The sequence below is a fragment of the Methanolinea mesophila genome, from assembly GCF_017873855.1.
Classification (GTDB): Archaea; Halobacteriota; Methanomicrobia; order Methanomicrobiales; family Methanospirillaceae; genus Methanolinea_B; species Methanolinea_B mesophila.
On record NZ_JAGGKR010000001.1, the window covers coordinates 56,828 to 113,881 of the forward strand.

General features: G+C 56.3%; 55 protein-coding genes (2 of these 55 only partly in view). 16 read left to right on the plus strand and 39 right to left on the minus strand.

The annotated features are described in order from the left end of the window. On the minus strand, positions 1–624 hold the 5' portion of the coding sequence (locus tag J2741_RS00270; RefSeq protein ID WP_209672977.1) for a response regulator. 42 nt of this gene lie to the left of the window's left edge; 624 of the gene's 666 nt are visible here — the first part of the coding sequence; it begins with the start codon at positions 622–624; the stop codon falls past the left edge of the window. 267 nt (positions 625–891) lie between these two features. Between J2741_RS00270 and J2741_RS00275 the strand changes: the two genes are divergently transcribed. Then, positions 892–1,632 carry an endonuclease V gene (locus tag J2741_RS00275; protein WP_209672979.1) on the plus strand — a complete coding sequence of 247 codons (741 nt, stop codon included), beginning with the start codon at positions 892–894 and terminating at the stop codon, positions 1,630–1,632. Between the two features lie 72 nt (positions 1,633–1,704). Then, complete coding sequence (locus J2741_RS00280; protein ID WP_209672981.1) at positions 1,705–2,253, plus strand: HDIG domain-containing metalloprotein; 549 nt, start codon at positions 1,705–1,707, stop codon at positions 2,251–2,253. Positions 2,254–2,393: 140 nt separating this feature from the next. Here J2741_RS00280 and J2741_RS00285 read toward each other — a convergent pair whose 3' ends face one another. The 6 genes from J2741_RS00285 to J2741_RS00305 are packed head-to-tail and all read right to left on the minus strand — an operon-like array spanning position 2,394 to position 7,408. Then, entirely contained in the window at positions 2,394–2,789 is a 396-nt protein-coding gene (locus J2741_RS00285) for a 4Fe-4S binding protein (protein ID WP_209672983.1), read from the minus strand. Between the two features lie 12 nt (positions 2,790–2,801). After that, positions 2,802–3,881 (minus strand): hydrogenase large subunit, encoded by a 1,080-nt coding sequence (locus tag J2741_RS00290; protein ID WP_209672985.1) that lies wholly within the window; start codon positions 3,879–3,881, stop codon positions 2,802–2,804. Next, on the minus strand, positions 3,866–4,246 hold the full coding sequence (locus J2741_RS00295) for an NADH-quinone oxidoreductase subunit C (protein WP_209672987.1): 381 nt from the start codon (positions 4,244–4,246) through the stop codon (positions 3,866–3,868). The genes J2741_RS00290 and J2741_RS00295 overlap by 16 nt, the downstream gene beginning before the upstream one ends. Continuing rightward, a complete protein-coding gene (locus tag J2741_RS00300; RefSeq protein ID WP_245249306.1) occupies positions 4,243–4,719 on the minus strand; it encodes an NADH-quinone oxidoreductase subunit B family protein in 477 nt (158 codons plus the stop codon). The genes J2741_RS00295 and J2741_RS00300 overlap by 4 nt, the downstream gene beginning before the upstream one ends. Beyond that, the gene (locus J2741_RS12830) at positions 4,716–5,582 is read right to left on the minus strand and encodes a respiratory chain complex I subunit 1 family protein (protein ID WP_245249308.1); all 867 of its coding nucleotides are present in this window, start codon (positions 5,580–5,582) and stop codon (positions 4,716–4,718) included. The genes J2741_RS00300 and J2741_RS12830 overlap by 4 nt, the downstream gene beginning before the upstream one ends. Next, positions 5,579–7,408, minus strand: a complete 1,830-nt coding sequence (locus J2741_RS00305; protein ID WP_342452197.1) for an NADH-quinone oxidoreductase subunit 5 family protein — start codon at positions 7,406–7,408, stop codon at positions 5,579–5,581. Before J2741_RS00305 ends, J2741_RS12830 begins: the two co-directional genes overlap by 4 nt. Positions 7,409–7,704: 296 nt before the next feature. On the opposite strand from J2741_RS00305, the gene J2741_RS00310 reads away from it, so the two are divergent. Beyond that, on the plus strand, positions 7,705–8,010 hold the full coding sequence (locus J2741_RS00310; RefSeq protein WP_209672993.1) for a hypothetical protein: 306 nt from the start codon (positions 7,705–7,707) through the stop codon (positions 8,008–8,010). A gap of 277 nt (positions 8,011–8,287) precedes the next feature. On the opposite strand, the gene J2741_RS00315 is transcribed toward J2741_RS00310, so the two are convergent. From J2741_RS00315 to J2741_RS00360, 10 genes are all read right to left on the minus strand, one after another. Continuing rightward, the gene (locus J2741_RS00315) at positions 8,288–8,965 is read right to left on the minus strand and encodes a V-type ATP synthase subunit D (RefSeq protein ID WP_209672996.1); all 678 of its coding nucleotides are present in this window, start codon (positions 8,963–8,965) and stop codon (positions 8,288–8,290) included. Position 8,966: 1 nt separating this feature from the next. After that, positions 8,967–10,367: a V-type ATP synthase subunit B gene (locus J2741_RS00320; RefSeq protein WP_209672998.1), complete on the minus strand. Its 1,401-nt coding sequence runs from the start codon at positions 10,365–10,367 to the stop codon at positions 8,967–8,969. Next, positions 10,364–12,103, minus strand: coding sequence for a V-type ATP synthase subunit A (locus J2741_RS00325; RefSeq protein WP_209672999.1), 1,740 nt, complete (start codon positions 12,101–12,103; stop codon positions 10,364–10,366). The genes J2741_RS00320 and J2741_RS00325 overlap by 4 nt, the downstream gene beginning before the upstream one ends. A 1-nt stretch (position 12,104) precedes the next feature. Beyond that, complete coding sequence (locus J2741_RS00330) at positions 12,105–12,425, minus strand: V-type ATP synthase subunit F (protein WP_209673001.1); 321 nt, start codon at positions 12,423–12,425, stop codon at positions 12,105–12,107. Continuing rightward, a complete protein-coding gene (locus J2741_RS00335; protein WP_280896992.1) occupies positions 12,418–13,467 on the minus strand; it encodes a V-type ATPase subunit in 1,050 nt (349 codons plus the stop codon). Before J2741_RS00335 ends, J2741_RS00330 begins: the two co-directional genes overlap by 8 nt. A gap of 1 nt (position 13,468) precedes the next feature. Next, positions 13,469–14,053, minus strand: coding sequence for a V-type ATP synthase subunit E (locus J2741_RS00340; RefSeq protein WP_209673005.1), 585 nt, complete (start codon positions 14,051–14,053; stop codon positions 13,469–13,471). Positions 14,054–14,151: 98 nt separating this feature from the next. Next, positions 14,152–14,370 (minus strand): ATPase, encoded by a 219-nt coding sequence (locus tag J2741_RS00345; protein WP_209673007.1) that lies wholly within the window; start codon positions 14,368–14,370, stop codon positions 14,152–14,154. 227 nt (positions 14,371–14,597) lie between these two features. Next, a complete protein-coding gene (locus J2741_RS00350; protein ID WP_209673009.1) occupies positions 14,598–16,520 on the minus strand; it encodes a V-type ATP synthase subunit I in 1,923 nt (640 codons plus the stop codon). A 1-nt stretch (position 16,521) separates the two neighbouring features. Continuing rightward, positions 16,522–16,845 (minus strand): hypothetical protein, encoded by a 324-nt coding sequence (locus tag J2741_RS00355; protein WP_209673011.1) that lies wholly within the window; start codon positions 16,843–16,845, stop codon positions 16,522–16,524. A 9-nt stretch (positions 16,846–16,854) separates the two neighbouring features. After that, positions 16,855–17,031 carry a hypothetical protein gene (locus tag J2741_RS00360; protein WP_209673013.1) on the minus strand — a complete coding sequence of 59 codons (177 nt, stop codon included), beginning with the start codon at positions 17,029–17,031 and terminating at the stop codon, positions 16,855–16,857. A gap of 201 nt (positions 17,032–17,232) precedes the next feature. On the opposite strand from J2741_RS00360, the gene J2741_RS00365 reads away from it, so the two are divergent. Then, complete coding sequence (locus J2741_RS00365; RefSeq protein ID WP_209673015.1) at positions 17,233–18,138, plus strand: universal stress protein; 906 nt, start codon at positions 17,233–17,235, stop codon at positions 18,136–18,138. 164 nt (positions 18,139–18,302) lie between these two features. Here J2741_RS00365 and J2741_RS00370 read toward each other — a convergent pair whose 3' ends face one another. The 11 genes from J2741_RS00370 to J2741_RS00420 all read right to left on the minus strand — a co-directional run bounded on the left by J2741_RS00370 (position 18,303) and on the right by J2741_RS00420 (position 30,952). Next, positions 18,303–18,953 (minus strand): V-type ATP synthase subunit D, encoded by a 651-nt coding sequence (locus J2741_RS00370; protein WP_209673017.1) that lies wholly within the window; start codon positions 18,951–18,953, stop codon positions 18,303–18,305. Beyond that, positions 18,950–20,347 (minus strand): V-type ATP synthase subunit B, encoded by a 1,398-nt coding sequence (locus tag J2741_RS00375; RefSeq protein WP_209673019.1) that lies wholly within the window; start codon positions 20,345–20,347, stop codon positions 18,950–18,952. Before J2741_RS00375 ends, J2741_RS00370 begins: the two co-directional genes overlap by 4 nt. Continuing rightward, positions 20,344–22,122: a V-type ATP synthase subunit A gene (locus J2741_RS00380; protein WP_209673021.1), complete on the minus strand. Its 1,779-nt coding sequence runs from the start codon at positions 22,120–22,122 to the stop codon at positions 20,344–20,346. The genes J2741_RS00375 and J2741_RS00380 overlap by 4 nt, the downstream gene beginning before the upstream one ends. A 5-nt stretch (positions 22,123–22,127) precedes the next feature. Further along, complete coding sequence (locus tag J2741_RS00385) at positions 22,128–22,427, minus strand: V-type ATP synthase subunit F (protein ID WP_209673023.1); 300 nt, start codon at positions 22,425–22,427, stop codon at positions 22,128–22,130. Beyond that, on the minus strand, positions 22,424–23,614 hold the full coding sequence (locus J2741_RS00390; RefSeq protein WP_209673025.1) for a V-type ATPase subunit: 1,191 nt from the start codon (positions 23,612–23,614) through the stop codon (positions 22,424–22,426). The genes J2741_RS00385 and J2741_RS00390 overlap by 4 nt, the downstream gene beginning before the upstream one ends. Continuing rightward, positions 23,611–24,222 carry a V-type ATP synthase subunit E gene (locus J2741_RS00395; protein WP_209673027.1) on the minus strand — a complete coding sequence of 204 codons (612 nt, stop codon included), beginning with the start codon at positions 24,220–24,222 and terminating at the stop codon, positions 23,611–23,613. The genes J2741_RS00390 and J2741_RS00395 overlap by 4 nt, the downstream gene beginning before the upstream one ends. A gap of 15 nt (positions 24,223–24,237) precedes the next feature. Beyond that, positions 24,238–25,683, minus strand: coding sequence for a V-type ATP synthase subunit K (locus J2741_RS00400; protein WP_209673029.1), 1,446 nt, complete (start codon positions 25,681–25,683; stop codon positions 24,238–24,240). Further along, complete coding sequence (locus J2741_RS00405; protein ID WP_209673031.1) at positions 25,683–27,599, minus strand: V-type ATP synthase subunit I; 1,917 nt, start codon at positions 27,597–27,599, stop codon at positions 25,683–25,685. Before J2741_RS00405 ends, J2741_RS00400 begins: the two co-directional genes overlap by 1 nt. 40 nt (positions 27,600–27,639) lie before the next feature. After that, positions 27,640–27,972: a hypothetical protein gene (locus J2741_RS00410; protein ID WP_209673032.1), complete on the minus strand. Its 333-nt coding sequence runs from the start codon at positions 27,970–27,972 to the stop codon at positions 27,640–27,642. Between the two features lie 293 nt (positions 27,973–28,265). Next, entirely contained in the window at positions 28,266–28,808 is a 543-nt protein-coding gene (locus J2741_RS00415; RefSeq protein WP_209673035.1) for a hypothetical protein, read from the minus strand. A gap of 1,472 nt (positions 28,809–30,280) precedes the next feature. Continuing rightward, on the minus strand, positions 30,281–30,952 hold the full coding sequence (locus J2741_RS00420) for a DUF5591 domain-containing protein (RefSeq protein ID WP_209673037.1): 672 nt from the start codon (positions 30,950–30,952) through the stop codon (positions 30,281–30,283). A gap of 188 nt (positions 30,953–31,140) precedes the next feature. Between J2741_RS00420 and J2741_RS00425 the strand changes: the two genes are divergently transcribed. Beyond that, a complete protein-coding gene (locus J2741_RS00425) occupies positions 31,141–32,832 on the plus strand; it encodes a tetratricopeptide repeat protein (protein WP_209673038.1) in 1,692 nt (563 codons plus the stop codon). Between the two features lies 1 nt (position 32,833). Here J2741_RS00425 and J2741_RS13065 read toward each other — a convergent pair whose 3' ends face one another. From J2741_RS13065 to J2741_RS00440, 3 genes are all read right to left on the minus strand, one after another. Continuing rightward, positions 32,834–33,199 carry a DUF1249 domain-containing protein gene (locus J2741_RS13065; RefSeq protein WP_209673040.1) on the minus strand — a complete coding sequence of 122 codons (366 nt, stop codon included), beginning with the start codon at positions 33,197–33,199 and terminating at the stop codon, positions 32,834–32,836. A 145-nt stretch (positions 33,200–33,344) separates the two neighbouring features. Continuing rightward, positions 33,345–33,848, minus strand: a complete 504-nt coding sequence (locus tag J2741_RS00435) for a hypothetical protein (RefSeq protein WP_209673042.1) — start codon at positions 33,846–33,848, stop codon at positions 33,345–33,347. Between the two features lie 121 nt (positions 33,849–33,969). Then, positions 33,970–34,416 carry a manganese efflux pump MntP gene (locus J2741_RS00440; protein ID WP_209673044.1) on the minus strand — a complete coding sequence of 149 codons (447 nt, stop codon included), beginning with the start codon at positions 34,414–34,416 and terminating at the stop codon, positions 33,970–33,972. A 121-nt stretch (positions 34,417–34,537) separates the two neighbouring features. Between J2741_RS00440 and J2741_RS00445 the strand changes: the two genes are divergently transcribed. Beyond that, a complete protein-coding gene (locus J2741_RS00445) occupies positions 34,538–36,433 on the plus strand; it encodes a propionyl-CoA synthetase (RefSeq protein ID WP_245249312.1) in 1,896 nt (631 codons plus the stop codon). A 176-nt stretch (positions 36,434–36,609) separates the two neighbouring features. On the opposite strand, the gene J2741_RS00450 is transcribed toward J2741_RS00445, so the two are convergent. Beyond that, complete coding sequence (locus tag J2741_RS00450) at positions 36,610–37,113, minus strand: TspO/MBR family protein (RefSeq protein ID WP_245249315.1); 504 nt, start codon at positions 37,111–37,113, stop codon at positions 36,610–36,612. A 306-nt stretch (positions 37,114–37,419) separates the two neighbouring features. On the opposite strand from J2741_RS00450, the gene J2741_RS00455 reads away from it, so the two are divergent. The 3 genes from J2741_RS00455 to J2741_RS00465 all read left to right on the plus strand — a co-directional run bounded on the left by J2741_RS00455 (position 37,420) and on the right by J2741_RS00465 (position 41,984). Further along, the gene (locus tag J2741_RS00455) at positions 37,420–38,865 is read left to right on the plus strand and encodes a hydantoinase/oxoprolinase family protein (RefSeq protein WP_209673048.1); all 1,446 of its coding nucleotides are present in this window, start codon (positions 37,420–37,422) and stop codon (positions 38,863–38,865) included. Beyond that, complete coding sequence (locus tag J2741_RS00460; protein ID WP_209673050.1) at positions 38,862–39,941, plus strand: histone deacetylase family protein; 1,080 nt, start codon at positions 38,862–38,864, stop codon at positions 39,939–39,941. The genes J2741_RS00455 and J2741_RS00460 overlap by 4 nt, the downstream gene beginning before the upstream one ends. 114 nt (positions 39,942–40,055) lie before the next feature. Then, the gene (locus J2741_RS00465; protein ID WP_209673052.1) at positions 40,056–41,984 is read left to right on the plus strand and encodes an agmatine deiminase family protein; all 1,929 of its coding nucleotides are present in this window, start codon (positions 40,056–40,058) and stop codon (positions 41,982–41,984) included. A 244-nt stretch (positions 41,985–42,228) separates the two neighbouring features. On the opposite strand, the gene J2741_RS00470 is transcribed toward J2741_RS00465, so the two are convergent. After that, positions 42,229–42,615: a YybH family protein gene (locus J2741_RS00470; RefSeq protein ID WP_209673055.1), complete on the minus strand. Its 387-nt coding sequence runs from the start codon at positions 42,613–42,615 to the stop codon at positions 42,229–42,231. Positions 42,616–43,324: 709 nt separating this feature from the next. Here J2741_RS00470 and J2741_RS00475 point away from each other — a divergent pair. The 4 genes from J2741_RS00475 to J2741_RS00490 all read left to right on the plus strand — a co-directional run bounded on the left by J2741_RS00475 (position 43,325) and on the right by J2741_RS00490 (position 47,322). Next, positions 43,325–43,528, plus strand: coding sequence for a hypothetical protein (locus J2741_RS00475; RefSeq protein ID WP_209673057.1), 204 nt, complete (start codon positions 43,325–43,327; stop codon positions 43,526–43,528). A gap of 80 nt (positions 43,529–43,608) precedes the next feature. Next, complete coding sequence (dinB, locus tag J2741_RS00480; protein ID WP_209673059.1) at positions 43,609–44,691, plus strand: DNA polymerase IV; 1,083 nt, start codon at positions 43,609–43,611, stop codon at positions 44,689–44,691. A 139-nt stretch (positions 44,692–44,830) separates the two neighbouring features. Then, positions 44,831–45,862, plus strand: coding sequence for an MEDS domain-containing protein (locus J2741_RS00485; protein WP_209673061.1), 1,032 nt, complete (start codon positions 44,831–44,833; stop codon positions 45,860–45,862). Positions 45,863–46,281: 419 nt separating this feature from the next. Then, the gene (locus J2741_RS00490; RefSeq protein WP_209673062.1) at positions 46,282–47,322 is read left to right on the plus strand and encodes a PAS domain-containing protein; all 1,041 of its coding nucleotides are present in this window, start codon (positions 46,282–46,284) and stop codon (positions 47,320–47,322) included. Positions 47,323–47,545: 223 nt separating this feature from the next. Here the strand turns inward: J2741_RS00490 and J2741_RS00495 are convergent, their stop codons facing one another. After that, a complete protein-coding gene (locus J2741_RS00495) occupies positions 47,546–47,872 on the minus strand; it encodes a hypothetical protein (RefSeq protein ID WP_209673064.1) in 327 nt (108 codons plus the stop codon). Positions 47,873–48,199: 327 nt separating this feature from the next. Here J2741_RS00495 and J2741_RS00500 point away from each other — a divergent pair, with 327 nt between their 5' ends. Then, positions 48,200–48,820, plus strand: a complete 621-nt coding sequence (locus J2741_RS00500; protein WP_209673066.1) for a tetratricopeptide repeat protein — start codon at positions 48,200–48,202, stop codon at positions 48,818–48,820. Between the two features lie 131 nt (positions 48,821–48,951). Here J2741_RS00500 and J2741_RS00505 read toward each other — a convergent pair whose 3' ends face one another. Continuing rightward, positions 48,952–50,370, minus strand: coding sequence for an MFS transporter (locus J2741_RS00505; protein ID WP_245249317.1), 1,419 nt, complete (start codon positions 50,368–50,370; stop codon positions 48,952–48,954). 184 nt (positions 50,371–50,554) lie between these two features. On the opposite strand from J2741_RS00505, the gene J2741_RS00510 reads away from it, so the two are divergent. Further along, positions 50,555–51,250, plus strand: coding sequence for a TIGR00266 family protein (locus J2741_RS00510; RefSeq protein WP_209673070.1), 696 nt, complete (start codon positions 50,555–50,557; stop codon positions 51,248–51,250). A 171-nt stretch (positions 51,251–51,421) separates the two neighbouring features. On the opposite strand, the gene J2741_RS00515 is transcribed toward J2741_RS00510, so the two are convergent. Together J2741_RS00515 and J2741_RS00520 are read right to left on the minus strand one after the other, a co-directional pair. Then, entirely contained in the window at positions 51,422–52,900 is a 1,479-nt protein-coding gene (locus tag J2741_RS00515) for a TrkH family potassium uptake protein (protein ID WP_245249318.1), read from the minus strand. Positions 52,901–53,023: 123 nt separating this feature from the next. Further along, positions 53,024–54,496: a TrkH family potassium uptake protein gene (locus J2741_RS00520; RefSeq protein ID WP_209673072.1), complete on the minus strand. Its 1,473-nt coding sequence runs from the start codon at positions 54,494–54,496 to the stop codon at positions 53,024–53,026. Positions 54,497–54,721: 225 nt separating this feature from the next. Here J2741_RS00520 and J2741_RS00525 point away from each other — a divergent pair, with 225 nt between their 5' ends. After that, positions 54,722–55,465, plus strand: coding sequence for a class I SAM-dependent methyltransferase (locus tag J2741_RS00525; RefSeq protein WP_209673074.1), 744 nt, complete (start codon positions 54,722–54,724; stop codon positions 55,463–55,465). A 57-nt stretch (positions 55,466–55,522) separates the two neighbouring features. On the opposite strand, the gene J2741_RS00530 is transcribed toward J2741_RS00525, so the two are convergent. Together J2741_RS00530 and J2741_RS00535 are read right to left on the minus strand one after the other, a co-directional pair. Then, positions 55,523–56,332 (minus strand): sulfite exporter TauE/SafE family protein, encoded by an 810-nt coding sequence (locus J2741_RS00530; RefSeq protein ID WP_209673075.1) that lies wholly within the window; start codon positions 56,330–56,332, stop codon positions 55,523–55,525. Positions 56,333–56,728: 396 nt separating this feature from the next. Then, positions 56,729–57,054, minus strand: the 3' portion of a protein-coding gene (locus tag J2741_RS00535) for a molybdenum cofactor biosynthesis protein MoaE (RefSeq protein WP_209673077.1). 73 nt of this gene lie beyond the right edge of the window; only the last 326 of its 399 coding nucleotides appear in the window; the start codon falls outside the window, past its right edge; its stop codon occupies positions 56,729–56,731.

Sequence of the window (57,054 nt, forward strand, 5' to 3'; positions counted from 1 at the left end):
CTTCCGGTCGGAGATTTTCTGCAGGATTGCGGAAAAGATCTCCTTTCTCTCGGGCTGCATGAGGAGGTCTCTCCCCGATGACTCGTAGGAACTCCGGATCAGGGGAATGATCTCCTCCATGGCGCAGACCCTCCGGGCCAGGAACCGGTACTCCCTGATGGTCTCCGGGTCCATTCCCATCTTCCCGGCTTCCCTCGCGCAGTCATCGATCTTCCCGATCCCGGCGAAAAAGTGCTCGAGGAGGAGATTGAGATCGTGCGGGCTGACCGGTTTCACGATATACCCGTCGATCAGGTCACCGTACTGCACCAGCTCCTCGAGCACGAACTGCTTCCCCGTCACCATGATGACCGGGACATCCTCATATCCAGGGTCCTCGCGTATCCGGCGGAGGGTCTCCCATCCGTCCATCGGCGCCATCATGATATCGAGGAGTATTAAGTCGGGGAGGGACTTCCGTAGCTCGTCGAGGCATTCCCTGCCGCTCTGGGCACCGGTAACCGTATACCCCTTCATCCCGAGGATGGTGAGATATAACTCGACCAGGTCGCTATTGTCATCCACTACAAGGATTTTATGAGAGTGTCCTGCCGCTATCGTTCCACCCCCCTGAAAGCGGAACATTTGTTGAATTATTTTTCTGAAATTTGGCAGGGGAGTCTAATAAGGGTATCGAGTTTTGCCCCAGGAATCTCGCATCCCTATAAGTGCGGTGATCAGGATATTTCCCACTAAAAGAAACAGGGGATTGCGCAAGGGTCGGTCGGAGACGGGGTAGCGCGGAAAATGGTTCGATTCGGTACAGGGCAGCAATTCATTTCCGGTCAGGAATTCGACGGTCCGCCGGTATGATCCCTGGAGCCGCATCTTCGGGGACACCGCCCATAACCGATGAAAACTTTTGTATCGACACCCGCGTACTCTTCCTCGATGATCCCCGGAGGGAGGCGGTTCCTCCTCGCATGTTCAAGAGAGGACGCAGATCATGTCCGCGAGGAACTCCGTTCCCTGCCGGACGCGGTGAGAGATCCGGAACCGAAACCCATCCGCACGGTCTGCGGGCTGGATGCCGCCTATGCCGGCGAATATTCTGCCGGAGCGGCGGTGGTGATGACATTCCCGGGGCTTTTGGAAATATGCCGGGCCACGGCGGTCCAAAAGACAAAATTTCCCTACATTCCCGGCTATCTCGCATTCCGGGAAGGTCCCGTCCTGTTCGATGCATTCCAGGGGCTCGGATACCTTCCGGATCTCCTTCTTTTCAACGGTCATGGGAGGGCACACCCGGAGAAATTCGGTCTCGCCACCCACCTGGGCGTAGTGCTCGGTATCCCCAGTATCGGGGTGGCGAAACGCCGGCTTGCAGGATTCTCGTACGATGCCTCCGATATCCGGGGAGGGATCACATCGCTTACGCTCGGGGATGAAACAGTGGGATCCGTGATCCGGAGGCGCAAGGGAGGAGGACTCCTTTTCATCTCCCCCGGGTACGGTGTGGATATCGTTTCTGCGACTTCACTGGTAATGAAAACCTTCGGGACTCATGCGTTGCCCGAGCCACTCTGGCATGCTGATCGTGCATCCCGGGAATGCCTTGCAGAATACCTCGGTTCCCATGGTCTTACGGAATAACTAACTGGAAGATTTCCCGGAATCGTTCGGACAAACGGTGCACTTATCCCGACCGGGGTCCGAGTCATTATCATGGAACGACGCCTTGCTCTGGAACTCCTCTCCCGTTACGTGCACAAGGAAAGCCTCTACCGTCATTGTATCGCAACCGCGGCGGTGATGCGGGAGACGGCGGCATATCTCGGCCAGGACCAGGAAGAGTGGGAGACGATAGGTATACTCCACGACATAGATTTCGAATCGATCGACGAGGACATGCAGCGACACGGGGTGGAGGGTTACCGGATACTCAAAGAGGAGGGTTTCGACGAGCGGATCGCGCTCCCGGTGAGGAATCACAACGACCTGCTCTTCGGGGTGTCGGACGAACCCGTGGACCGTGTCCTCCAGGCCGCGGATAACGTGTCCGGGCTCGTGATCGCGTGCGCCCTGGTAAAGGGAGGGAAGATTTCAGAGGTGACCACGAAAAGTATCCAGAAGAAGTTCAAGGAGAAATCCTTCGCCGCAGGATGCAGGAGAGAGATGGTACGAAGAATAGAACCTTTGATGGACCTTCCCACGTTCTTTGGACTCGCATTGAAGGGACTTACCGGGGTTAAGGACGAACTCGGACTGGAATAGAGAGGAAACAGGTCCCAGACCCGCAACCAGGGGGCCTCCGAAGAAGGTCGAATCGTCGTGTGAACATTTTCAAAAAGGATAAGACCCTGAAAAAGCCTGAAACTAAAACGAAGGGAACAAGGCCTGTCGGCCCGGTTCTCTCACCCGCTCCCTTCTTCTGCCGTTTCCTTCTTCGCAGGCCGTTCCGGCTTCACGTAGGTGATGTTTACTATGTCGACCCCCGCGTGCTCCGTGAGAGCGGGGGAATACACGGTGTCCATGAAGAGACAGTGCACCGGACAGACCTCCACGCAGCAGTTGCATACCACGCATCTCAGTCTGTCGATTTTCCAGGTCTTCTCTTCCTTTTCCACGCATATCGCCTCCGCGGGACATTTCCTCATGCACATCCCGCACGATATGCACCGCGATTCGTCTATTGTGACATGCCCCCGGGAGAGCGGCATCTGTTTGGCCGCAACAGCCGGGTATCTCCTCGTGGCAGGCCTGCGGAAGAGCGTCCCCATCGCAATCCGTGCCATCTCGAAAAATGCCATTCCTGTCTCACCTCACCGTTCCATGCACCCGATACAGGGATCGATGGACAGCACGATTACCGGCACATCCGCGAGTTCGCATCCCTGGAGCATTTTTACCAGGGACGGGACGTTGGTCAGTGTCGGCGTCCTGATTCTCGACCGGACGAGATACTTGCTCCCATTCCCTTTTACATAGTGGACGAGTTCCCCGCGAGGTTGTTCGGCCCGGGAGAAGTATTCCCCGTCCGGGTTGCCTTTCACCTTCACTTCGATTTCCCCCTGAGGAATATTCGAAACTGCCTTCCTGATCAGGTCGACAGAGGAGAAGAGCTCGCGGACCCGGACCTCGCAGCGACCGTAGCAGTCTCCACAGGCGGAAGTCACCGGCTCGAATGAAAGGTCTTTATAGGCAGCATACCCTGTCTTTCGGAGATCGATGTCCACTCCGCTCCCCCTGGCGGTTGGTCCCACAGCACCGAGATCGTAGGCATCTTTCCTCGAGAGGCGGCCGACCCCCTTGGTCCTCGAACATATCGAGTTGTCTTTGAGAAACACCTCGCCGAGGGATTTAAGCTCGGATTCGAAAGGATCGAGGTCCTCCACCATCCGCTCCAGAACTGTGTCGGGAATGTCTTTCCTCACTCCTCCCACCTTGCAGCTCCCCTGGATAACCCTTCCTCCCGTGGTCTCCTCGAGGACGTCCAGGACCGACTCGCGAAGCTTCCATGAGTTCATGAACAGGTTTTCAAATCCCATCGAGTCGGCAAAACAGCCCAGCCAGAGGAGGTGGGAATGAAGCCTCGAGTATTCGGACCAGATCGTCCGCAGGTAAAGAGCCCTCGGCGGCACCTCAAGGTCCATGATCTGTTCGACTCCCTGGCAGAACGTCATGCCGTGGATGAAACTGCAGATGCCGCAGGTCCTCTCCGCGATGTACACGTACTCCGGGTACTCCCTTTTCGCCACCAGGGTCTCCAGGCCCCGGTGTACATACCCAATGGATGGGATGGCCTCCACCACCGTCTCGTCCTCGAGGACGAGGTCGATGTGGATCGGTTCCGGGAGCACCGGGTGTTGGGGCCCGAAAGGCATCACTATCTTTCTTGACATGGCCCCTCCCCCCGAAACTCCGGTTCCCGGAACGGATACTTCTTTGCCGTCCTGATAAAAGTCCCATGAAAGTCGATGTTCATTCCTTTCACCTGGACTCCGAAAAGGTCGTGCATCTCGTTTTCGTACGCGAAAGATCCCCAGTACATCCCCGATATGCTCGGGATCTCCGTCTCAATTCCGACGTTGATGCGGAGGTTCTGGAACTCGTAGTTGCGATCGAAGGAGTAGTTGATCTCCAGCCGGTCGTCCAGTTTCGTGCAATGAATCTGGACCAGGCGGAATCCCGCCTCTTTCAATGCTTCAACGCGGCCGATAAGCGCGCCCAGCTCGATATCGGCCGTATTTTGTTCCTCAATTTTCATCGGGCACCTCCCGGGTCCCCGTTACCGCTAGCCGGGGCAGCATTGGCGGTATTCATCTTCGCTCTTTTTTCTTCGAGGATCGCGAGCGCCCGCACGATTCCGTCGATGATCGATTCAGGCCGGGCGGCACAACCCGGCACATAGACATCCACCGGTATAACCTGGTCGATCCCTCCTGAGACATTGTAACACTCGCGGAACACCCCCGCGGAGGTGGCGCAGATCCCCACCGCGACCACCACCCTCGGTTCCGGCATCTGGTCGTAGATGTTCCGGATCACGTCCCGGTTCAGCTCGTTTACCGTCCCGGTAACGACAAAAATATCCGAATGCTTCGGGTTTCCGGTATTGATGATTCCAAATCGTTCCACGTCGTAAAGCGGTGAAAGACAGGCGAGTACTTCGATATCGCAACCATTGCAGCTCGAAGCGTCATAATGGAAGATCCAGGGGGATCGGGAAAACCAGGTCATGATATCCCTCCGTTTCCGAGGTAATAGAGAATTCCCAGGTTGACCAGTCCGAGCATTGCGGCGATCAGCCACGAGCTTTTCAGGGTGAACTGCCACTTCATCCTCGCGAAGGTATTGTCGATGAGGATCTCGAGCAGGAACGTTACGATTATTGCCAGAATGGCGATAGGGAGGCTCCATGCAAAGAAGAGGTAGATGAACCCCAGCAGGAACACGGTCTCGTACCAGTGGGCCAGCTCGATCCGGGCGAGCGCGGGTCCTGAAAAGTCCGTGGTTACCCCTTTTACAAGCTCCTGGTGCGCATGGTGGGAAGTGGAAAGATCGTAGGGTGATTTACGGAGTTTGATGGTGAGCACCATAAGAAAACCAAGGAATACACCGGGGAGATAGAGGATCAGGGGGGCCTGAAGCGCAACGATATCGCTGACAAAGAAACTTTTCGTCACCAGGTACATCCCCACCGCAGAGAGGATGATCATAGGTTCGTACGCGATGATCTGCACGAGTTCCCTCTCGGCCCCCACGAAGCTATAGGGGGAAAAGGACGAATATGCCCCGAGCACCAGGAAAATATGGGCCAGAGTGAATGCGAAGATCACAAGAAGCATATCGCCGCCGGCAAAGAACAAAGAGCCGCTTACCAGAATGAATACGAGGTAACCGAGAACGTAGAAATTCTGGGACGGGGTCACCACTACTTTTTCTTTCTGGAAAAGCTTCGCCAGGTCGTAAAATGGCTGCAATACAGGAGGCCCCACTCTTCCCTGCATACGGGCGGTAATCTTCCTGTCTATCCCGTAGACAAGGCCCCCGATAAAGGGAGCAAGTACGAGGTAAAGGATGGCCGATGTGAGAGAGATCATAGTACCACTCCTACTGCGAGAATTCCTGCGAGAAGGACCAGGCCGAAACAAAGCGCCGTACCCGCCATCAGGAGCCGTCTTTCACCGAAGAGATCGACGAAATAATAGTTTATCAGGGATGTCTGCCGCTGCACTCCCATCGAACCTGCAAATGCGAGCCCCGCGGTTGCAGGGCGTCCTCCCATGTAGGCGGGAACCGTCTTCTGGTCCCTCCCGTACCAGAGCATGGAGAGCGGCATGATCATCAGCAGGAAGAGCATCATCACCATGATCGTGAGGTTATCCTGGGAAAGCCCTGTGGAATGGCCGTATACCTGAAGCACGAACGGTTCGATAAGGCTCGCCGATATCACCGGGAACAGCAGAGTCACGAGCACGGTAAGCCCCGTGAGCACCGTGAGTATCATAAGCATCTCCTTGTGGACCGAATCTTTCAGTTCACTGACCGTAGGATCGACCGATATGATCTTCCCCATCCATTTTGACCAGAAAAATACGGTGATAGAACCACCGAATGCGAGGATCGCAACAAAGATAAGACCGAACTGCGCCTCGACAAACGCCTCGAGAGCAACGTACTTCGAGATCAGCATCCCGAACGGTGCAAGGAACATCCCCGCGATCCCTATGAACATCATGACCGCGACTTTCGGAAGCCGCACGATCAGACCGCTCATATCTTCGATATCCTTGCTTCCGATTCTCTGTTCCACCGTTCCCACGCAGAGGAACAGGAGTGACTTGGCGATCGCGTGGAAGAGTATCAGGAGTATCGCCGCCCAGACCAGTTTATAGGTCCCGACTCCCGCACAGGCCACAATCAGTCCCAGGTTGGCAATGGTGGAATACGCAAGCACTTTTTTGGCATTCCTCTGGGAGATGGCGATCGCAGATGCGAGGAGGAACGTGAACCCTCCTATAAGCGCGATGATCAGACCTTCGATCGAACCCGAGAGCACAGGAGAAAAACGCACGATGATATATACCCCTGCCTTGACCATGGTGCTCGAGTGGAGGAGGGCGGACACGGGAGTCGGCGCCACCATCGCTCCAACCAGCCAGGAAGAAAACGGCATCAGGGCTGCCTTGGTAATACCTGCAAACGAGAGAAGCACCGCAGGTACAAGGACAAATGCCTGGTTGGAGTCAAGAAGGGCACGGATTGACATGTATGTGCCGTCCGGACTTATGACCGAGAGGTAAAGAATGGCGACCGCAAAGGCGATCCCCCCTGCCAGGTTCATGTTCAATGCAAGAAATGCATTTTTTATTGACTCCGCAGTCCCGGAATATCCTATCAGGAGGAACGAACAGAGCGTGGTGATCTCCCAGAAAAAGAAGACCCAGAGAAGGCTGTCTGAAAATACCAGCCCGAACATCGCTGAAAGAAAGAGGAAAACGACGAAGAAGAACATTTTCTGCCGATCTTTCACTGCGGGGTGTTGATCGTGGTAGGTTTTCATGTACCCCAGGGCATATACCCCGATGAGGGTTCCGATTATCCCGATGATCAGTGCCATGATCAGGGAGAACTGGTCTATGAACAGAGAGGGCGGTTCATGCATACCTCCCGCAAACACGGCCTCGTAATAGACCAGCAGGGTTGCCTGCACTGCAACCAGGATTACGGCCAGCGTGTTCCTGTATTTGAACCCCATATAAATCAGAAATGCACTTATCAGCATTTCCGCAAGGAATATCAGGACACCGCTTTCAGCAAGCGGGACAGGGAAATACTGGGCGGCACCGGTCGATGAGGTCACGAGCAGGGACGCGGAAACCAGTATGATAACGGCTGCGGCCACCCTCACAAGGCCGTCGCGCAAAGTTGCGCGCGGGAGAAGGAAAAGCAGCAAAGCAATTATCGCCGGAAAAAGAATTAAAAACTGAAGCGTAATCATGGATATATCCAGCATGTCGTTTCGCCTTTTATCATTATTAATCATTCTAATTTCTTTTTAGGTCATAAAACGACGTTTAATCCGGATATCTGGTGTAAAATTGTTTTTTCCGGATGCCCGGAGTTAAACTTATCATCACATCGGCACTATTCACGCGTACCCTGAGAGGGGAAGGGTGCAGGGAAATGCCGGACGTTTCCAGGACGGAAATCGGGAGAAGGATGTTCGCGCTTCAGAAAGAGAAGCATGTGGAGCTGGCCATTGAAAAAATCCGGCCGAGTCTGGGCTCAGACTGGGCCCGGCTCACTCACAGGGATATCGAGATGCTCAAGTATATCCTTGGCGGGGCATGGGTTTCGATCGACCGTCAGACATGGGAGAAGATCGCATTCTCCCGGATGACCTATCGCAATGTGATGGATCTCATCGCTATTGGGCAGGATTTCCATTCGAATGAGATGGATCAGAGAACCGCGGTGGAAAAAGCGACCAAGATAATGCTGAAAACCTACGAGAATACATTATAATTTTTTTCTACGCTTCATGGAAGTTGCAGTGCAATGCACTAATGTTGTGCATGCATTTAAATGAGTGAATGGTAGTAGTGTGATCTGTTCGATAGTCCCGGCAGTCCGGGTACTAATTCCGGTAGTGTTCACCATGAGGTCTTACCGCCATCTCCGTCATGTCCTGGTCACGATGAGATCAGGAAGGAACCACAGCGATTGTAGCGATCCGAGGATAATTCTCTCCGTGTGCGAAAGAATTGACAAAAAGAAGCCGGGCGGGTGAATACGTTCCTGTCTAGGGCGGGATCGCGCCGCTCCCGCCCCCGGACCCGGTCTTGACCATATTTTTCTTCCGGTTCAGCAATTTTTTGACTTTTTTCAACCGGTAGAGATCTTCCCGTTCCCGTTCTTCGATGGTGATCTTAATATATTTCGCCTGTCGCCTGAGTTCAGGGATCAATACCTGCTCGAGCGCGTTTACCCTGCGACGATTCATCTGGATCTCTTCTCCGAGCCGTCGGAGAGCCGTTTCGGTCTCTGCGAGCCCTATGATAAGATCAAGCTCTGCTTCGTACTTCTCCGCAGTTTCGTCGATCCGCCCGCTTACTCCGAGGATACTATAGCCGCGCTGCAGCGAACCGATCGAAACCCGTTTTTTTTCGATGATCGGGACCGGGACCCCCATGATATTCTTCCCTGATATGTCGAGTACGATAGAACGACGGGTGGCGAAAGAGGCCGATTTCAGGGTGACCGGATCATCGACGGCCTGTGCAGTGAGCAGGGAACGCTGGGCGCTCTCTGCGATAATCTCCAGTTCCTCCCGGGAGCGGGACACCGTGTTCATGATTTGGAAAAATTCCCGTATCAGTGCGTCCATTTTTTCGCGGAGGAGGTCCCTCCCCTGTTCTGCGAGTCGGATTTGGGCCCTTTTTTTGATGAGTTCCATCCGGGTGGGATTTACCTGCTCCATTCTATTCTCCCGCCTTTAAAAGCGGATGATACTTCCGGATATACTCTTTCTTTATCCGCTTCAGCTCGTCTTCCGGAAGGCTTGCCATGAGGTCCCACCCGATCCCGAGCGTCTCCTCTATCGACCGGTTCTGATCCCCCTGGGTGATGAATTTTTTCTCGAATTCATCTGCAAACGAAAGATACACCTTGTCCAGTTCGGTAAGTGCCTCCTCTCCCACTATCGCCACAAGTCTCCGCAGATCGCGCCCGTACGCATACGACGCGTAGAGCTGGTCCGCCACATTCCTGTGGTCTTCCCTCGTTTTTTCCGGCCCGATTCCGAGGTTCATGAGGCGTGAAAGGCAGGGAAGCACGTCGATTGGCGGGTCCGCCCCTCTCCGGTAGAGATCTCTTGAAAGCACGATCTGGCCTTCGGTGATGTACCCCGTAAGGTCGGGCACCGGGTGGGTGATGTCGTCGTCCGGCATGGTGAGGATGGGGATTTGCGTTATAGATCCGGATTTTCCTGTGATTCTTCCCGCCCGTTCATAAATCGAGGCAAGATCGGTATACATGTATCCCGGGTATCCCCTGCGCCCGGGGACCTCTTCCCGGGCGGTCGAAATTTCCCGCAATGCTTCACAATAATTTGTCATGTCCGTGAGAATGACGAGGACGTGAAGATTGTGGGTGTATGCCAGGAACTCGGCGGTGGACAGGGCACACCTCGGTGTCGCCACCCGTTCGATTGTAGGATCATCCGCGAGATTTAAGAAGAACACGACTCTTTCGAGGGCTCCTGTCCTTTCGAAGTCGTTCATGAAAAACGAGGCTTCCTTATGGGTAATGCCCATGGCCACAAAAACCACGGCAAATGCCTCTTCCGCACCCGGGACACGTGCCTGACGGGCAATCTGGGCCGCGAGCTTGTTCGCCGGAAGACCGGATCCCGAGAAGATGGGGAGTTTCTGACCGCGCACGAGGGTATTCAGACCATCGATCGCCGACATCCCGGTCTGGATAAAATCTGCGGGTTTATCGCGGGAATAGGGATTGATGGGTGTTCCCGATATATCCACGGAGTCCTCCGGGATGATCTCGGGACCTCCGTCCCGCGGTTTGCCTACTCCGGTGAAAACCCGCCCCAGCATGTCCATCGATACATCGATGGCCGGCGCCTGACCGGTGAATCTCACCGAAGTGGTATCGCTGTCCACGCCGCTCGTCCCTTCGTAGACCTGCACCACCGCAAGGTCGTGCGAAATATCCAGGACCTGCCCGTTGCGTTCCTCTCCGCTTGGAAGCGTGATTCTTGCGGTTTCCCCGAACGATACACCCATCGGGCGTTCCACGAATATGAGCGGGCCGGAGACGTAGCTGACCGTCCGGAACTCGCGGTCGAGAAGGGAAGGGACGCTCATTCTTCCACCTCCAGCGCCTCGATTTTATTCCGGATTTCATCCACGAACCCCTTGATCTGTTCCGCTGACTCGACTTCTTTCATCCGGGCAATTCCGGATTTTAGCGGGAGAGCCGAGACCTGGCGAAGGTTCACACCACGGCCCATGGCATCACTCACCGCCTCTTCGTATGCCAGGATGGCGGAAAGCATCCAGTACTGCTTTTCGAGGCGGCAGAAAGAATCGACATCACTATAGGCGCTCTGCTGGAGGAAATCTTCCCGGATCATGCGGGTCACTTCCAGTATTGCCTTCTCGCTCTCGGGCAGCGCGTCGGGGCCCACCAGCTGGACTATTTCCTGTAGTTCCACCTCCTTCTGTAGGAGGTACATCGTCCTGTCACGGAGCGCTTTCCAGTCGGAAGCAACATTCTCCCTGTACCAGGGTTCGATGCTGTCGAGATACAGGGAGTAACTTTTAATCCAGTTCACCGAGGGGAAATGCCTGCGGTACGCCAGGTTGGTGTCGAGCGCCCAGAACGTGCCGGCAATCCTGAGAGTGTTCTGGGTAATCGGCTCGGAGAAGTCGCCGCCGGGAGGGGAGACCGCACCAACGATGGTGACCGATCCTACCCGCTCTCCTTTCCCGAGGCATTCCACCCGCCCGGCTCTTTCATAGAATGCCGCAAGACGGGTGGCCAGATAGGCGGGGTACCCTTCCTCTCCCGGCATCTCTTCGAGTCTTCCAGAGACTTCCCTGAGCGCTTCTCCCCACCGGGAGGTCGAATCTGCCATGAGCGCCACGTCGTAGCCCATGTCCCGGTAATATTCCGCCATGGTGATGCCGGTATATATCGATGCTTCCCTTGCTGCCACCGGCATGTTCGAGGTATTCGCGACAAGGACCGTCCGTTCCATCAGGGGAAGCCCGGTCCGGGGATCCACGAGCTCGGGGAACTCGGTCAGCACGTCGGTCATCTCGTTTCCCCGTTCACCACACCCGATATATACTACCACCTGCGAGTCAGCCCATTTCGCGAGAGTCTGCTCTGATACGGTTTTCCCGGTACCGAACCCGCCAGGGATCATCGCAGTCCCGCCCTTTGTGAGAGGGAACAGGAAGTCGAATATTCTTTGGCCTGTAAGGAGGGGCGAAGTGGGATTCATCTTTCTTCTGTAGGGCCTTCCTTTCCTGACCGGCCAGAGTTGCATCATGGAAATGGTGGTACCCCCCTCCAGGCTGCACACGGTGTCGGCGACAGTAAATTTCCCCTCGTGGATCTCGGCCACTTTTCCCGAAATCCCGGGAGGTACGAGTATCCTGTGGACCACGTGGAACTCCTGGACCGTGCCGATGATATCTCCTCCCGATACTTCGTCACCGGTTTTTACGGAGGGAACGAACTGCCATTGGACGCTCCTGTCAAGACCCGGGACCGAAATCCCTTTTGAAATGAAACTCCCGCTGGCTTTTGCAAGTACGGGTAACGGTCTTTGCACCCCGTCATAGATCGAGGAAATGAGCCCCGGCCCCAGTTCGACGGAGAGAGGTTGTCCTGTATTTTCCACGGGTTCGCCGATGGACAGACCCGTTGAGTCCTCGTATACCTGGACTACGGCCATATCCCGCTCAAGACGAATGATCTCTCCTGAAAGGGAGTATTTTCCCACTTTCACCACGTCATACATCTTCGAGCCCGTCATGCCTCCGGCAATCACTACAGGCCCTGATATCCTCGAAATTTTTCCCTGAATCATTTCAGTGCCTCAATACCACGTTATACCCGATTGCCCTCCGCAGGAGGCGTTCGATATAGCCCGGTCCCGCTCCCCCCCGGAAATGCACGGGAATCGGCAGAATTATCGGCCTATACGTGCGTTCAATGCGTGCAATCAGTTTTTCATCGAGCAAATCGATAAACTCCTCGTTTACCGCGATTATCCCCGTATCGTCCCGCAGGAGCAGGGGCGGGATGATCTTCCGTGCCTCCTGGGGATCGGCAGCTTCCATGACTTCAACCCCGGTGAGCCGGAAGCCCGGGGCGGTATCCGGATCGGTGACTACAATGAATTTATACATACAGGAGTGTCTCCTCAACGTCTGCGTCCGATATCATGGCGGTTTTAAACCTGCCGATAATCCGGATGTTCGTCACCTCGTTCTGTTTTTCAAACAGATACCCGATACAGAGCACACCTCCGAGAGGCTCGCTGTGATAGAGCGATGCCCCCTTGCGGACAAGATACCGGTCCATTTCTTTTTCGATAAGTGAGATTTCCGCGTTTGCAAGAGACTGAAGCGGCAGTGAGACCAGGAATTCATAGGATGTTCCCTGGAGAACCGAGACAGCCTCCCCGATAGAGGGGGCGGCGACAAGTTTCCGGTACAGCTTGAGTGGCAGGTGGGTCCCGCCGGGAAGGAAATACTGGGCCGATTCCTCCGGGGAAATCCCTTCACGATTCATTTTTAACGCCGTCTTGATGTTGACGCTGTCAATCTCAGCCGCAAGGATCGATTGCATCAGCTTGTGATCCGCGGTCTTCCCTGTGAGGGTCTTTTTGGAGTTTTCATAGTGGAACAGATCCAGCGCATACTCCAGAGATGAGAGGCTGCCCGTTTCCGCGTACTCCTTCATATGTGCGGTCAGCGGGCGGGTGTAGATCACATCCCATGTTGCGAGCAGATCCACGACACCCCGTACATCGCCCTGTTTTAACAGCTCATTGAGAAGGGCTGACGAGATCGTACCGGCTGGAATCAGGCATTCGGTGATCTCCTCCGGAGAGATATGGATGTGAATGCCCCTTATGATCGTTTTGAGATTGTGGATATCGTAGCGTGAAACGAAGATTCGCACGAAAATTTCGGCGTCACTGCCGGCGAGAAGGCCCTGGACTTTCCTGAATGTTGTTGCGAGATTTTTGCGCAGGGCATACTCTATTCCGCGGATTCCAGGATAAAGGACGGTACCTTCTTCGATTTCGGCCTTATAAGGAGTTTTTCCAAGCTCGGTCACCATCGCGGGGATATCCGGCTGCACCAGAAGTGCTTCGTAGCCTTTCCGGTCCAGAAGACGGCTGTGCATTCCTCTAATCCTGGCGTTGGCGTATCCGTAATCCATATCATTCTCCGAAGAGGATCCGGCAAACCTCCTTGTTATATACGTTCCGGGCCTTGTTCAGTCGTGATTCCAGGGTATTGTAAACCCTGATCCTTCCATCAGCAGACGAGACTTCAACCCCCCCTGCGGTAACCAGGTCGGGGACCAGCTCTGCAGTGACAGATTTCCCTTTCAGGATGCCAATGGCGAGATCCTGGTCCCTTGGATCGATATGAACCCTGATCTCCATTGCTTCGATCGCCGCAAGGGACTCTGTGAGGAGTTGTGCGAACTGCTCCCCGTAGGCGGGATCGGTTCTCGCTCTGGCGAGTCTTTCTCCGGCTTTCCGGAACGCCTCGTCCACGAGGCGCTCTTTTTCTGTCGTGGTAATAACATTCTCCTCGCCCCGGATCTGGTAAAGGGTCCGGTTCCTTTGATCTCTCGCCTCCGAATGTGCCTCATCCAGGAGGGATTGATGCACATAATCGGCTTTTTCAGATGATTCCCGGGTGATCTCCTCGACCCTGGCATTCGTTTCCGACCGGATCTCTGAGATCTTTTCCTCGGCACTCTCTTCCATGGACCGGACAAGGTCATTGTATGCCATACTCGATCGCGTCCGCTGTCACCCCTCTCTTACTCGCAAAAACTATTCTATGGGCCAAAACTGGCGACATTTCACCACCCGGAACAAATCCGGTCAGGTTACTGCACCATTATGATGATCATTGAAGCCACCACGAACCCGAGAATGACCAGGGTTTCGGGGATTGCTTCCAGGACAATAATGGTCCCTGACGTTTCCGGCCTCTCTGCAATTGTTCCTGCACCGGCCGAACCGATTCTCGACTGTGCCCAGGCAGTACCAATTGCTCCGCCAGCAAATGCGATAGCGGCCCCGATAGGGACTTCCCAACCGACCATTTACACCTCTCCTATGCATAAGCATATTACTAATGTGATATAAAGATATAGATGTTAGAAAATTGATTTTTTTCATAAAATCGAATTAAAAATATAACATTAATTTCTCGTTCTTTTAATAAATAAATAATTCTGTATCCGGTAAAACATTTTGCGCGGTTTTTTTGAGTTTTGCTCTAATGAGTAAAATTAATTTTTAAATCCGGGGCAGAATAATTGTCTTTTTTTTATTCTGCCCCTTTATCTCTCCCGAAAGGCCGGTATGGTTCACCCCCTCCCTCGTAAAATTTCGAATAGAATTCCACGATGTGAAGCCGGACCGAATGCAACGACGGGCTGAACATCGCGAGAATGACGTTGAGGGCATGAAGAAGCGTAGCGATAAGTATTCCAACCACTGCAACGCCGAGTGCGCCCCCGAGCTCGTTCGCTACGAGGGCAAGAATAACGGATGCCATCCCTATGGCCATGATACGGGCATAGGAAAGGATGTTCCCCAGCGTGCTCATTACCTCTATCGCGCCCATCGTTCCACCCCCATAGATCAGGAGGGGGACGAATACCACCATGAGTGCCGCCGCAATAATTGTCCCGAATTCCGGGATTATACCCATTAACGTAACCACCAGGATGAGAATGCCGGCAATTACGCCCATCATCCCGATCTTTTCAAGGAGGTGTTTCTTCTTTCTGCGGTATATCGCGTTGAGTGCGCCAAGCGAGAGGCCGATATAGATGTGGATAACGCCGATTACGATGGCCAGCACGAGAAGAGGTACTATCGCCTCCAGCCGGTTCCACGTGATCCCGAAAAGAGTAACAGGCTCTATCCAGCCCATTTCTTCGCCGAGGTTCCCGAAAAATTCCCCGTAGAGAAACCCGAAGAATATGGTGGGTATCGCACTGATAAGAAGGATGTTTGCGAGCTGCTGGATCCATTCCATCATTTTGAACCTCCATTTCATCACCAGTGCGAATGCAATGATACAGAGCCCGTATCCGATATCCCCCACGATCACTCCGAAAAAGAGAGGGAAAAAAATCGCCATGAGGGGGCTTGGATCGATCTCGACATACTTGGGCGGGCTGACCAGCTTCATGAAGAATTCGAATGGTTTGACCCACCGGGGATTATCATAGAACGTCGGGGCGTTCTCGAGTTCCTCTGCCGAGACATCCATTTCAGATACCACCACCCTGTTCCCGAAGGCATCCGAAAGGGCTGCTTTTGTCCTCTTTAAAAATTTTTTCGGGATCCATCCCCGGATTAGAATAGTGTTTTCCGACTGTCCGAAACGGTTCAGGGCACGTATCTCTTCGAGCCGGTCCTCGAGCAGCCTGGCCAGTGTCGATATTTCCAGGTATCTTCTGGAAGAGAGCGCGGCGAGGTCGCCGTCGATGGTCTTTATCTCAGTGTCGATCTCCTCCTTGTTTCGTGCTATCGCATTAAGGGCCTCGTCCAGGGGTATATTCGCATACTCGCGGGGAATTCTCACCTCGTTGACATTCTGCGAGAACAGAAAGGAATGGACCTGTTCGGAGTATTTCTTGGAAAAAACGGTTATTGCCGCAATATTATTTTCGTCGAGTTCCGCGGTGATGAATTCAAACTGGTTGTGGGTAATCGCCTTCAGCTGCGGACGAACGAGGTCGAGAATTTCGTGGAATTCCTTCTGGATAAGCAGGACCGTGACTTCAAACCCCTCTAAAAGAGGGACCTGGCTTTCAATGGGCTGGATTTTTCCCATTATTCTTGCATAGTTGTCGAGTGTGGTACGACGAAGCTCAAGATCCGACCTTCGGTTGGCAAGCTCTCTGGTATGACTCTCAAGGTTGGAGATCACCTGATATGCCCGCGCAATGAGGGCGCTCGTAGAGAGTTTCTGGAGCGATTCCTCACAATCTCCCATTTTTACGGGTTCTTCGTCGGATACAGGCAGGATGTGGGCGATTCCATGGAGTTTCACCAGGAGGGCAGATATTTCTTCTTCTTTGGGAACTTCCATCCTGGTAAAAATCTCCTGTCCATTCTCCAGAATGCCCGAGATATCCTGAAGATGTATCGTACCCTCCCGGTACAGCACGTCGATTATCTCCTGGTAATCCCTTCTCGGGCCCACTACCAGGACGCTCTTCATCTTCTGAAGCATATCACGAAGAACCTGCAGTGGCGTTTACAATGAAATCCACGGCCCTGGGCATCATTGCTTCCGCCTTTTCCTTTATCATTTCACGTTTGAGGCGACTATCAGAACGGATACCGGTAAGATCTCTTTCAAGAGACGCAGTTGCTTCCTGAATAATCTTCGCGGATTCCTCTTTGGCCCGGTTTACTGCATTCTGGATACGTAATTCAGCCTCTTTTTTTGCGGTATCCAACGAGCTCTCCATTTCCCTGGCTACAACATCGCACCTCGTCTTGAGCTCCTGCTCTTTTCGCTGCACGATCTCCAGTAAAGATCCTTCATCCTCCATTTCAACACCTCACAATAGTCCATGCTGTTTTTTTAAAGAAGAAGTAAAACCGTTCCGTACCATGCCGCACCTCAACTCCTTTTTCGGAGGACCGGGGGCATTGCGGGCCTCCACTATGCGCTCTTCACAGCGTTTTAAAGCAGCTTTTTTAAGCTTCTCTAAAATTTCCATGCTTATTTCATTCATCGCAGCCACATTCTCTCCGACTTCTGCGTCGTCGGATGGATGGTAGTCATATTTAATATAAATAAATTACCTATACGGAAGATCGTTCAGTATGGCGCTGCATTGCATTCTCAGGCAAATGATACCGCAGCTGCCCGGATATTCTTCCTGCCCGGGAGGTCACACCTCACAACCCGGACCCGTATCAGGGGGGAGATATCCGTGAATTCGGGAATCTTTTCAAAGATCCTCTTCCCTACGGATTTTTCAGAGCATGCGAAGAGGACGCTGGACTGTATTGCGGGGCTTCCCGGAATCAGCGAGGTTGTGCTGATCCATGTCGTCGAGGCCAAAAGAATCGTCCGCGCGGCGTGGGGGTCCGAGGCGATGACATCCTCCGCGAACCGTAACCTCTACGAGGAGTGTGAGTACCTGAAAAACCAGGGAATCACTGTCCAGTCTATACTGAGAAAGATCCGAAGCGGGTCGGTCGGTGCTGCGATAGTCGGTGAGGCTCTGGAATTAAAACCAAGCATAATCCTCATCGGGGCGCGGGGGGAAAGTATCGCCACCGGGGTTTTGATGGGAAGCGTGTCGTCCCACGTCCTGCGCTATTCCCCCGTTCACGTCCTTATCATGAAATATCGTGTAGTCGAAGCTCTTTCCGGCCCGGCATTCGAGAAATACTGCCCCAGGGTCCTTTCGCGCGTTCTCTGCCCGACAGACTTCTCGCCACATTCTTCCGTGGCGCTGAACGATATCGCACGGATTCCCGGGATTGGAGAGATCCGGATACTCCATGTGGTCATTTCAGAAGAAGATTCCAGTGAACTGCAGGAGAAACTGAATGCCGCGGAACATGAACTCTCGAAAATCGTGGCTTCCCTCGCCCGGTCGGGAATTTCCTGCAATAGCAGCGTGCGCGTGGGGGATCCTGCCTCTGAAATATCACGCATGGCGGATGAGGAAGATGTCTCCCTTATCGGGCTTTCTTCGTACGGAAGGGGTTGGCGGGGAGGAGCTCTCTTAGGCGCCGTGGTGTCGGAGGTTGCGAAGAATGCCGCCCGCCCGGTTCTCGTGCTGAGAACCCGCCTGCCCGCGGAACCGGGAATCATGGAATCACGCTGAAGCGGAAATAAGGAGATAAAGAAAGAGCGCGAGGCCTATCAGGATCGAAGCATAAAATGCAATCTCGAAGAAAATGAATAATTTCTGGATGTATTTTCGGGCTCGCCTGCTTTTCATCAGTTCCTTAAGCCAATCGTCGCGGGGATAAAAATGAGGGTGATGTCTCATCCCTGCTCCCCTTTGAGAAGCTGTTTGGTACGTTTGCGTCGGAACTGGTCCTCGCGTTCTCTCTCTTCCAGGTGCATCTCGATATACCGGTGTGTCGCCTGGATCTGGGGGATATAGATCTTTTCCAGCGCATTTACCCTTCTCCGGGTTCGCTTCATCTCCCGGTTTATCCGCGTGATAGTTCCTTCGAGTTCTGCCAGGCGCAGCAATTCGCCAAGGAGGTTCTCGAATTTTTCAAGTGCCTCGTCGAGTACGGCGGAAGTCCCGAGGATGCTGTATCCGAGACCGGAGGATGTGCCGGGTCTTTTCTCCTGCAGAGGGATCCGGGGAACCGAAACTCCCATGACTTTGGCGGTATCCATGGGAATGTCAGGAATACCGGGAATGGAATGGGCGATCATTTCCACGCTGGTGAGTCCCATGAACATCTCAGCCCGTCCAAGGGTCCGGAGTGCGTTTTCAAGGGACTTGTTCACGAGTTCTTTCTGTCTCAGGTAGGGCTGGCGGTAGGAGAGGTACGCGATGGTCATCGCATCCAGTTTTTCTTCCAGCAGATCGTGACCTTTCTGTGCCAAAACCTCCTGCCGCTTTAGTTTCAGCAGTTCGATCCTGGTCGGCCGGATACCCGGGGCGAGGGAGGGGCTCATACTTTGCCGCTCCTGTAATGCGGGTGATAGGTGCGGATCGTCGCCGTATCGATGCGCCTGAGTTCGCTCTCGGGGAGCAGCGCCAGGAGATCCCAGGCCAGATCGAGAGTTGCCTCGAACGTCCTGTTCTCTTCGGCATCCTGGCCGATAAATTCCTTTTCGAAGCGATCCGCGAACAACAGATAGTTACGGTCGATATCGGTGAGTGCCTCCTCCCCGATCACTGCGACCAGCCCCTTCAGTTTTACGCCCTGTGCGTATGCGGAATAGAGCTGGTTGTTGACTTCGGCATGGTCCTTCCGGGTCCGCCCCTCGCCGATCCCGCCCTGCATAAGCCGGGAAAGGCAGGGGAGCACGTTGACAGGCGGATAAATCCCCTTGCGGTGAAGGTCCCGGGAGAGCACGATCTGCCCCTCGGTGATGTACCCGGTAAGATCGGGCACCGGGTGCGTGATATCGTCATCAGGCATCGTGAGTATCGGGATCTGGGTGATGGAACCATTTCTGTCCCGTATTCTTCCCGCCCTTTCGTAAATGGTCGCGAGATCGGTATACATGTACCCCGGGTATCCCCTGCGCCCCGGCACCTCCTCCCTCGCAGCGGCGATCTCTCTCAATGCCTCGCAATAATTGGTGAGATCCGACATGATCACCAGAACATGCATCCCCTTCTCGAAGGCGAGGAACTCCGCGGTGGTGAGTGCCAGCCGCGGGGTGATGATTCGTTCGATCACCGGATCATCCGCAAGATTCAGGAACACGACCGCCCTTTCGAGCGCACCCGTAGTTCTGAAATCCTTCAGGAAATACGCCGCTTCTTCATGCGTAATTCCCATCGCCGCGAAGATGACCGCAAACTGTTCCTCCTGTCCCCGGACCCTGGCCTGCCGGGCGATCTGGGCCGCAAGGAGATTATGGGGAAGGCCGGCTCCCGAAAATATTGGGAGTTTTTGCCCTCTGACAAGCGTATTCATCCCGTCAATCGCGGACACCCCGGTCTGGATGGAATCGCGGGGATGTTCGCGGGCGTACGGGTTGATGGACGATCCATGGATATCGCGAATCTCTTCGGGTATCGGGAGCGAACCTCCGTCAAGCGGATTGCCGGTGCCGTCAAAGACCCTGCCGAGCATCTCCCCGGTGACTCCGATATGCATCGTCTCGCCGGTGAACCTGACCCGGGTGGTATACGTATCGAGATCGCGGGTGGATCCAAAGACCTGGACGATGGCCCTGGCAGTCCTTGTCTCAAGCACCTGGCCCTGGCGTTTTTCGCCCGACGGCAGGGTTATCACCGCCACTTCCCCGTAGGCAATTCCCTCGACTCCATCAACCACCATGATCGGGCCCTCCACACGTGAGACGGAGGTATACTCTCTCGCACTGTGTGTCATTCGCTCTCCACCCCCACGGCAGAGAACTCCGAGCGGAGTCCGGAATCGATCTGCCGGAATAGCTCCGCGGAATCTTCAGGGGATACCGTACCCATCCGTGCAAGCATGCCTTTCACCGGGAATTCCCGGATGGTCTCCGCGGTTACCCCGAGGGCCACCGCCCTGTCCGCAAGCGAGAAAAAACGGATATCGGCCAGGACCATCCGGACAAGTTTTTCGGGGCCGGTATAGGTGTCGTGGGGATGGAACGCGTACTGCATCAGCAGGCTTTCACGGATTATCTCGGCTTTCAGGAGCACCAGACGGTCGGTTTCAGGAAGGACTTCCGGCCCCACGAGCTTTATCAGTTCCTCCAGTTCGTTCTCCCGCTGCAGGATGACCATGAGTTCCTCCCTCATCTTTCTCCATTCCGGGTTCTCGTTCTCCTCCCACCAGGCGTCCACCGCGCCGGAATACAGTGAATACGAGTTCAGCCAGTTGATCGCAGGGAAATGTCGGCGGTAGGCGAGTTCCGAATCCAGGGCCCAGAATACTTTGACCATGCGGAGGGTGTTCTGGGTCACCGGTTCGGAAAAGTCCCCTCCCGGAGGGGATACTGCTCCGATGACCGAAACCGAACCCGTCGCGGGTTGTTTCCCAATCGTGATCACTTTTCCGGCCCTCTCGTAAAAATCTGCCAGCCTGGAGCCGAGATACGCCGGGTAACCCTCTTCTCCCGGCATTTCCTCCAGCCGGCCGGAGATCTCTCTCATGGCCTCCGCCCATCGCGAGGTTGAATCCGCCATCAACGCCACGTTATAGCCCATGTCACGGTAATACTCGGCAATGGTTATCCCGGTATACACAGACGCTTCCCGGGCCGCGACGGGCATGTTGCTGGTATTCGCGATAAGGACCATGCGGTTGATGAGCGGTTCCCCTGTCCGGGGATCCGGGAGTCTGGGAAACTCCGTCAATACATCGGCCATCTCGTTTCCCCTCTCCCCACAGCCCACGAACACCACGATATCGGCACTGGCCCACTTTGCGAGCTGGTGCTGTACGACAGTTTTTCCGGATCCGAAGGGCCCCGGTATTGCCGCAGTCCCTCCTACCGCGATCGGAAAAAAAAGATCGATGACCCGCTGTCCTGTCAGCAGCGGATCGCCCGGTTCGAGTTTGGTAGTTATGGGACGGGGGACCCTTACAGGCCATAACTGCTCCATGGTGAGCGGGACCCGGCCCGTGGCCGTTTCCAGGATACCAATGTCGTCCTGAAGGGTATAGTCACCTTCATCCGCGATCCGGGTGAACCTGCCGGCGAGCCCCGGAGGGACCATGACTTTGTGGACGATTGGTCCCTCCTGGACATGCCCGAGCACATCGCCGCCTGTCACGGTGCGGGAGGATTCCCCCGAAGGCATGAACGTCCAGGAGGCGGTGCGGTCAAGCGGGGGGACCCTGCTTCCCTTCGGAATAAAATCTCCCGAAATCCCGAACATCTTTTCGAGCGGACGCTGGATGCCGTCAAAAATGCACCCGAGAAGGCCGGGACCGAGCGCCACCGAGAGGGAACTTCCCGTACCTGTAACGGGTTCCCCGGGAATCATTCCCGCAGTCTCCTCGTAGACCTGAATCGTTGCCGATTCCCCTTCGAGGGCGATGATCTCCCCTATCAGTTCATCCTTTCCGACCCTGACGATCTCGTACATGCGGGCCCCGGTCATCCCCCCTGCCTGCACCACCGGACCGGTTACCCTGACCACCGTTCCGGGATTTCCTGGTTCCCTCATCATTCTTTTCACCTGACCTGATGCGGGAGTACATTTACACCGGGCGGAAGTTCTCCCGTATCTTCTTCCGTTCCGAGGACTACCATTACAGGATAGGCCCCCTTTTTCATCTGCAGCGCGGCTTGTATTCTGGAGACCGAAGATTTCAATGCACTGTCGACCACGATCACCCCGACTTCGGGGTCATGAATCCACCGGCCGATCACCTCCTCGTCTTCAGCCCCGGGGACTGTCGCGAGCGTGTTCTCGATTCCCGCCAGCCGGAAACCCCGGACCATCCTCGGGTTTCCGATCACGGCAATTTTCACGATACCGCCTCCTGCAGGACCAGGTTCGGCAACGCCTCTTCAAGCGTCCGCATTTCGAATCCTGTATGGAAGAATATACGAAGATTTCTCATCTCGTACTTCCTGGAAACCGCAAATTTGATGAGCGGGCCCCCGGTAAGGTGGTACACCGACGAAAGCCCTGTTGCTTTGGCAAGCATGTACCGGTCCAGGGTAAGTTCACAGGCTCCGAGATCTATGCTGCTTCCTGGTACCTGTACGAGGGGTTCGAGGACATGGAAATATTCGGATCCCTCCAGCTGACGGAGGATATCCGCCGGACGTGCGCTTTCATAAATCTGCCTTAACCGCCACTCTTCGTAGTATGCGCCCCCCGGGACCAGCCAGAGGGACACCAATTCCAGGGGAAGATTTCGGGATTTTGCCCTTAAAAGGGTAAGAATGTTGGTCACATCCGCGTATACCCCGGTAAATGCAAGCACCGCCGGGAGGACTGCGGGATCCACCCTGCCTTTGCTTGCATTGAGATTTTTCATCACGTACAGCCTGACGGCGGATTCAAGCGGCCCGATGCTCGAGGTTTCCTCATATTCCGGGAACGCTGCCGCCAGAGGGGCGACGTACGGTGTGCCCTGCAGTCTTGAGATAAGATCCTTGATATCGGTGCTTTCACCGATGCTGTCGATAAGCGCCGGGGTGATACATCCGATCTCTGCGATATGGGCGGGAGCACCCGGACGGATGCCTGCCGAATAAACCGATCTTAACGCGGCGATTATCTGTTCGCCCTCGAAAATGCCTATGTACGCTGAGAAAAACGGGCGGATCGCGTCCGGGAGCGAGGCCCCCATCTTCTGGATCTCCTGATAATGCCATGTTTCGAGTATTTTTTCCACCCCCTCGAGCGTTGTATTTTCAGGAATTTGCGGCCCTGCGCCTGACTCCATAAGGACGGTGAGAAACTCGGAGAACGATCCCGACTCCGCGAGGGCTTCCGCCTGCGACCTCGTTACGAAGGGGTTTCCCACAGCCTTCACCCTCGCAACGGGATAGGCAAAGAGCGCAATGTTCAACAAAACACGGAAATACCCAAAAAATGTACCGATAATCAGGATTACCAGGACAAGCAGGGCAAGACCCACGAGGATCATGGCGACCGGGTCGACAGCGATGGAGCTGATCAGGGTATCCAGATCCCCGGGTGTCATGTCCGCCCTCCTCGTACGGGAAAGAGAATATCTGATGTCTCGATGATCAATGCCCGCTTTAATCGTTCCCTTCTTGCTTCGAAGGTGTTGTCGACTGTTATTTTCCGTTCGGGGGCTGCCAGGATCATTCCCCCGGTGGTGTCCAGCGAATTCCCGGTCACCGTGAGTGAAATATGTTCTCCCGGGAATGATTCGGCGACGGACATAGCGAGTTGTCGATCTTCGGGATGGACGGAAATTTCAGCCTTTCCGGTTCCAAGTATATCCAGGGCCTCCTCCAGGAGATGCCTGAATATATCCCCGTATTCCGGCGAGTTCCGTACCGAGAGAAGGGATTCCTCCGCACGGGAAAAGCATCCGGCGACGAGGGAGTCACGGAACTCCCTCACCGTGTTCCTGGAATCCATCCGGGCCTGCGAAAGTGTCTGCTGGACGGAGATCTCGGTCTTTTTTGACTCCGACCGATGCAGGGAGGCGTATTCACGCTCCGCGTCCTTTGCAGCCCTCGCAATTATCCCTTTCGCCTCCTCCTCGGCCGTGGAAGTGATTATCCGTGCCTCTTCTTCTGCGTCTTTTCTAATTCTTTCCTCGATCGCTTCCAGGCTCATCGTTCCTCCGCTCGGTCACATGGTGAAAATCCCCAGGCCAAAGAGTATGAGAATCGCCACGAGCAGACCGAATATCGCGAACGTCTCCGACATAGCGGCGAACACCAGGCTCCTTCCCATTGCTTCGGATCTGCGGGCAGTGGCGGCAATTCCTGAGGCACAGGTGATTCCCTGACCTATTGCTGAAAATCCTCCGAGTCCTACGGCAATCCCCGCACCGATGGTGGCAATCCCGACGCCGAGCGTGGTGATGAAATCATGGGTGATCATACCGGTGAACACCATTATCAGGATGGCGACGAGCAGTCCGTAAATCGCCTGTGTTTCACAGATCGCAGAGAAGACTACTCCCTTTCCAAACATTTCCGGTTTTTCTCCCGTTGCCGCGATTCCGGCGGATGCCGCAATCCCCTGCCCGATAGCCGACAGCCCCGCGAGGCCGACCGCGAGCCCGCCTGCGATCGCCGCAAATCCCACGGCAAGGGTAAGGGTCATGTCGCCGGAGATGAGGCCGGTGAAGGCCATCAAAAGGACCGCGACCAGAAGACCGTAAATCGCCTGGGTCTCGCAAATCGCTGCGAAAACAATCCCTTTTCCGAACATCTCCGGTTTTTCCGCGGTCGCGCCGATCCCTGCAGCGGCGGCGATCCCCTGCCCGATTGCAGAGAATCCCGCAAAACCCGTGGCAAGTCCGGCACCGATGCAGACCACTCCTGCCGCAAGGGTGGCGACGAGGTTTCCGGTAAACATCCCGGTGAACGACATGATCAGGATCGCTGCCAAAAGGCCGTAAATCGCCTGGGTCTCACAGATCGCGGCAAATACTACTCCTTTTCCGAACAGTTCCGGTTTTTCCGACGTGGCCGCGACACCCGCCGAAGCGGCAATCCCCTGCCCGATCGCCGATGTTCCCGAAAGACCGATGGACAACCCGCATCCTATCCCTGCAAGACCCGCGGCCGTGGTCGCGATGTAGTTGCCGGAGAGCAGTCCGGAGAAGACGAGTATGAGAACGGCGACGAGCAACCCGTAAATCGCCTGAGTTTCGCATATAACCGAGAATACGACGCCTTTCCCGAAAGTCTCGGGGCGCTCGGCGGCCGTTGCGACGCCGGCTGATGACGCGATCCCCTGCCCGATCGATGAAAGTCCCGCCAATCCTACGGCAAGACCTGCTCCCACCGCGGAGAGCCCGATAGGAATGGGAATATCCCCCGCGGTACCTCCCAGGAAACCGCCCGAAAGCAGGATGAGAACCGCAACGAGAAGCCCGTATATTGCCTGCGTCTGCGGAATTGCGGTAAAGATAAGCGCCATACCAAATTTTTCGGGTTTTTCCGCGGTCACTCCGGCCGACGCCGCTCCGGTGATACCTACCCCTATGCCTGCCCCTATCGCAGAGAATCCGACCGCAATTCCTGCCCCGATGGCAACAAGCGCGGTCCCTGGCCCGATTGGCATCAGGCATCACCCCGGACCGAGTACATGCGTTCCATCCGGAACGGGGTGAATGCCTCCCCTCCGCCTATGAAGAACTTGCTGAAGAATTCGATGTACTGGAGGCGGATTGAATGAATCATCCCTCCAAGGCTCTGGATAATCAGATTGAACAACTGTCCTCCGAGGAACACCAGGACCGCGAGTACCACGAGATAGGGGCTGACCTCCGCGACGAGCTCGGCGAGAATGTTTACCGTCATGGCGATCCCCCCGGTGGCCAGTGCCAGTGCGAGAATACGGACATACGAGAGCCAGTCCCCGAGGAATCCGGTGAGTGCAAAGAAACCCATCGGTCCCCGGGAATAGAAAATTATCGCCAGCCCGGCGACAATTCCGGCGACAGCCACATACAACACGTTCGTCCCAGCCGTGATCCACCCGAAAAACACTGCCATGAGAATGGCGGCAGAGGGCTGGATGATAAACCAGACGCCCTGGTCCATCAGCGCCGGATTGTATTCCTTCTTCCTGATGTTCTGATAAAAACCGAGAGTAAGACCGAGGTTGATGTGAAGGATACCCAGCAGGAGCGCAATCTGGAACATAGCAATAGGATCCTTTATCGGTTCGAGGAGCACGAGGGGCGGGGAAATGCCAAAGAAACGACTGGGTACATCCCCGAACCATCCCCCCTGAAGCGTGCCGAAAATTACCGCCGATATCCCGCACCAGGTCAGGATGATGGAGAGATCATGGAATACGGAGCTCGAGCGACGGAATCTCCAGTATAGCAGGAATCCGGAGAGGGTCAGCAGAATGCCATACCCCGCATCGCCGAGCATAAGCCCGAAAAATATGACGAAGATGGGTGCCATGAACGGAGTGGGATCTATCTCGCCGTATTTCGGCCTGGCGAACATGGTGGTGAGAAATTCGAATGGCCGCAACCAGCGTGGGTTGTCATACATTACCGGGGCCTCCTGGGGACTCTCCACTTTTTCCGGGCGTGTTGAAAAGAAATGCCCGCATGTGGATCTGTCCATCGCGGCAGTGAATGAATTCACTTCGCGTGCCGGGATCCACCCGCTCAGGTAGGTTACATCCCGGCTGGATCCGCTCTTTGGGATAAGATCCAGTTCCTCTTTCCGTATACGGAGTTCTTCCCTTATCGCGAGAAGTTTCCTCTCGTAGGTATCCCTGAACATTTCGAGACTGTTGATTCGTTCCCTCTCGTGCTCGCGTAACTCCCTGATCCGGTCGCGTATCGTGGCAAGGGCCTTATCGGGCGTTCCCTCGCACTCCTCACAGTGTAGTACCGAGACACCCGAAAGACGGAACGAGGGATGGATGGATGGTCGCAGGTGTGCGGGGTACGCAATGAGAACCACTTCCCCGTCCTTTGCAGTTTTTTTATCAATGAAAATCTCTTCGGCACCTGCGGCCGTCACCTGCTGTAAAAACATCCCGGTTTCTTCTTTTTTTACCATTACTGCGCTGACGGAGAAGGTGGTAAAATCACCGAGCAGGGCGAGATCCAGCTGAAAAGGAAGGAGAAGATTGACATCGCTCTCCCTTCTTTCCAGGGACTGGACCTTTTCCCTGATGGTGATCAGGGCCGACTTGTCCCGGAGCGTACCCTCGGTTTCTGTAAGAAGTGTGTCGATCTGCCTGAAACAGTCCTCAATGGATTCGACCCTGACGGGAAACGGGTTCGCGTCGGGAGGAGTGAAGAACAGCCCGAGTGCTCTCACCATGGAGGCGGGGATTTCTTCGAACGTGTCGAGCACCTGGTTCAACCGCACCTGGTACTCCGCACACCTGTCGAGTAACTCCGGACGAATTCCCGGTTCAAGGGATCCCTGGAGCGGGGAAGTCGGATCCTTCAGCGGGATCACTTCCATCATCCCGGCCTCATACATGGCTTCCACCCCTTGCATCCTGAAGGCATTATGAACGCCCACATTCAGCATGCACATATCAGAAGGGTAAAACATCGGATTTACCAGTTATGCGGTTCACTATGTGCGTTACGGCTTCACCGAGTTTTGGCTCGCTATCTTTTTGAATTTCCGCGACGCGTTCTTCTCCTTCATTTCGGATCTTCGCGGCGGCAAGATCTGCAATCCTGTGGCTCTCGGCTCTGGCCTGCTGGACTTCGGCCCATCCTGCTTCTATCGATCTTCGCTTGATGGCTTCCGCTTCGGTCCTTGCATCGTTCAACAACCGTTCTGCCTCCGTGCGTGCCTGGGACAGCGTCGTCAGTGCGTGGTTTTCTGCGAGCTTGATCCGGGCAATCTCATCATAGACCATAATCCACCAGGCGAAGGCAGGATAGTTAGTGATACTATGTCCACATCATAAAACTTTGCCACCCCTTTTTTTCGGATATCCCGAATTTATCTCCTGTATTGTGATCCGGGTGTTCCAATACGGACCCGGCAGAGAAGGTCATTTCTTGTCCAAACCGGGGGTGGAAACCCCCTCGGAAGGATGGTCCCGCGACACCTTCCTCCGGACTGGCGGGAGCAGGGTGAAGACCATAAGGTATCCCCGGGAAAAAATACCGGGTGCGCGGGAGGAAGGGTTCTCGATACAAGAAAATATCAGTAAACCATGACCGGTATCTCTATCTGTCCAATAATTCTGGACACCGCAGCACTTATCCCGTTGACCGTGCTTCCGGTTCGTCCGTAATTCCTTGAAATGAGCAGTAATGAAAAAGTTCCCGAGAGCCGGACAGTGGTCTCTTCGCAGTCACCGAGCACAATCCGGGATTTCACCGGTATCTTCTCCTCCCGGAAAGGGATCCCTGCCCGTTCAAGAATGAAACGACCTGAAATCTCGGATTCTTCGAGCCAGCTTTTCGCTGACACCGGACCATATGAGTGTTCGAGTGACTGGAATATCTTCTGGTCGATTACGAACAGCAGAGTTACCGGGCATAAGGACAACTGGAGAAGCATGAGCAAAGGAAAAGGACATTTACCGCTCCTCGTATCGACAGGCAGCAATGCTCTCAGGTGCTGCAGGTATCCCGGTTCCTCTTCGGGAACGAGGATTTCACGGTAATTCTCTGCGACGAATCTGATTTTTTTTCCAGCCGCCCTCTGGAATTTTCGTTCCAGGAGGGCATTGTAGTAGCCCATATCCGTTCGTCAAATGAGTAACTCCGGTTTCATATATTAAAAATTTCTCCCTTGTACCCAACCTCTTGCTCCCTAATCCGGAGGGATCAGGGGACTTTCAATGCCGTTGACCGCACCCGATGACTCCTGGGACTCCTGAAATGCGGGGAGTCGCATGCATGAACGAAACCGGGGAGTATAATGCTATGCGCGCCGTATCCGGATACCCTCGCCGAAGGAACCCCCAAAAAATCTCTTCTCCGCCCCCGGCTTTTTTTCAATGTCCGTACATTGCGCAATACGGGTAAATTATTGAAAATTCATCAAATTCCCCGTGTATCCCACTGGACCATCGCCTGTCCAAAAAAATGAATAAACCCCCTCCATGAATGTTTCTTGCGGTTTCCGGTACCGCCGGAATCCTTCCTTTTGACGGACAGAGATGATAAAAAGAATAATTATAAATAATATAATGCCTATAGGGGAGCTGCCTCAGAGGGAGGAACACTGGGGATACATGCCGGCTGCAATGAGCGGCAGACCGAAACGGCAACAGGATCTGCTGCGGTATCCATTGCATCCCGGAGCCGAACAAATGTTCAGGAAATATCAATAACCTGCCGGATGGATCCGCACCCCGGGACGGAAAAGGGCGACGGGTGAACAAGACATCCGGTGTGGAACCGTCTTGATATTCAGCGGACATGATGCCGCAGGCCTGAAGAAGCTGTATTCCGAAACGGCGGATGGAATACAGGTGAAATGTGCTCAGGTCGGATGCGGGGCCGACCATGTGATTCGCACAATCCTCTCATGGGGCACCCCCTTATCCTTGATCCTTTCTTTGAGCGAACGCCGGAGAGGCATTCCTTACTGGTTCCCGATCGTGAAATTTCTATGTTCATCCCTGCTATCCCGGCCTACTCATGATCTTGAACGTACCTCGTCCGGACAGGACCTCCCTGGCAAAGGCTCTGCTATGTGCCGGATGTTTTGACGTCACGCTGTATACGGAGATACCCTCTGGCGGGAACCGGCCTTTCCGATGCATGACCTTTCGGAGGGGGGGGTCCGTGCGGAGGTCGGTGCCCCCGGGAACCTTCCGGTCCCGACGAAAGCTGGAGAACGTATGTCCGGAGCACCAGGGGAGCGGCACGTACCGTCTTTACCCTGTCTGTTCGGAAAAGAGTGGTGGCATCACAAGGAGGCAGCGGCCCCGGGAGGATTGCCCCCCGGGGCGTCTACCATTGGATTGGACGTTCAGTCGGTGACTTAGTTGGACACTAATACACCTGCAATAGACATTGAGATCAATGTTTATTAAATTTTTTGAAACGTTGTGAGAAACAACGCATATTTCTGCCGTTTTTACTCCCATCACCAGCACTCCTGAACTACTTCGGCAATCCAACGATTGGGAGAAGAGCGGCGTGTCCCGGACCGCGAGACTCATCCCCCCTGCCCGTTCCCCTCGTATCACTGGTCCACCTTGGTCACCGCCGCCCTGCCCCCGGATCCCCGGGAGAGGCCGGCTGACACATCTTCAGGAGACCGTCCCTGAATTCATCGATATACTCCTTCATGGACAGGCTCCCGTCCGGGAAAGGACAGTCGATATCCCGCAGGCGTTCGATCGTCGGCCGCGTCGGGAGAAGAAGGTCCATTTCGACGCCGGATCTCTGGCACGCTCCGGCCATCGCCTCCCGGAACACCCCGATACAATACGCGATCCTCCTCCTGTAAAGGTCGCGGGTGCGATCGAGGAAACACGCCAGGCGGTAGGATTCGATCCGCAGGAAATCCTCCCTGATCCTCGTGTCGGTGCATTTCCCGAGCATATAGTGATAACTCTCGTAGGGATACATCAGTTCCAGCTCCGCGGGGACAACGCCACAGGTTCCGAAGATGATGATCTGGTAGTCCTCCGGCTCGAGAACCTCCCCGATAACCCTGCGGAAGAGCCGGTGGCTGGGGCTGGCACTATAGGGTTTCTTGACCGCACAAGGGAGAAAAATGGCAATGTCATTCTCCCGGAGCGGGTATTCCTGCAATATATAGCGGAATGCCTCTTCGAACTGGGGGAGGTAAAAAGGTTCCTCGGTGAGCGCCCGGTGCTTCACCGCACCTCTCGGCAGGTATTCCCCTGTTCGTTGTCCGTCTCCCATCGCAAATATCGTCCTTCAGACCGCGGGTAAAATGTTCCCGGCAAAGTGGGTAACAGGGATCCCTCCCGTATCCCCGGGACCCGTTCCCGCTGCCTGAACAATATGCGACCCGGGTGTGGTTAAGACATTCCATCGTTTCACACGCGTCTCGCGGCCCGGCCCTGAAACGAACCCCTGCCCGGCGCGCAATGCGAAAATTTATCGTCAGATGCGCAGTAGTATTCAATTCAACAAGAGTCGGCAGAACGGGGGGTTCGATCATTCCTTTCCGAAAAGAATCCGGGAAAAAGGAGAGCGAGGTCTGGTATCACCGGGGGATTTCGCTCCAGCAGCAATCTCGTGCCAGAGAGGCGATCGACTGTTTCGACCGGGCGCTGGAGTTGAACCCGGGGCATCTCTTCGCCCTGGTGCAGAAGGGGGCACTGCTCGAGAAAGAGTCCAGTTTCAAGGAAGCGCTGGACTGTTTCGACCGGGCGCTCGCGATTCATTCGCGGTACGCCTTTGCCTGGTACCACAAAGGGCTGTGCCTCTCCTCCCTTGGTCTCTACCCCCAGGCGGCCCAGAGCTATTCCCGGGCAATAGAACTTGATCCAGACCTCGCGAAGGCCTGGTCCGGGAGGGGCATCTGTAACTTCGCACTCGGCAGGTTCAGGGACGCGCTCACCGATTTCGACAGGGCGTGCAGACTTGACACCACCTATAGCGAAGCCTGGGTGGGCAGGGGCCTCACTTACGCGGCCCTTAAGCTCTATGATAAAGCCCTTCCCTGTTTCGAACAGGCTATCGAGATCGATCCTCTCGACGAGGTCTCGTGGTACAACCGCGGAAGGAGCTACTCGTTCCTCGGGGATCTCCGTGGTGCCCTTGAGTGCTACACCCGCTGTACCGTGCTCGCCCCCGCGGATACCGACGGGTGGTATCAGCGGGGACGTATACTCGCCCTGCTCGGGGATCACAGTGAGGCGCTGACCTGCTTCGAACGGGTCCTGGAAGCCGATCCCGGGAGCATGCAGGCGGCAGTCGCGAAAGGACTTTCGCTGCAGGCCTTGCACCGGCTGGATGAGGCGCGCGCCGAATTCGACCGCATGATTGCAAAAGACCCGGGGGATATCACCGCACTGATGGCGAAAGCGTCGGTCTGCCGGGAGGAAGGAGACATCACCTGCGCCACGGCCTGCTATGAGTCCGTCCTCAAGAATGACCCTTCGAACCTCCCGGCCTGCATGAACCTCGGAATCCTCTGTCATACCACGGGGGAGACCGGGAAGGCACTGGAGTATTTCGACCGGGCGATTGCCATCAAGCCCGATTACCCCGTAGCATGGTATGACAAAGGGAGGATCCTTGCCGCAGCGGGAAGGCACCAGGAGGCACTCAGGTGTTACGACCATATTCTTGTCGAGAGTCCCGACGACGCGGATGCGTGGTACAACCGGGGTTTCTCTCTGAACGAGCTGGTTCGGCATGAAGAAGCAATCCGCTGCTATGACCGGGCGATCGAGATATCCCAGGGCGATCCGGACTGCTGGTACAATAAGGGAGTGAGTCTGATGCAGCTCGGCCGGTACCGGGAATCCATCCAGTGTTTCGACCGGGTTATCGAACTCGACCCATCAGACCCGGCGAGCTGGTATTTCAGGGGAGTGTGCCTCGACGACCTTGGACGCCACCGGGAAGCCCTGATAAGCTACGAGAAAGCCCTGGAGATGGACCCTTCGGACAGCACCAAGTGGTACAGCAAAGGTGCGGTGCTTGAAAAACTGGGGTGCTATGCCGACGCGATGCAGTGTTTCGAGAAGGCGATCTCGGAGAACCCGGAGAATGACAAGGCCAGGATGGCACTCGAACTGCTGATGCGTCACGAAGGGGCGAAAGGTTAGGTCAGGGTCCCCACTTGAACCCCTGGAGGCTCAGATCGTTGAGCCACTTGTCGAGAAAGACGCACAACTCGTTTTTTACTTTCAGGTTTACCTTTCCCGGCTCGGGATATACGACTTTTCTCTCGTGCTGGTCCTGATATACCAAGGGCTCGGCCCTTTTCTGGTCGGGGTACACCCTGATCTCGATGTCCGGATCTGCGACCATCTGGCCGTCGACGACCGGGTTCTGCGAGAGGGCATAGAGGTTCTCATCGAGGCGGTCGACACAAAGCGGGAGATAGGGGGGATTTTCTATCACTACGGACTGCCTGACCCTGAGGATCCCCATCGCCTCCATCTTCTTGAAAATTGACTGGTATACGTCCACTTTACTTCACCAGGTCACTGTAAAAGACAGTATGGAAAAAATCTCCTATAAATCTATCCCGGATAATCCCTCACCACGGCCCGGGAATGCCGGGACCTCCTGAAGCCTGGGGGTCCAGGAGATTCGGAAGCGTGCGGCGTCCAATTCAATCCTTCCGCATCGCCGGATATACGAGCCCTGCAATGAGGGCATTTAGCACGGCAGTGGCGAGAATGACGGGGACTATCAGGTCGAGGAGTGGAGTCGCGGCAAAGGTCCCAAGTATCCGGTCCCCCGCGAGAGAGAGGGTTATCCCGGTTGACGAAAACCCGCTTGCCAGGGTGGCAAGGAATACGGCGAGTGCGGGTGCGAGGCGGGTCCGTCCCTCCATGGCGATGAACGCGACGATGCAGACCCCCGCCGCGAGCGGCTCGCTTATCAGGAACACGGGGTTGAACGCGGAACTGCCCACCAGGGCATCCAGTACCCCTCCGGCAAACCCGATCCCGATTGCCGAAGGGAAGGAGGGGCGGGTGAGCATGATGGCGAGACCGTAGAACGCCACCATTACGTCGGGAGTCACCGGGGCCCCCGAGAGAACGAATACGAACCGGACAACGGTGCCCATGGCAAGAAATGCCGAGATTAAGAAAAGGTCGCGGCGTTCCATGATCCACAGATGCCGTTCTCCCTTTTTATTTCTTGCGAATAATCAGGGGGAACCCTTCCTGTTTTGTCAGGAGTATCCCTCCGAATACCTCCATAGCGGAGCGGAACCGGATTGCGAGTTTCTACCCTGGCTCGATACCGATAAGCGGGAAGACACGCGAAGCCAGCCCGATTGCGAGAGCGGTCGGAAGAATGCCCGAATCGGGGAAACCTGTCACCAGACCGACACCGGGCGCGTAGATACTGGCGGCGCTCGAGAGCAGGACAAGCACTGTCCGGCGGGCATAGCAATCCCTGCCGGGCTTATCCATCTCAAACAATGGCTCGAAGATCATCATGACTCCGATCGCGACGAGGATGGCGAACGCCACCCAGTGGTCGAACCCGGCGATGAACGCCACGAGATAAAAACCCGGACCCCTCCGACGACCGCCATGAGGAAATGGAAACCCCGTAAGAATGATGCGATGACCAGTCCGGTCCTTCAGCTTCGCCGAACCTGCGGCCAGGGCGACAGCGCAACAGTCCATGGACAGGCCGATTGCAACCCGCAGTATGAGGGAGAACAATTGGTGCTCCACTATAGGTCTGCCCGGCGTACCAGGTGCTGCAGGAGTCCTCTCCCGAGGCCATCCCGGAAAATATATCACTTGGTGGGCGCGAGATCTCACGTACAGGGGGATAATCTGTTTGGCAACGTACGATGAGGTGTATCGCCTGTCCATCGATGATCCGGACCGTTTCTGGGCCGGTGCCGGGGATGCCGTGGAATGGATCCGCCGGTGGGACAGGGTTCTCGATCCCTCGGTCCCGCAATTTTACCGCTGGTTCTCCGGTGGTGTGCTCAATACCTGCGACAATGTGCTCGACCGGCATGTCAGGGAAGGGAGGGAACGACAGCCCGCCCTCATCTATGACAGCCCCGTGACCGGAACCGTACGACGCTACACCTATGGAGCCCTTACCCGGGAAGTCTCCCGGTGTGCCGGGGGGCTTGCCGCACTCGGGGTAGGAAAGGGAGACCGGGTGGTGATCTATATGCCCATGGTCCCCGAGGCGATCGTCGCCATGCTCGCCTGCGCCAGGCTGGGGGCCATCCATTCGGTGGTCTTCGGAGGGTTTGCCGCCCGGGAACTGGCATCCAGGCTCGCCGATGCCTCCCCCGCGGTCATTATATCCGCTTCGTGCGGGATCGAGGTGAACAGGATAATCCCCTATAAGCCGCTGCTCGATCAGGCCGTCGAACTTGCGAAGATCTCCCCGAAGGCCTGCGTAATCCTTCAGAGGCCCCAACACGAGGCGCCACTCCGGGAGGGCAGGGACATTGACTGGGATACCTTTATCGATGCGGATCCCGCCGGTTGTGTCCCGTGCAGGGCGACCGATCCGCTCTATATCCTCTATACTTCAGGGACAACGGGGGTGCCGAAAGGAGTCGTCCGGGACCATGGCGGCCACCTCGCAGCCCTGCTCTGGAGCATGAAAAATATCTACGGCATGGAACCGGGCGAAACCTTCTGGGCGGCGTCCGATATCGGCTGGGTTGTGGGCCATTCCTACATTGTCTATGCCCCGCTCGCGTACGGGTGCACCTCGGTGCTCTACGAGGGAAAATCGGTGGGGACCCCGGACCCGGGAGCATTCTGGAGGGTGGTCTCGGACCACGGGGTCGACACCCTGTTCACCGCCCCTACTGCGATACGCGCCATCAAGAGAGAAGACCCGGATGGCAGGTACCGGGAGCGTTACGACCTGTCCCGGCTGAAGATGCTCTTCCTCGCCGGTGAGCGCTGCGACCCCGATACCCTGGCGTGGGCCGGGAAACTCCTCGGGATCCCTGTCATCGATCACTGGTGGCAGACCGAATCGGGATGGCCCATGGCCGCAAACCCTGCCGGGCTGGAACTGCTCCCGGTGAAGCCAGGTTCATGCACGAAGGCTGTTCCGGGCTATGATATCCGTGTGCTGGACGAATCGGGGAAGGGACTTCCCGCCGGGTCGACCGGGAACGTCGTGGTGAAGCTCCCCCTGCCTCCCGGGTGCCTCACGACCCTCTGGAAGAATGACGAGGGGTTCGTGGGAACTTACCTGTCCCGGTATCCCGGGTACTACGTCACCGGAGATGCCGGGTTCATCGATCCCGACGGGTACCTCTGGATCATGGGACGAACGGACGATATCATCAACACCGCGGGGCACCGGCTCTCCACCGGGTCGATGGAAGGGGTGATCTCGTCTCACCCGGACGTAGCGGAATGTGCGGTGACCGGGGTTCACGACCCGGTGAAGGGGGAGGTGCCTCTCGGGTTCGTAGTGCTCAAATCGGGAGTGGACAGGGACAGCCGGCAGATCGAAAAGGAACTGATCGCCATGGTCAGAGAGAAGATCGGCCCGATCGCATCGTTCAAACGTGCAGTCGTCGTCTCCCGTCTCCCGAAGACACGGTCGGGTAAGATCCTCCGGAGGACTCTGAAGAGTATTGCCGACGGGGAGGAATACCGGATCCCCTCCACCATCGAGGACCCGGCGGTCCTTGGAGAGATCGCCCGTGTGCTGAAGCGTGAAGGGTACCCCGGGGGAGGATGACCGCGGGGCCGTCTCCGGTTCCCGCTCTTTCATGTGAAAAATGCCTCCCGCATTTTCATTCCCTGTGCCTGGTTCACGCGAAGGGATCAATTAATTTTCTTTGATGCGCTTCCGCCAGGCGGTGACTGGCGTGCATGCATCGCAGCCGGTGCAATCCGGCGCAAGAACCTTTCCTTTCACGGATTGAGCACCAGGAGCGAGTAATTCAGGAAGGCTGCAATGGTCACCCACACGATGTAGGGGATGAGGAGAACCGCCGCGATTCTCCGAATCCTCCAGAACCACACGATTGTAGCGAGGATCGCGATCCAGAGCGCGACGATCCCTGCGAGTCCGAGGGGAGGAGACTGCAGGCCGAAGAACACGAACGACCAGGCCACGTTCAGGCCGAGCTGAATGGCGAAGAGAATGATCCCCGTCTTTGCGAGGGGGTTGTTCTCCTTCCATGCACCCCAGACCATCGCGAGGGAGATTCCCATAAGAATGTAGAGAGTGGTCCATACCGGGCCGAATACCCAGTCCGGGGGGGTGAACCATGGTTTTTCCAGGGAGGCGTACCAGGAACCGGTACCGGTAACTGTAACGGCCGATCCTGTCACCCCTGCCATGATACAAAGGATGATCGACACCGCGTAGCGGACGACCATCCCCGTCCGGGTCTCTCCTCCGAACGATCCCATGCTCGTCCGTTATGCAGCGGGTTCTTATAAGTCTTCACCTCCCGGGCCCGGGATAGTTATATTGTCAGGCCGACGCCATTTCCATAAATGTTATTGGGCGGATACGCCATTTCCGTCCCTGCTTTCAGGTCGACAGTCAGACAGGGCTATTCCCGGAAAGGGAGAGTTCCGCCCGGGAGTCCTGAATAGTTCGGCGGAAAGGGACCCCGGTGCAGGGTGCAGGCTCCGTGGCCGGATCGATCCGGAAAGGCAGCAAGAGGCCTGTGGTCGGGATCGAGGAGCAATCGTGAGTCCGGAGAACCGTGTATGCTGACCGGGGTGGATATCGGGGGGACGAATACCGATGTAGTTACCATCGACGGGACCGTCAGGTCACAAAAGGTCCCGAATCACCTGGGACTTGACGCTCTGAAAGGAGCGATGAAAAAGGGTGGACGCCTTGCCGTCAGCACCTCGCAGCCGCTGAACCTCATCCTCGCCGGGACACCCCCGAAGGTTGCCACCATCGCGGTCCCCGGGCCGGGTCTCACTTTCCCCCGGGGCGTCTCCGGGGCGGTGAATCACCGCGGGGAAGTGGTGGAACCGCTGGACAGTGAAGAGGTACGTGAGGCAATCCGGTCCGAGCAGGGGGACGTGCTTGCCGTGGCAGCGAAATTTTCCGTGCGGAATCCCGCGCTGGAACTTGAGATCCTCGATATCGCCCTTCAGACGTATCCGGACGAGAGAATTGCGCTCTCCTGCCCCCTTGGAATGCTCAACTTTCCTGCCAGAGTGGCGACGACGAAGCTGAACGCACAGATTAAAGAGACCGTTTCTGCGATTGCGTCCCTGGTCGGCGGGGTGCATCCCGGGTTCTTGTTCTTCAAGGGTGACGGGGGTCTGGCGACGCCCGCAACGGTCCGGGAGAACCCGGCACTCCTTTACCAGTCCAGCAATGCGGCCGTCGCCCTCGGAGCGTACTACCTTACCGGGGTAAAGGACTGCGTGGTCGTCGACATCGGGGGGACCACGACGGACCTCGTGGTGGTCAGGGATGGAAAACCGGTGATGAAACCCCTCGTGTTCGGGGGAGTCACCACGCTCGCACAGGTTGCAGAAGGCCTTTCCATTCCGTACGGCGGGGATTCGCAGGTGCGCGGAGGAGTTCCGGGAAAAAGAGCGGGCAATGCCCGTGCATTCGGGGGGGAGCATCCCACGCTTACCGATGCCCTCAATGTCATGGGTGCCGGGATAGGAAATTCGGCCAGATCCGCCGTATGCACGCAAAAAGATGCGGAAACCGCCCTGGATTGGTACGCCCGGGCGGTAATCCCGGCAGTCAGGGAATTCGGATGCCGCACGCTCGTCGGCACCGGGTACCTCGCACCCTGGCTTCTCCCCCGTATCGCCGGGGAAACAGGCTGCCGGGCGATTATCCCGGAGCATGGTGCCTGCGCCAATGCGGTCGGCGTCGCGGTATCCCGGTTCAGTCTTACCCTGTCCTTCAGGCTCGACACCGGGAAGAAGACTCTGACCGTGAACGGGGAGCCTTCAGCCTTCCCCGGGATCAGGGACGATGACCGTATGGTCGCGTTCTGCCGACAGGAGGCGAGGGATCGGGCGCTTAAGGAGGGCGCGGACCCCCGCGATGTGCGCGTGGTGGACGTGCTCGGTTTCGCCTCCTACAATGTAGTGCGGGGGAGCTACCGGACAGAATATATCGCGGACTGTGTGGTGCAGGTCGAACCCGGCATCACCGCGGAGGCCCGATGACCACCGGTATCGTATACGACCGGGCATACCTGCTCCACGAACAGAGCCCCACTCACCCCGAGCGGAGGGAGCGCCTGGCCTACACCCTCGACCAGCTCGAAGAGGAGGGGATATGGGACTTCCCGGGGATCGTCCGCCTGGTCCCGTATCCCGCCCCCGAAGAGGCCGTCCTTGCGGTCCATATTCCCGAGTACGTCGGATTCCTGAAAGAGGCAAGCAGGGGAGGGGGTTTCATCGACTTTGACACCAGTGTCCCGGCCGGGCTCTGGGACGCTGCGCTCCTCGCCGCCGGAGGGGCGATGCGAGCCGCAGACGCGGTGATCGACAAAGAAGCCGGAAATGCATTTGCCCTGGTCCGTCCGCCCGGGCACCACGCCCGCATGGGCACTGGCGCAGGGTTCTGCTACCTGAACAACATGGCCGTAATGGTCCGCCATCTCCAGCGGAGAGGAGTTCCGAAGGTGCTGATCCTCGACTGGGACGCGCATCACGGCGATGGGACCCAGCAAATATTCTATGCCGATCCCACGGTCCTGTTCTGCTCCATTCATCAGTCTCCGTTCTACCCGGGATCGGGAATGATCGACGAGACCGGGGCAGGGGCCGGCGTGGGGTACACGGTTAACATGCCGGTCCCGGCCGGGACCGGAGACGATTCCTACGCCTGCCTGTTCAGGGAGATCATTGCTCCCCTGGCAAGGGAGTTCTCCCCGGACTTCATCGCGGTCTCGGCAGGGCAGGACAACCACTTCACCGACCCTCTCACCGGTCTCGCGCTCACTGCACGGGGATACGCGGACCTGATGGCCTCTACCACGGACCTCGCCTCGGAACTCTGCGAAGGCAGGCTTGTCGCGGTACTCGAAGGCGGCTATAGTGTCGAGGGCGGCCTTCCATACACGAACCTGGGGATAATCGCGGCGATGGCGGGTCTCGATCTCTCGGGTATAAGGGAACCGTCATCGCTCCGTGGGCTGCTCGCAAGGGCGGAAGATCCCTCGGCACGGTACAGGGTCGAAGAGATGGCCGGGGCCCTTAGAGCCCGGCTTGCACCGTTCTGGCAGGCCTTCCGGTGAAGCGTCATCCCGGTCTCTCCACCAATCGCGTCCGGGCGATGCATATGCCTGATGTCAGCGATCTTCGGTCACGAACTTATATGTAAACGGGTCCGCCATAAGGATAAGAGAAGAATGGAGAAGCGCACCGTCAGGATCGGGCTTATTCAGACTGCCGTCTCGGAGGACACGGCCTGGAACCTGAATCGAACCCGGGACATGGTGATCAGGGCCGCGAAAGGAGGGGCATCCCTGATCTGCCTGCAGGAACTGTTCAGGACCCCGTATTTTCCCCGGTTCGAACATACGGATGCCTCGGCATATGCAGAGTCAATTCCCGGGGAGACTACAGGCCTCTTCGCCGGGCTGGCACGCGACCTGGGGGTGCACGTGGTTGTACCGATCTATGAGCGGAGCGGTTCGGGAAGTTACCATAATACCGCCGTTATGATCGATGATCATGGCGAACTCCTCCCCCCTTACCGGAAGGTCCACGTCCCGTTCGACCCCTGTTTTTACGAGAAGAATTATTTCCGGGCGGGGCACGAATACCGGGTCTATCCTACTCCGATCGGGAAGATTGGCGTCCTGATATGCTATGATCAGTGGTTCCCCGAAGCCGCCCGGATGCTCGCCCTCATGGGTGCGGAGCTGATACTCTATCCTACCGCCATCGGCCGGATACGCGGGATGGAAGACCCGGAAGAGGGAGACTGGCGGACCGCCTGGGAGACGGTGCAGCGGGGGCACGCCATCGCCAACGGGGTGCATGTCGCGGCGGTGAACCGGACCGGGACCGAGGGGGAAATTGACTTTTTCGGGGGTTCGTTCGTCTGCGACGCGTTCGGGAACGTGATCGCCCGGGCTCCGGAAGACCGGGAAGAGGTGCTGCTCTGTGATATCGACCTCTCCATGAACACCAGGGTGCGTGAAGGCTGGGGATTTTTACGGAACCGCAGGCCCGAGACCTACAGACTGCTCGGCATTTCCCTCGGAGACCAGGTGGTATCCTGCCCGGCCTGCGAAATTCTCCCCCATGAATCGACCGGAGCCATGAGGATGCCCGCTGAATGGGAAAAACACGACGCGGTGTGGCTTGCCTGGCCCTACGACCAGACCACCTTCCCCCATCTCACCGAGGTTGAGACAACCTACGGTGAGATCATCGGTGCACTTCAGGATCACGAACGGATCAACCTTCTGGTCCTCAATCCCGGGATGGAGGAACTGGCGAGGAAGGTCGTTGCATCCTGTGGAGGGGACCCGGACAGGGTTACCTACCACCGCACGAGATATGCCGATGTCTGGTTCAGGGATTACGGCCCCCTTTTCGTGATGAATACGACTTCCCGGACGCTGGAAATGGTGCACTGGACCTTCAACGCATGGGGTGAGAAATATCCCGACCTCATGGAAGACACCAACGTGCCGGAATACCTCGAAAAAGTGCTCGGGATCCCCCGATACTCCCCTGGAATCGTGCTGGAAGGAGGATCGGTCGACCTGAACGGGGCCGGCACGCTCCTTACCACCGAGCAGTGCCTCCTGAACCGGAACCGGAATCCGGAGCTTTCCCGGTCCGAGATCGAGGAATACCTGCTCCGGTATCTTGGAGCACGCCATGTAATATGGCTGAAGCGGGGCATCGCCGGTGACGATACCGACGGGCACGTCGACGATATTGCCCGTTTCGTGGACGAACGAACGGTGGTCTGCGCTCTCGAGGAGAACCCCGGAGATCCCAACTTCGAACCGCTCATGGAAAATTATCGTATACTGAAGGAATCCACTGACCAGGATGGTAACCCCCTCCAGGTGATACCATTGCCAATGCCCGGTGCGGTGACGGAAGAGGGGATGCGCTATCCCGCGAGCTACCTCAATTTCTATATCGGGAACTCGGTCGTCCTCGTCCCGGTCTTCGGCGACCCGCACGACGGACTTGCCCTGATGGTACTCGAGGAACTCTTCCCGGGGAGAAAAGTGTTGGGGATACCCTCCCGCCGTCTTGTCGAGGGGTTGGGCGCGATTCATTGCATCACCCAGCAGCAACCCGCCTTGTAGACTAGGAATCGCCCCGGTTATTCTCTATTAACCCCGGTTCTCTTTCAGGGCGACCTTCCCCTCCAGGAGACCCGAATGAATATGTTCGTAACACCAGATCGGGAATGTAGTGGACCCGGGCAGGATATCGTCGAGAGCGTCACCGTGGGCATGCCGTAGGGATCCCGTTCATCCGAAGATTTCAGACCGGAACGGGTGCCGTCCGGCCGGCACGGGGGTCGGGAAAGAACAGGGAAAACGGAATTCAAAAGGGAGAGAGATGGAACATCGCAAAGAGCCAGGCATGGCCCGTCCCTCTCATGACCGCGGAGAACCGGGCGGTCTGCTCCGAGGTTCCTTCGTCACCGCCATACCGCGAACGGCAGGTCGCGGTGACCCACACGATCGTCCCTTCCGCACCAATCACGATGTCTTCAAAGGATATTCTCACATCGTCGTAACGATCGAGGATCCCGCGAAGGTGGGAGGAGAAGTGCTCCCGGCCATCCACTCTCTCTCCTTCGCGGAAGAATCCGAAAAATTCCGGATGGACGAGCGAACTCGCCTCCTCGACCTCTTTCCTTGAGCAGTGCAGGGCAAAACGGTCTATCACGTCAAGCACCTGGAGCCTCGTCTGCTGACTGACCATCATCCGTTATGAAGTGGTTCCCCCGGTCATTTACGTTTTCTCCTGGTGGGGTCTCCTCCAGTGAGTATGCCGTACCCTACGAAGGATGTGAACCCCCCCGCGGAGCAATGGGTTTCCGGAATGGACATAATATCGTCTGATTTCGAGCTGATCCCACCTCAATCCGGCGAAATAATCAGGGAGACCGGACGCGAGGGACAGACTCGTATGATCCTGCATCATCGTGATCGTGAATTCGTTCCGGTCGATTCCGGAGTGGCGGTGATACCTTCCCATTCGCACGCCTGACGCGTCATCGCGCAACCTGAACGCGGGATGAACACTGCGACAGTCGATATGCCACGAGGGGAAACCGGACGAAATTCAGGAATGAATTACGTGGAGCCCACCCGACCACAAAAAGTCAATAAAATGTTGTGTGAAGATATGGGGGTTTGACCGGGATGATGTTCCTGGTCACATCTTCACTGCTGTTGTTGGGGGGGTAGTACCTGATTCTGATATTGGGCCGGATCGAGAGATCTCGGCACTAGATGCTATAAAATCAATAAATATTAACATTTCGAATTTAATTCCCCGGTGAAAGTGGCAAGTTATTTGACAATGCATCGACCAACAAGCAGTACTGAACCGCTCCTTCTTCACCGGGGAGAGGGGGCGGCAGGAAGAGGAACGGGCCGTCCGCGTGACCGTGACGGATCCGGAGGGCATCATGGATCCTGAAGAGATGAACGAGTATATAGAAAAACTTGAGAAAAGGATCGAGACCATCTCGAATCAGAACGCCAGCCTGTCCCTAACACTGAACAAACTGATGATGGAGAACCTGAAATTGAAGGCCGACCTGAAAAATCTCGAGGAGAAACTGATGCTTCTCGAGCGCCCCCAGGCGGAGAAAAATTTTAGAATTGAATAGCTGGAATTTCGTCCTCCCGGCCTCTTCCCGGTCACCCGGAAGTCCCAGAACTCCAGGATGGTCATGGTCCTGTGATACAGATGCCGAATACAGTGTTCCGGATAATCCTCCACCTCGACATGGACAGTTTCTACGCCTCGGTCGAGATCCGTGAGCACCCCGACCTTGCGGGAAAACCTGTGGTTGTGGGAGCGGATCCCCTGGGTGGCCACGGAAGGGGTGTGGTAAGTACGGCATCCTACGAGGCAAGGAAGTTTGGTATCCACTCGGCGATGCCCATCTCGAAAGCGTACCGCCTCTGCCCCGACGCAATCTTCATCACCCCCCATTTTTCCCTCTATGAAAGGACATCCGCCCGGATTATGGAGATACTCTCCCGGTACAGCGATAAGCTCGAGCAGGTGAGCATCGATGAGGCCTATCTCGATCTCACACCGGCGGGGACATTCGAGACCGCGAAGGAGATCGCGACCCGGATAAAGCGCGCGATACGGGAAGAGGAACGGCTCACCTGCTCGATCGGGATCGGTCACTCGAAAGTAGTAGCCAAGATTGCATCCGATTACAAAAAACCTGACGGACTTACCGTAGTCCGGCCGGAAGAAACGGAGGGATTCCTGTTTCCGCTCCCGGTGGAGAAGATCCCGGGTGTAGGGAAAAAGACCGCCCGCGAGCTGCACGAGATGGGGATCGTGCTCATCGGCGACCTTGCCCATGCTGACATCCAGAGGCTCCAGTCGCGGTTCGGGAGATGGGCGCTCGCGATGCAGCGGCTCGCGTTCGGGGAAGACGAACGAGAGGTCGAACAGCGTGATTCTGCCAGGTCTATCAGTCGTGAAACCACGTTTACGGAGGATACCGGTGATATCGACCTTATCCTGGGCGTTCTCGACGACCTGATGAAGGATGTGCACCATACCATGCGGGACGAAGGCTACATGGCACGCACCGTGACGGTGAAGGTGCGGTACGAGGATTTCCAGACCCGGCAGAGGGCACGGTCACTGGTTCATCCCGCAACAGATCTCCGGCAACTGAACGAGATTGCCCGTACCGCGCTCCTGGAATCGCTGGGGAGTAAGAAGGTCAGGCTTATCGGGGTAAAACTTTCAGGGCTCCGTACCAGGGAGAAAAATCAAAAAACCATCGGCGATTTCGGCTGACCCCCGGCGCAATCGCTGTCCCCCGGCACGTCATCCGGATACTATTTTATAATTGAATTATATCAGGTAAGCTATATCCGCGCTGCAGGCAGCATCCTTCCAAATCCTTTGCAGCCGGCAGAAATTTTTGAGGAATACGATGGAAAAGGACCAGCTCCGGACCCGGCAATCGCGGGAGATATCTCCCGGCGACCACATCTGCGTGCTTCTCCGCGACGATGAAGAGAGCCGCACCCTGCTTCCACGACTATTCGGGGATATCTTCCGCAAGGGATGGAAGGTAATGTACCTTGCCCGTTCCAGCACCCCGGAGAGGATCGGCCGCCTCTGGCAGGACGGCACCGGCAACGGCATGTCCTCATCCAGGGCCCTCGAGATCCTGTGCTCGTCCGAACCGGCATTTCATCAGGCCTTTTCGGACAGCGCCCATGCCCGGGATTTCATGAAAACGGTGATTTCAAAAGCGGGCGAAGAAAAATTTCCGGGCCTTTGCCTGATTCGGGAAGTCCCGCCTATCCCGCATCGACCCCGTTCGAGCCAGCGGGTCACCGGGGATATGGCAGGGATTGAAACACTCCTGGATGAACAACAGATCACGCTTGTCTGCCTCTATGAAATGGGCCTTTTCCCCTCCGAAGTCCTCCAGGACGTGCTGCGCACCCACCCAAAGGCGATCATCGAGGGGGAACTTCACGACAATATCTTTTACATACCTTCATCGGATGCCCGTCGCTATTCTCTCTCTTCCCTCGAGCTCGGCCACTGGATCGGGACATTGATGAACCTCACGCATATCCGGGCGGAACTCGAGGAGAGCGAAGAGCGTTTCCACGACCTGCTCGAGAATGCGAGCGACCTGATCCAGAGCGTGTCCCCCGAGGGAAAATTCCTCTTCACCAACCGTGCCTGGAGAGAACGGCTGGGATACGACGAATCCGAGATTGCAGGCCTGACGCTGTTCGACATCCTCGACCCGACCTGTGTGGATAAATGCCGGATCCTTTTTTCCGAAGTGATGGAGGGGCATGAACTGGGTCATGTCGATGCTGTGTTCCGGACCCGTAACGGAGAGAAGGTATTCGTGGAGGGAAACGTCAACGCCAGGATTCACCAGGGAAAACCAGTCTATACCCGCGGTATATTCAGGGAGGTCCGCGAGCCCCCGACCTGAATCTGAGCGGAGGACGACGGCCCCTGGTTATGGAGCGGGCGATCGTCAGCGTCTCCGGATATGATCCTCATGGTCGACGGGGAAGGACGTGTCTTATTATGCGAACAGGGACGGTGGGGACACTCCGGCCCCTGAGGGAAAGCCGGCAGAATAACCGCACCAATCGATACCTCGAACCGGGAGAGCGCCGCTCCGCCCTGGGATGGTTCAGGAGATACACGGCTTCAGGGAACACACCTCCCCGCGCCGTATCACACCACGTTACGGATCGGGCCGGGTCATGGAAACGGAAGCGTTCGGGATTACTGACACTCCGGGACCTTCCACCTGATCCATATGAAACCCGCCGGCGGATCCCAGGTGGACTGTTGAGAAAACAAACATTTATATGAATTTGGTAGGAACATTCCTTCCATTACATGGAACCCTCCCTGACGCTTGTACCGGAATCGGGATCGGACGGGCTGGGTCTGCTCCTTGCGGATCTCCTCGAAGACGGGATCGTACTGGAACAGAACGGGACGGTGATCTACATAAACAGGTGCATGGAGGATCTCTTCGGGTGCACCTCGTCCCGTGTTTCCGGGATGCCGTATACTGATTTTATCCGGACATGCATCGCACCCTGCCTCGACGGGGGTGAAAAGGCAAGCATTTCTCTTTTTTCAACGCATGTACGCTCCACTCCGGGAGAACACGTGGAACTTCGCGGGACCTCCCGTGAAGGTACGCCGTTCTGGCTGGAGTACTCATCGCGAAGGATCAAGCAGGGATGCAACGGTCTCTACAGACTGGAGACCTACCGGAGAATAACCCGGTGGAAAAAGGCACAGGAGAGGCTTTCCAGGAGCGAAGAAAAGTACCGGTTGTTGTTCCAGCAGGCGAACGATGCGATCCTCGTCTTCGAGATAGGGCCCCTGATGCTCCCGGGACGGTTCCTCGAGGTGAACGATGCCGCGTGCCGGAGACTGGGGTATACCAGGGAGGAACTCTCGGCCCATTCACCCATGGACATCGTCCCCCCGGAAAGGGTTGGCACGATCGGTCTTTTAATGAAACGCCTGTTTATCAAAGGGCAGATAATGTTCGATATGGAGCATGTGGCCAGGGACGGGACGAGGATTCCCGTGGAGGTCAATGCCCACGCAATCATGATAGGCGACCGGAAAGTGGTGATCTCCATCTCCCGTGATGTCTCCGAGAGGAGGGCTCTCGAGGATCTCCGGCTGAAGGCCTCGGAGCAGCTTGAAGAGAACATCCTCCAGTTCGCCACCCTGGGAGACAGGATACGAAACAACCTGGGAGTCATCGTAGGAATCGCCGGGTTGCTCGAGTCTGAGGAGGGAAGGCGCATCCTCGAACAGGCGGAACGGATCGACCGGACCGTCGATCAGCTCGATCGGGGGTCCCTGGAGTCGGACCTGGTAAGGCAATACCTGAAGAAATATCACCGTAACTGAGTTTTTGAGCCATACCGAAGCGTTTATGACCCCCCCTTGAGAAGAACATCTTCCGGGGTCTGTAGAGAACGGGGCCAATCCGGGATTTTCGATGGAGGGTGCCGGCAACATAAAAAGATTACCCTGGATTCGCGGTCCTCGGACTCAGGTATGCATAGGACCGCCAGGCCCGCCGGACGAGTGTCCCCTGTGGGATATTCCCGAAAAAAAAGGTATTTTTATGTTATCCATGGTATGCAATCGAAAATCCGAAATTGCTGATGGTGCCGCTGGCGGTTACCTGCTGGTGATACTGGATTGTCGAAGCAGGTGACGACCCGGTCCCCTGCAGATCGTGGAAATTACCGAATGCAGAGATCGACCCGGTGGTCGGCTGTCCCTGTAATGTCATCGTCGGAAATGTGCTGGTCCCCGATCCAACGGAATCGAGCTGGTTCTGGAAAAGATTGCTGATACCCGAATATGCAGAGACACCCTGGATCATAAACACCAGGGATATCACGATAAGGATTGGGATTATACGTCGGATTATTCCTGCTATTGATCTCACCTCCTTGGCGTATCCTCTGTCTAATCTCGGCAAAGATTCCCCGTTAACCGGAGAAGTCTCTCCCGGGCGGTCATAAAATCCGGTGGATCCATGCCGCCACCAGAACACTCCCCCCCGCGTTATTTATATTAATACCATAGCGCCGGTTATCCGCATCGTCCGGTACACAGGACTTGCCTCGCACCGTTTTTGCAATCCTCCGATCAATGGGGATGGATTTCTCATATCCCGGAAAACTGACCTTTGCCGTGGGGGGGCCGGGAGGCACCGCTGAAGATTCTCTGCTTCACACGACAAGTATATTGAGCCCTGGAGAGATTTTACCTCATGGGAAACGGGCAGGAGATGCTCATGGAAAAGGCCCGCCGCCTGATGGATATGGGCAGGCATGAGGACGCCCTCCTCCTCTACGACAGGATCCTGGAGGCCGACCCCTCGAATCTCAAAGCCTGGGAATTCAAGGGAGATATCTATTACGAGCTCGGGAGACACGAGGAAGCGATACGGTGCTACGACCGCATCCTGTCGCTCGATCCCCGGAACCTTATCGCGATCTACAAGAAAGGGTACACCTTCCGGAAGATCAGGAGGTTTGCGGAGGCGATCGCCACATTCGACCAGGCCCTCGCGATAGATCCCGACTACTCTTACGCACTGAACGACAAGGGATATGCCCTGAACGAACTCGCCCGGTACGACGAGGCCATTGCCTGCTTTGACCGTTCACTCTCAGAAAACCCGCGAAACATCAGGGTCCTCACCGCACGGGGGATCGCGCTCCGCGATTCGGGCCGACCCGAGGAGGCCCTCCGGTGCTTCGACCGCGCCCTGGAGTTTAATGCGATCAATGCGTTCGTGTACTACCAGAAATCAGTCGCACTCCATATGCTGGGGCGGGAAGCCGAGGCCGAAGCCTGCATTAAGATGATAAATTTCCCCTGGAAATAACCGCGAACGTACCCATTTCCGCGGTAGTGCAACAATGGGCCGCAATAACGGCACGAAACGCTGAACTGCCGTCCCGGATCCCCGGGGATTACCTCCCCGATCCATTCCTCTGATCCCGGGCATATCGTCCATCATTCGGGACGTCCTGGTGGGGGCGGCGTCACGCTCCCGCCTCCGGGGATGCTCCGGTTCATGTTTCCCCGCACGAGGGAGGCAAAAATCCCGAACACACAAAGGAGGAAGAAGATCATGAAACTCAGGTGTATGCTGTCGATGAATTCGGGGATCTTCTCCTGGGTAATCTGGACACTCCCGATGATCGCCGCAAATACCATCATTGCAACTCCCATGGAGAGCATCTGACCGACCAGGCGCATAGTCCCCACCATCCCGGACGCGATCCCATAATACCGGGGATGGACCGAGCTCATGATCGCATTGGTATTCGGAGAGGAGAAGAGACCGAATCCCATTCCAAGGAAAAGAAGACTCCCCACGATGAATACCAGCATGGTATCCACCGAGAGGAATGTCAGGGATAGCAGGCCTACCGCAGTGAGCGTCATCCCCGCGGTGGCGATATACCTCGGCTCGATCCTGTCGGAGAGCCGGCCTGCGAGCGGGGCGAATATCGCCTGGGTAAGCGGCTGGGCCACAAGGATCAGGCCCGCATACTCTGCCGAAAAGCCCTTCCCGAACTGGAGGTAGAGGCTCATCAGAAAGGTCACCGCGAACGTGGCGGAATAGTTGACCAGCGCGGCGAGGTTCGAGAAGGTAAACACCCTGTTCCCTGAGAAGAGCCGTATTTCAAGGACCGGGTAAGGTGCTTTCAGCTCGTAATATACAAAGTATGCGATCCCTGCTCCGGCGAGGACGAGGAATCCCAGGGCCGCGGGTACCGGTCCGAGCGAGAGTCCATAGGTAAGGGAAGAAAGTGAAAGTCCGTAAATCACCGCGCCAATGAGATCGAACCTCCCGCCGGAGGGGTCTTTCCATTCCCCGGCGAGGTAGCGCAGGGTCATGGCGATCACGATGATTCCCAGGGGAATGTTGACCCAGAAGATGCTTCGCCACCCAAGAATGTCCGTCATATAACCGCCCAGGGTGGGCCCGAGTGAAAGCCCGAGATAGACGCACATTATGGTGATCCCAATGGCTTTGCCGCGTTCTTCCCTGGGGTAGACCGACGTAAGCATCGCCAGGCTTGTCCCGAAGATCATCGCGCTCCCGATCCCCTGGACGAACCGGAGGGCGATGATCATCGCGGGATCGAGGGAGAGGGAGATTACAAAGGAGGCGGTCGCGAATAGTCCTATTCCGGCGAGAAAGATCTTCTTCCTCCCGTAGAGGTCCCCGAGCTTGCCGAACGGGACCAGAAAGACCGCGCTCGCAAGGAGGTACGCGGTGGAGATCCACCCGAGCGTGATAGCGTCGAGCATGAACTCCTTTCCGATAGTGGGGAGCGCAATGTTCACCGCCGAGGTGTCGAACGGGGTCAGGAAGGAGCCCAGGGCCGCAATAAACAGGACCACCCTTTTCTTATCCCTCAAATGTGAAATTGCATCTCCGACGGCTGAAGAGGTCCCCACATTCATTCCTCCCGGTAGTTTCGCGGTAGTGATCCCGGTAGACCCGGATTTCTCTTAAGCCCTCGGTTTTCAAGCTCGCACCCGCGTGAATTCCCCGGAAGAGAAATCATAACGATATGTCATGCCCCATGTTTCACCTGGTATCATGAAGTACGAGATAAAATACCGTCCGTCCTACTCCCTCCTCGTGGTCCAGCTCAGCCCCGGGGAGCACATCGTCGCAGAAGCAGGCGCACTCACCTACATGCAGCCTGCTATCGAGGTGAAGACCCGGAAACGGGAGAAAGGGTTCTGGGGGAGTCTCGGGGTAAGTCTTGTAGGAGGTCAGAGTTTCTTTGTCAACGACTACACGGCGACCGCCGGGGTAGGGGAGGCCGCGTTCTCCGCCGCACCCCTGGGCGATATCGAGACTATGGATGTGGCCCCCGGCAAGGGGTTCATTATTCAGAAATCGGCGTATATCGCGTCGGAAGAGGGCGTCGATCTGGACATCCAGTGGCAGGGCTTCTCCAAAGGCCTCTTCGGGCAGGGGTTGTTCATGATCAAGGTGACCGGCTCGGGGAAACTGTTCATCAACACCTTCGGGGCGATCGACAAGCACACGCTGGCACCCGGTGAGGAGATGATTGTGGACAACTTCCACCTTGTCGCCTTCAGCGACAGCTGTCAGTACCAGGTGACAAAATTCGGAGGATTGAAGGAGACCCTGCTTTCCGGCGAAGGCCTGGTCACCAGGATCTCCGGGCCAGGTGATGTCTACATCCAGACAAAGAACGTGCGCGAGATGGCCGACTGGCTCTGGACGCTCATCGAGCCCCGGGTCCAGGCAAAGGCACGCTGAGAGCGTTCGACCGACTCTCCCACGCTTTTTTTCTCTTGTCTCCTGCCTTCATTCTCCGGAGTATTCCCTGATACAGCATTCCCATTTCTCTCCGCGATTCCCCTCCGGCATTCCGGGCGCGGGGGACCGTATCCCGGTTCCACTCCCGTCTCCGGAACGATCCCGGGTGAATCAGGTCGGAGCCTCGAACCCACGGACAGCCCCCATCACCAGTATCAGCACGGGGATGATTTCAAGCCTCCCGATCCACATCAGGCCGATAAACAGTATCTTGACCGGATCGGGGCTCGTCGGGGTGATGAACCCGGCTCCGAGGCCGTTATTCCCGATTGCAGAGACGATATCGAAGACCACGAACTGCGAGGGCAGGGAAGTGGTGACCATATGCAGGGCGAGGATCACCGCGACGAACACCACGAGGAGATAGAGGATCACGATAAGCAGGTTCTTGGAGAGTTCCAGTTCCGATATCTTCCGGGGGATGTTCTTCCCCTCGTGCTTGAATGGAACGATCACGTTTCCCCGCACGAAGAACCGGCGGAACCACCAGACCAGGCCCTCATATCCCAGGATAACCCGGTTTACCTTCAACCCCCCGGCAGTGCTTCCCGAAGCTCCTCCGATGAGCATGAGCAGGATAATGATGATCAGGGCGACCGCAGGCCAGGCCAGGACGCTGGAGTTCTGGAAGCCTGTACTGGTCGCTGCAGATACCGACATGAACACTCCCTGACGCAGTGTGCTTCGGAGCGGCTCTTCGGCGAGATAAAAGAGGTTCAGGGATACTATCACCGCCCCGATCGCCGAGAGAATCAGGATCGCCCTGACCGTTCGCTCCTTCAGGATATGCACCACTCTCCTCCTGTAGAGGAGGAAGTAGATCTTGAAGGGGAACGATCCTGCGAGCATTGCGGGGATGAGAAGAAATTCGAGCAGAGTGTTGTCGTAATACATCATTCCCGCATCGTGGGGGGTGAACCCCCCGGTCGCAACGGCGGCCATCGTCAGGTTCACGGCATCGAAGACCGGGATCCCGGAGAGCAGCACGAGCAGTGTGAACGCAACCGTAAGGATGAGATAGATCACCCACATCCGCCTCCCGGTGGATACCACGCTCGGCATCAGTGCCTCGGACCGTCCTTCGGACCGGTAAAGCCTGAACTGGGCCAGGCCCGAGCGGCTCTGCATGGCGATCCCGAATGAGATGACCCCGATCCCGCCGACCCACTGCATGAACGAGCGCCAGAATATCAGGGTTTTGGGGGCGGTGTCGATCGAGGTCATCATGGTGATCCCGGTATCGGTCCAGCCGGACATTGCCTCGAAGAATCCGTCGACATACGCCATATCCAGGCCGATCACGAACGGGACTGCCCCGATCAGGGCCACCGCCATCCAGGTGAGTGCGACGGCGACAAGGGCGACGCTGAGTTGTGGGACATACTCCTTACGGGGAACCCGGGTAATGACCAATCCCAGGATCATGAATATAAGCGGGACCATTCCCATGGGGATTATCATGTCCCATTCCCGGTAGATTATCAGCACCACGAACGGGACGAGCGTTATAACCCCGAGGTATTCGAAAATAACCCCCATATCGTGGGCGATAATTGCCAGGTGCTCGAAGCGCCGCATATGCGTATCCATACATGCGAACCGGGGGCTCAAAATAGTTATTAAACGTTTATAATGGCCCTGTTCCAGGCGAACCGCACGGAATGGACCCGACCGACATAATATCCGGTACGGTGGAATTGATCTCCCGTGTGGCTAGCCCCGGGTCGCCGCCTCGAATCCCCGTATCGCCCCCATGACCAGGATCAATACGGGGATGATCTCCAGCCTCCCGATCCACATCAGGAAGATAAAAACCCATTTGACCGTCCAGGGAGAGAACGGGGTGAGATACCCCACCCCCAGTCCCACGTTGCTTGCCGCGGAGACCAGTTCGAAGATCACCTGGTAGGGGGCGAATAACGTGTTCCCCACATGGAGGAGCAGGACGGTGGCGACAAAGATGAGGAGCACGTAGAGGATGATGATCAGGAGGTTCTTGGAGAGCTCAAGCTCGGAGATATTCCCGGGGATATTCCTTCCTTCGTGCTTGAACGGCACTATCACGTTCCCCCGCACGAAAAACCGTTTGAACCACCATACGAGCCCTTCGTAGCTCAGAATGACCCGATTAACCTTGATCCCTCCTGCCGTGCTCCCTGCTGCGCCCCCGATCATCATTAAAAGCATGATCAGGATGAGCGGCAAAGCAATCCATTGAAGGGTCGAGTTCTGGAGTCCGCAGCAGGTGAACCCAGATATCGTGCAGAAAAATCCCTGTCTGAACGCCAATGAGAGTGTGTAGTTGTTAAAAACGAAGAGGTTCAGGCTCACCGCAAATGAGACAAGAATAGAGAGGATAAAGATGAACCTGACGGTAGGGTCTTTGAAAAATTTTTTGAAATTCCCGCGATAGATGAAAAAATACACCTTGAAGGGGATCGCACCTGCAAGCATTATGGGAATAAGCAGGACTTCGAGGGTCGCATTGTGATAATACGATACCCCCGCATCGTGGAGCGAGAAACCCCCGGTTGAGAGGGTCACCATCACCAGGTTAAGCGCGTCCCAGGGAGAAACCTGCCCCCAAATCCCGATAATCACCGTAAAAATTGCAGTAAGCGCCAGATAAATGCCCCAGACTCTCCGCCCTGTCGACACCACGCTCGGCATCAGCGCCTCGGATCTCCCCTCGGAACGGTAGAGCTGGAACTGGGTGAGCCCTGACCGGGAGAGCATCGCGATCCCGAAAGAAATGACCCCGATTCCCCCAATCCACTGCATGAAAGACCTCCAGAAGAGAATTGTCTTCGGGGTCGTGTCGAGCGAAGCCATGACGGTGAAGCCCGTCCCGGTCCATCCCGACATGGCCTCGAACACACTGTCCGTAAAGGTCATGTGCATCCCGAGGATGAACGGCAGCGCTCCCACGAATGCGATGGCCAGCCAGACAAGGGCCACCGCGACCAGGGCGACGCTTAAACGTGTCGCTGAATGGCTCCGTGGGATGCGGGAGATGAGATATCCGAGCAGGAGGAACGTGAACGGTGCACTGGCCATGGGAATCACAAGGTTCCATTCCTGGTAGAAAATGAGAACCACGAACGGGACCAGGGTGACGATTCCCAGGAACTCGAATATTATGCCCATGTCGTGGGCGATCATGGCCAGGTGTTCGATACGCCGCATTGATCAGGGAGAGGTGCATGTTTGGACATCAAAAGCCTTCTGGGGAAAGGACGCTGCCGGGAGCATATTTCCCGGACTCTTCCCGGCGCGGGCTGACATCCGCGCCTCCCCGCACCATCCGCGGGTCAGGTTCGGATATCGCAGGAAATGGTGATCCTGGTCTTGGGAATACGGTGAACGGGCGAGGTTTATTTGAACTCCGGGAGACCAGTATATCGAACCGGTATGGAACATAATGTTCAGTCCCAATGGTCAGATCCCGCCTTTTCCCGCCATTACAGGGACATTTCCGGGTACCAGCTCCCCCTGAGGAGCCGGGTGCTCATGCTGATCAGGTCGTTTTACCTCAACCACCGCGTCTCAACGCAGGGAAACCGTGTAATGGACCTTGGTTCGGGGGACGGGGTCGTCGGAGAGACGCTCCTCGCATCAGGAGGGATAGACCGGCTGCTCCTGGTGGACGCCTCGGCCGACATGCTCGTCGCGGCACGGGAGCGGTTCGGTGAAGATCCCCGGGTCGACGTTCTTCATGCACGTTTCGAGGAGATGATCGAAACACCTCCGGAATATGCCCCTTTCTCCCTGATCGTATCCTCGCTCGCGGTCCACCATATCCCGCTGGAGATGAAACGGAGACTTTTCTCGCTGATATTTTCCCTGCTTTCACCCGGGGGGTATTTCCTGGTCTACGACACCATCCTTCCGCCCACCCCGGAGCTCGAAGAGTTTTACATGGAGTTATGGAAAGAGTGGATACGCGAACAGAAAGCCCTGCATAATATCGATCTTGACCTGGAGTCGATGCTCTCCACCCATCACCTGGACCCCGGGCATCATGAGAACCTGAATACCCTGGATGACTACATGGACGCGATGCGGTCCGCAGGGTTCACCGGGGGAGACTGTATCTTCAAGTACGGGGTATTTGCACTGATTTGCGGGATGAGACCGGAACACGTCCGTCAGTAAGTTCGTGGCTGATGGCGAGGGCGGTGGCACCATGGATTGTTGTGAGAGTCCGGTCCGCTACATCCCGGTGATCTCGCGGACAAGCACCAGAATGCTGGTCAGCAGGAGCACCACTCCCACCAGTTTTTTCAGCTGGTCCGAATGGATCGCGGGGGCGATCCGCGCCCCGATCTGGGCCCCGATGATGGCGCCCACCGAATACACGGCAGTATACTCAAGCGAGACGTTTCCAAGCCGGATATGCACCAGTGACGCGGAGATCGCCGTGAAGAGGATCACGAACGTGGATGTCGCCACAGCAAAATGAACCGGCATTCCCATCATCACCAGTGCCGGGACATTGATCACTCCCCCGCCCACCCCGGTCAGGCCGCTCATCATTCCCGCAACCGAACCCCATACAAGCACATGCGCATAATAGAGCCTGTTGGTCACCCTGTTCGAAAAACGGTCGACACAGACCTCGTCGGAGCAGGGACCGAACGTGAGCGGGAAGATCTGGGGAAGGCCCGGGAAGATCATCTTCAGGCCGACCAGGAACAACACGACAATGAATACGACGGTGATGACAAACACCGGGAGCACTGCGGTCAGGCTCGCGCCGATGAAGGAGAAGATCACGCTCGGAATGATCAGGTACATCGCACTCCGATAGAAGATTCGCCGCTGCCGGGCGTACGTGATTGACGAGGAGAGCATGGTAAAGACGATGATGGTCAGGCTCGTCCCGATCGCGGTGGGAGTATCCAGCCCGAAGAGGAGGATCAGTGTGGGAACATAGAGGAATCCCCCTCCGAGCCCCACCAGGGCGGCGATTATCCCGATGACAAGGGAGATTGCCACCCCCAGGATCAGCTCCGCAATCATCGGTTATCCCGCGCTCCCGCGCTCTCCTTCCATGGTCTGTAGTAGATTTTGTTCTTGTTTAACTATTGTCAAACAAGATCCGGTATCGTCCCCAAAAAAGTATGTTCCCGATTTCACCCGGCGCATATCCGAGGATCAGGCTTCATTGTGGATATGTACAATTTTTTTCGGATCATCGAAAGGGCGTGCCCGCGGCCCACACGAGAAAAGCCCTTCGGGACAGTGGAACCATCTCATCTGACATGAAGGACCTCCGGTCGGGAGTCAAAAATTGAATTCTTCATGAAAAGTTGACGGGAGCAGGCTCCCGGTTCACCATGGAGTTTGCTCTCACGACAGGGAGCCGGGAGATACCTGACAAAGAAATAAAAAGAATAGACCTGAATTCGCGAAAATTCAGTGTTCACCAGGCACCCAGCGGCTCCCCGAGGGAGTGTGCTCCTGTTTCCATATGGGCACCGACTCCTTGATCCGGTCGATGATGTACTCGCACGCCTCGAATGCGGCTCTCCGGTGCGACGCCCCCACCACGATCCCGACGATCTGGTCTCCGACTTTGAGCCGCCCGACCCGGTGCACGATATCGACCGAAAGAATATCGAACCGTGCGAATGCCTCGTCACTGATGGCGGCTAGCTCCTGCTCCGCAACCTCCAGGTACACCTCGAGGTCCATACTCTCAATTCCGTCGTCCCTGACCGTCCCCAGGAACGAAACGAAAC

What these genes read in the sequence shown, in the direction of transcription:
- J2741_RS00275 (WP_209672979.1), top strand. Translation starts at nt 892, where the DNA reads ATGAAAACTTTTGTATCGACACCCGCGTACTCTTCCTCGATGATCCCC.
- J2741_RS00280 (WP_209672981.1), top strand. Translation starts at nt 1,705, where the DNA reads ATGGAACGACGCCTTGCTCTGGAACTCCTCTCCCGTTACGTGCACAAG.
- J2741_RS00285 (WP_209672983.1), bottom strand. Translation starts at nt 2,789, where the DNA reads ATGGCATTTTTCGAGATGGCACGGATTGCGATGGGGACGCTCTTCCGC.
- J2741_RS00290 (WP_209672985.1), bottom strand. Translation starts at nt 3,881, where the DNA reads ATGTCAAGAAAGATAGTGATGCCTTTCGGGCCCCAACACCCGGTGCTC.
- J2741_RS00295 (WP_209672987.1), bottom strand. Translation starts at nt 4,246, where the DNA reads ATGAAAATTGAGGAACAAAATACGGCCGATATCGAGCTGGGCGCGCTT.
- J2741_RS00300 (WP_245249306.1), bottom strand. Translation starts at nt 4,719, where the DNA reads ATGACCTGGTTTTCCCGATCCCCCTGGATCTTCCATTATGACGCTTCG.
- J2741_RS12830 (WP_245249308.1), bottom strand. Translation starts at nt 5,582, where the DNA reads ATGATCTCTCTCACATCGGCCATCCTTTACCTCGTACTTGCTCCCTTT.
- J2741_RS00310 (WP_209672993.1), top strand. Translation starts at nt 7,705, where the DNA reads ATGTTCGCGCTTCAGAAAGAGAAGCATGTGGAGCTGGCCATTGAAAAA.
- J2741_RS00315 (WP_209672996.1), bottom strand. Translation starts at nt 8,965, where the DNA reads ATGGAGCAGGTAAATCCCACCCGGATGGAACTCATCAAAAAAAGGGCC.
- J2741_RS00320 (WP_209672998.1), bottom strand. Translation starts at nt 10,367, where the DNA reads ATGAGCGTCCCTTCCCTTCTCGACCGCGAGTTCCGGACGGTCAGCTAC.
- J2741_RS00325 (WP_209672999.1), bottom strand. Translation starts at nt 12,103, where the DNA reads ATGATTCAGGGAAAAATTTCGAGGATATCAGGGCCTGTAGTGATTGCC.
- J2741_RS00330 (WP_209673001.1), bottom strand. Translation starts at nt 12,425, where the DNA reads ATGTATAAATTCATTGTAGTCACCGATCCGGATACCGCCCCGGGCTTC.
- J2741_RS00335 (WP_280896992.1), bottom strand. Translation starts at nt 13,467, where the DNA reads ATGGATTACGGATACGCCAACGCCAGGATTAGAGGAATGCACAGCCGT.
- J2741_RS00340 (WP_209673005.1), bottom strand. Translation starts at nt 14,053, where the DNA reads ATGGCATACAATGACCTTGTCCGGTCCATGGAAGAGAGTGCCGAGGAA.
- J2741_RS00345 (WP_209673007.1), bottom strand. Translation starts at nt 14,370, where the DNA reads ATGGTCGGTTGGGAAGTCCCTATCGGGGCCGCTATCGCATTTGCTGGC.
- J2741_RS00350 (WP_209673009.1), bottom strand. Translation starts at nt 16,520, where the DNA reads ATGCTTCAGAAGATGAAGAGCGTCCTGGTAGTGGGCCCGAGAAGGGAT.
- J2741_RS00355 (WP_209673011.1), bottom strand. Translation starts at nt 16,845, where the DNA reads ATGGAGGATGAAGGATCTTTACTGGAGATCGTGCAGCGAAAAGAGCAG.
- J2741_RS00360 (WP_209673013.1), bottom strand. Translation starts at nt 17,031, where the DNA reads ATGAATGAAATAAGCATGGAAATTTTAGAGAAGCTTAAAAAAGCTGCT.
- J2741_RS00370 (WP_209673017.1), bottom strand. Translation starts at nt 18,953, where the DNA reads ATGAGCCCCTCCCTCGCCCCGGGTATCCGGCCGACCAGGATCGAACTG.
- J2741_RS00375 (WP_209673019.1), bottom strand. Translation starts at nt 20,347, where the DNA reads ATGACACACAGTGCGAGAGAGTATACCTCCGTCTCACGTGTGGAGGGC.
- J2741_RS00380 (WP_209673021.1), bottom strand. Translation starts at nt 22,122, where the DNA reads ATGATGAGGGAACCAGGAAATCCCGGAACGGTGGTCAGGGTAACCGGT.
- J2741_RS00390 (WP_209673025.1), bottom strand. Translation starts at nt 23,614, where the DNA reads ATGACACCCGGGGATCTGGATACCCTGATCAGCTCCATCGCTGTCGAC.
- J2741_RS00395 (WP_209673027.1), bottom strand. Translation starts at nt 24,222, where the DNA reads ATGAGCCTGGAAGCGATCGAGGAAAGAATTAGAAAAGACGCAGAAGAA.
- J2741_RS00400 (WP_209673029.1), bottom strand. Translation starts at nt 25,683, where the DNA reads ATGCCAATCGGGCCAGGGACCGCGCTTGTTGCCATCGGGGCAGGAATT.
- J2741_RS00405 (WP_209673031.1), bottom strand. Translation starts at nt 27,599, where the DNA reads ATGCAAGGGGTGGAAGCCATGTATGAGGCCGGGATGATGGAAGTGATC.
- J2741_RS00410 (WP_209673032.1), bottom strand. Translation starts at nt 27,972, where the DNA reads ATGGTCTATGATGAGATTGCCCGGATCAAGCTCGCAGAAAACCACGCA.
- J2741_RS00415 (WP_209673035.1), bottom strand. Translation starts at nt 28,808, where the DNA reads ATGGGCTACTACAATGCCCTCCTGGAACGAAAATTCCAGAGGGCGGCT.
- J2741_RS00420 (WP_209673037.1), bottom strand. Translation starts at nt 30,952, where the DNA reads ATGGGAGACGGACAACGAACAGGGGAATACCTGCCGAGAGGTGCGGTG.
- J2741_RS00425 (WP_209673038.1), top strand. Translation starts at nt 31,141, where the DNA reads ATGCGAAAATTTATCGTCAGATGCGCAGTAGTATTCAATTCAACAAGA.
- J2741_RS00435 (WP_209673042.1), bottom strand. Translation starts at nt 33,848, where the DNA reads ATGGAACGCCGCGACCTTTTCTTAATCTCGGCATTTCTTGCCATGGGC.
- J2741_RS00450 (WP_245249315.1), bottom strand. Translation starts at nt 37,113, where the DNA reads ATGGGATCGTTCGGAGGAGAGACCCGGACGGGGATGGTCGTCCGCTAC.
- J2741_RS00455 (WP_209673048.1), top strand. Translation starts at nt 37,420, where the DNA reads ATGCTGACCGGGGTGGATATCGGGGGGACGAATACCGATGTAGTTACC.
- J2741_RS00460 (WP_209673050.1), top strand. Translation starts at nt 38,862, where the DNA reads ATGACCACCGGTATCGTATACGACCGGGCATACCTGCTCCACGAACAG.
- J2741_RS00465 (WP_209673052.1), top strand. Translation starts at nt 40,056, where the DNA reads ATGGAGAAGCGCACCGTCAGGATCGGGCTTATTCAGACTGCCGTCTCG.
- J2741_RS00470 (WP_209673055.1), bottom strand. Translation starts at nt 42,615, where the DNA reads ATGATGGTCAGTCAGCAGACGAGGCTCCAGGTGCTTGACGTGATAGAC.
- J2741_RS00475 (WP_209673057.1), top strand. Translation starts at nt 43,325, where the DNA reads ATGGATCCTGAAGAGATGAACGAGTATATAGAAAAACTTGAGAAAAGG.
- dinB (WP_209673059.1), top strand. Translation starts at nt 43,609, where the DNA reads ATGCCGAATACAGTGTTCCGGATAATCCTCCACCTCGACATGGACAGT.
- J2741_RS00485 (WP_209673061.1), top strand. Translation starts at nt 44,831, where the DNA reads ATGGAAAAGGACCAGCTCCGGACCCGGCAATCGCGGGAGATATCTCCC.
- J2741_RS00490 (WP_209673062.1), top strand. Translation starts at nt 46,282, where the DNA reads ATGGAACCCTCCCTGACGCTTGTACCGGAATCGGGATCGGACGGGCTG.
- J2741_RS00500 (WP_209673066.1), top strand. Translation starts at nt 48,200, where the DNA reads ATGGGAAACGGGCAGGAGATGCTCATGGAAAAGGCCCGCCGCCTGATG.
- J2741_RS00510 (WP_209673070.1), top strand. Translation starts at nt 50,555, where the DNA reads ATGAAGTACGAGATAAAATACCGTCCGTCCTACTCCCTCCTCGTGGTC.
- J2741_RS00515 (WP_245249318.1), bottom strand. Translation starts at nt 52,900, where the DNA reads ATGGATACGCATATGCGGCGCTTCGAGCACCTGGCAATTATCGCCCAC.
- J2741_RS00520 (WP_209673072.1), bottom strand. Translation starts at nt 54,496, where the DNA reads ATGCGGCGTATCGAACACCTGGCCATGATCGCCCACGACATGGGCATA.
- J2741_RS00525 (WP_209673074.1), top strand. Translation starts at nt 54,722, where the DNA reads ATGGAACATAATGTTCAGTCCCAATGGTCAGATCCCGCCTTTTCCCGC.
- J2741_RS00530 (WP_209673075.1), bottom strand. Translation starts at nt 56,332, where the DNA reads ATGATTGCGGAGCTGATCCTGGGGGTGGCAATCTCCCTTGTCATCGGG.